The 45,744-nt window shown below is 34.9% G+C and carries 43 protein-coding genes and 1 other annotated feature; of the genes, 36 read left to right on the top strand and 7 right to left on the bottom strand.

Annotated features, from left to right (window positions below; all coding sequences use genetic code 11):
• Positions 1–212: 212 nt before the first annotated feature.
• Positions 213–1,040, bottom strand: a complete 828-nt coding sequence (gene comER / locus BN349_RS12520; protein WP_019242666.1) for a late competence protein ComER — start codon at positions 1,038–1,040, stop codon at positions 213–215.
• A gap of 93 nt (positions 1,041–1,133) precedes the next feature.
• Between comER and BN349_RS12515 the strand changes: the two genes are divergently transcribed.
• From BN349_RS12515 to BN349_RS12505, 3 genes are all read left to right on the top strand, one after another.
• Positions 1,134–1,757: a helix-hairpin-helix domain-containing protein gene (locus BN349_RS12515; protein WP_019242665.1), complete on the top strand. Its 624-nt coding sequence runs from the start codon at positions 1,134–1,136 to the stop codon at positions 1,755–1,757.
• Positions 1,758–1,852: 95 nt separating this feature from the next.
• Positions 1,853–2,413, top strand: coding sequence for a ComE operon protein 2 (locus BN349_RS12510; RefSeq protein ID WP_019242664.1), 561 nt, complete (start codon positions 1,853–1,855; stop codon positions 2,411–2,413).
• A 120-nt stretch (positions 2,414–2,533) separates the two neighbouring features.
• Entirely contained in the window at positions 2,534–4,990 is a 2,457-nt protein-coding gene (locus tag BN349_RS12505) for a DNA internalization-related competence protein ComEC/Rec2 (RefSeq protein WP_019242663.1), read from the top strand.
• A gap of 112 nt (positions 4,991–5,102) precedes the next feature.
• Here BN349_RS12505 and BN349_RS25380 read toward each other — a convergent pair whose 3' ends face one another.
• Positions 5,103–5,237, bottom strand: a complete 135-nt coding sequence (locus BN349_RS25380) for a YqzM family protein (RefSeq protein WP_019242662.1) — start codon at positions 5,235–5,237, stop codon at positions 5,103–5,105.
• A gap of 359 nt (positions 5,238–5,596) precedes the next feature.
• Between BN349_RS25380 and holA the strand changes: the two genes are divergently transcribed.
• Positions 5,597–6,622 carry a DNA polymerase III subunit delta gene (holA, locus tag BN349_RS12495; RefSeq protein ID WP_019242661.1) on the top strand — a complete coding sequence of 342 codons (1,026 nt, stop codon included), beginning with the start codon at positions 5,597–5,599 and terminating at the stop codon, positions 6,620–6,622.
• A gap of 123 nt (positions 6,623–6,745) precedes the next feature.
• Here holA and rpsT read toward each other — a convergent pair whose 3' ends face one another.
• Complete coding sequence (rpsT, locus tag BN349_RS12490) at positions 6,746–7,009, bottom strand: 30S ribosomal protein S20 (protein ID WP_019242660.1); 264 nt, start codon at positions 7,007–7,009, stop codon at positions 6,746–6,748.
• A 248-nt stretch (positions 7,010–7,257) separates the two neighbouring features.
• Between rpsT and gpr the strand changes: the two genes are divergently transcribed.
• The 13 genes from gpr to deoC all read left to right on the top strand — a co-directional run bounded on the left by gpr (position 7,258) and on the right by deoC (position 23,785).
• Positions 7,258–8,376 carry a GPR endopeptidase gene (gene gpr, locus BN349_RS12485; protein WP_019242659.1) on the top strand — a complete coding sequence of 373 codons (1,119 nt, stop codon included), beginning with the start codon at positions 7,258–7,260 and terminating at the stop codon, positions 8,374–8,376.
• Between the two features lie 207 nt (positions 8,377–8,583).
• On the top strand, positions 8,584–9,768 hold the full coding sequence (gene spoIIP / locus BN349_RS12480; protein ID WP_019242658.1) for a stage II sporulation protein P: 1,185 nt from the start codon (positions 8,584–8,586) through the stop codon (positions 9,766–9,768).
• Between the two features lie 18 nt (positions 9,769–9,786).
• Entirely contained in the window at positions 9,787–10,116 is a 330-nt protein-coding gene (locus tag BN349_RS12475) for a YqxA family protein (RefSeq protein ID WP_019242657.1), read from the top strand.
• Positions 10,117–10,804: 688 nt separating this feature from the next.
• Positions 10,805–12,640: a translation elongation factor 4 gene (gene lepA, locus BN349_RS12470; protein ID WP_019242656.1), complete on the top strand. Its 1,836-nt coding sequence runs from the start codon at positions 10,805–10,807 to the stop codon at positions 12,638–12,640.
• Between the two features lie 503 nt (positions 12,641–13,143).
• Positions 13,144–14,286, top strand: coding sequence for a radical SAM family heme chaperone HemW (gene hemW, locus BN349_RS12460; RefSeq protein ID WP_026089299.1), 1,143 nt, complete (start codon positions 13,144–13,146; stop codon positions 14,284–14,286).
• A gap of 87 nt (positions 14,287–14,373) precedes the next feature.
• Positions 14,374–15,405: a heat-inducible transcriptional repressor HrcA gene (hrcA, locus tag BN349_RS12455; protein WP_019242653.1), complete on the top strand. Its 1,032-nt coding sequence runs from the start codon at positions 14,374–14,376 to the stop codon at positions 15,403–15,405.
• A gap of 99 nt (positions 15,406–15,504) precedes the next feature.
• Positions 15,505–16,101: a nucleotide exchange factor GrpE gene (grpE, locus tag BN349_RS12450; RefSeq protein ID WP_019242652.1), complete on the top strand. Its 597-nt coding sequence runs from the start codon at positions 15,505–15,507 to the stop codon at positions 16,099–16,101.
• A 37-nt stretch (positions 16,102–16,138) separates the two neighbouring features.
• Entirely contained in the window at positions 16,139–17,980 is a 1,842-nt protein-coding gene (dnaK, locus tag BN349_RS12445; RefSeq protein WP_019242651.1) for a molecular chaperone DnaK, read from the top strand.
• Between the two features lie 360 nt (positions 17,981–18,340).
• Complete coding sequence (gene dnaJ / locus BN349_RS12440) at positions 18,341–19,462, top strand: molecular chaperone DnaJ (RefSeq protein WP_019242650.1); 1,122 nt, start codon at positions 18,341–18,343, stop codon at positions 19,460–19,462.
• 23 nt (positions 19,463–19,485) lie between these two features.
• Positions 19,486–20,427 carry a 50S ribosomal protein L11 methyltransferase gene (prmA, locus tag BN349_RS12435; RefSeq protein WP_019242649.1) on the top strand — a complete coding sequence of 314 codons (942 nt, stop codon included), beginning with the start codon at positions 19,486–19,488 and terminating at the stop codon, positions 20,425–20,427.
• 554 nt (positions 20,428–20,981) lie between these two features.
• Complete coding sequence (locus tag BN349_RS12430; RefSeq protein ID WP_019242648.1) at positions 20,982–21,734, top strand: 16S rRNA (uracil(1498)-N(3))-methyltransferase; 753 nt, start codon at positions 20,982–20,984, stop codon at positions 21,732–21,734.
• A gap of 8 nt (positions 21,735–21,742) precedes the next feature.
• Complete coding sequence (gene mtaB / locus BN349_RS12425) at positions 21,743–23,092, top strand: tRNA (N(6)-L-threonylcarbamoyladenosine(37)-C(2))-methylthiotransferase MtaB (RefSeq protein ID WP_019242647.1); 1,350 nt, start codon at positions 21,743–21,745, stop codon at positions 23,090–23,092.
• 21 nt (positions 23,093–23,113) lie between these two features.
• Entirely contained in the window at positions 23,114–23,785 is a 672-nt protein-coding gene (gene deoC, locus BN349_RS12420) for a deoxyribose-phosphate aldolase (protein WP_019242646.1), read from the top strand.
• A 196-nt stretch (positions 23,786–23,981) separates the two neighbouring features.
• On the opposite strand, the gene BN349_RS23900 is transcribed toward deoC, so the two are convergent.
• The 4 genes from BN349_RS23900 to BN349_RS12410 form a co-directional block, all read right to left on the bottom strand.
• Positions 23,982–25,292, bottom strand: coding sequence for an immune inhibitor A domain-containing protein (locus tag BN349_RS23900; protein WP_232423554.1), 1,311 nt, complete (start codon positions 25,290–25,292; stop codon positions 23,982–23,984).
• Positions 25,289–25,603: a hypothetical protein gene (locus BN349_RS26370; RefSeq protein WP_232423553.1), complete on the bottom strand. Its 315-nt coding sequence runs from the start codon at positions 25,601–25,603 to the stop codon at positions 25,289–25,291. Before BN349_RS26370 ends, BN349_RS23900 begins: the two co-directional genes overlap by 4 nt.
• 51 nt (positions 25,604–25,654) lie before the next feature.
• Positions 25,655–25,957 (bottom strand): hypothetical protein, encoded by a 303-nt coding sequence (locus tag BN349_RS26365; RefSeq protein WP_232423552.1) that lies wholly within the window; start codon positions 25,955–25,957, stop codon positions 25,655–25,657.
• A gap of 276 nt (positions 25,958–26,233) precedes the next feature.
• Positions 26,234–27,157, bottom strand: a complete 924-nt coding sequence (locus BN349_RS12410; RefSeq protein WP_019242645.1) for a Na/Pi symporter — start codon at positions 27,155–27,157, stop codon at positions 26,234–26,236.
• A 222-nt stretch (positions 27,158–27,379) separates the two neighbouring features.
• Between BN349_RS12410 and rpsU the strand changes: the two genes are divergently transcribed.
• The 19 genes from rpsU to BN349_RS12310 all read left to right on the top strand — a co-directional run bounded on the left by rpsU (position 27,380) and on the right by BN349_RS12310 (position 45,726).
• Entirely contained in the window at positions 27,380–27,553 is a 174-nt protein-coding gene (rpsU, locus tag BN349_RS12405) for a 30S ribosomal protein S21 (protein WP_019242644.1), read from the top strand.
• Between the two features lie 14 nt (positions 27,554–27,567).
• Entirely contained in the window at positions 27,568–28,014 is a 447-nt protein-coding gene (locus BN349_RS12400) for a GatB/YqeY domain-containing protein (protein WP_019242643.1), read from the top strand.
• 274 nt (positions 28,015–28,288) lie between these two features.
• Entirely contained in the window at positions 28,289–29,596 is a 1,308-nt protein-coding gene (locus BN349_RS12395) for an NfeD family protein (protein ID WP_019242642.1), read from the top strand.
• Between the two features lie 21 nt (positions 29,597–29,617).
• Entirely contained in the window at positions 29,618–30,598 is a 981-nt protein-coding gene (gene floA / locus BN349_RS12390; protein ID WP_019242641.1) for a flotillin-like protein FloA, read from the top strand.
• Positions 30,599–31,113: 515 nt separating this feature from the next.
• The gene (locus BN349_RS12380) at positions 31,114–31,638 is read left to right on the top strand and encodes a hypothetical protein (protein ID WP_019242639.1); all 525 of its coding nucleotides are present in this window, start codon (positions 31,114–31,116) and stop codon (positions 31,636–31,638) included.
• A gap of 58 nt (positions 31,639–31,696) precedes the next feature.
• Positions 31,697–31,978: a sporulation protein YqfC gene (gene yqfC / locus BN349_RS12375; protein WP_019242638.1), complete on the top strand. Its 282-nt coding sequence runs from the start codon at positions 31,697–31,699 to the stop codon at positions 31,976–31,978.
• 283 nt (positions 31,979–32,261) lie between these two features.
• Positions 32,262–33,449, top strand: coding sequence for a sporulation protein YqfD (gene yqfD / locus BN349_RS12370; protein WP_026089298.1), 1,188 nt, complete (start codon positions 32,262–32,264; stop codon positions 33,447–33,449).
• A gap of 3 nt (positions 33,450–33,452) precedes the next feature.
• Positions 33,453–34,415, top strand: a complete 963-nt coding sequence (locus tag BN349_RS12365; protein WP_019242636.1) for a PhoH family protein — start codon at positions 33,453–33,455, stop codon at positions 34,413–34,415.
• A 151-nt stretch (positions 34,416–34,566) separates the two neighbouring features.
• Complete coding sequence (locus tag BN349_RS12360) at positions 34,567–36,720, top strand: HD family phosphohydrolase (RefSeq protein WP_019242635.1); 2,154 nt, start codon at positions 34,567–34,569, stop codon at positions 36,718–36,720.
• A 12-nt stretch (positions 36,721–36,732) separates the two neighbouring features.
• Entirely contained in the window at positions 36,733–37,203 is a 471-nt protein-coding gene (gene ybeY, locus BN349_RS12355) for an rRNA maturation RNase YbeY (RefSeq protein ID WP_019242634.1), read from the top strand.
• On the top strand, positions 37,184–37,576 hold the full coding sequence (locus BN349_RS12350) for a diacylglycerol kinase family protein (RefSeq protein ID WP_019242633.1): 393 nt from the start codon (positions 37,184–37,186) through the stop codon (positions 37,574–37,576). The genes ybeY and BN349_RS12350 overlap by 20 nt, the downstream gene beginning before the upstream one ends.
• Before the next feature lie 115 nt (positions 37,577–37,691).
• Positions 37,692–38,090: a cytidine deaminase gene (cdd, locus tag BN349_RS12345; RefSeq protein ID WP_019242632.1), complete on the top strand. Its 399-nt coding sequence runs from the start codon at positions 37,692–37,694 to the stop codon at positions 38,088–38,090.
• Positions 38,083–39,003, top strand: coding sequence for a GTPase Era (gene era, locus BN349_RS12340; protein ID WP_019242631.1), 921 nt, complete (start codon positions 38,083–38,085; stop codon positions 39,001–39,003). The genes cdd and era overlap by 8 nt, the downstream gene beginning before the upstream one ends.
• Positions 39,004–39,265: 262 nt before the next feature.
• The gene (locus tag BN349_RS25375) at positions 39,266–39,409 is read left to right on the top strand and encodes a YqzL family protein (protein ID WP_019242630.1); all 144 of its coding nucleotides are present in this window, start codon (positions 39,266–39,268) and stop codon (positions 39,407–39,409) included.
• Positions 39,410–39,443: 34 nt separating this feature from the next.
• The gene (gene recO, locus BN349_RS12330; protein ID WP_019242629.1) at positions 39,444–40,196 is read left to right on the top strand and encodes a DNA repair protein RecO; all 753 of its coding nucleotides are present in this window, start codon (positions 39,444–39,446) and stop codon (positions 40,194–40,196) included.
• A 113-nt stretch (positions 40,197–40,309) separates the two neighbouring features.
• Positions 40,310–40,490 (top strand) — a binding site (T-box leader).
• An 87-nt stretch (positions 40,491–40,577) separates the two neighbouring features.
• Positions 40,578–41,468, top strand: coding sequence for a glycine--tRNA ligase subunit alpha (glyQ, locus tag BN349_RS12325; RefSeq protein ID WP_019242628.1), 891 nt, complete (start codon positions 40,578–40,580; stop codon positions 41,466–41,468).
• A complete protein-coding gene (gene glyS, locus BN349_RS12320) occupies positions 41,461–43,533 on the top strand; it encodes a glycine--tRNA ligase subunit beta (RefSeq protein ID WP_019242627.1) in 2,073 nt (690 codons plus the stop codon). The genes glyQ and glyS overlap by 8 nt, the downstream gene beginning before the upstream one ends.
• A gap of 727 nt (positions 43,534–44,260) precedes the next feature.
• Entirely contained in the window at positions 44,261–44,896 is a 636-nt protein-coding gene (locus BN349_RS12315; protein ID WP_019242626.1) for a helix-turn-helix transcriptional regulator, read from the top strand.
• Positions 44,897–44,916: 20 nt separating this feature from the next.
• Entirely contained in the window at positions 44,917–45,726 is an 810-nt protein-coding gene (locus BN349_RS12310) for a pyruvate, water dikinase regulatory protein (RefSeq protein WP_019242625.1), read from the top strand.
• Positions 45,727–45,744: the final 18 nt, after the last annotated feature.

Here is a 45,744-nt window from a genome sequence, read left to right as displayed (position 1 = left end):
GTGATTTTTTATCACTTTTCAGAGGCCCCTACATTTTATGTTAGAGCTTTTTTGTGTAACTGTGTTCTCACTTTCGTATTTACTTTACTATTGTTGATATATGGAATTAATATATTGATATTTAAAATGATTTTTTCTTTTTTTGACATATTTGTGAAATTTAGCTATTTTTGTTGAGCGTAGAAGGAATAACAAAAACTTTGTTGAAAGAATTAATATGGATGTTGAAATTGCTTTTCGATAAATTCAATTTCTTCTTTAAACTTGTCGTGTGTTGCTCGAAATACATTCTCGAAGACATCGCCAAGCTGTTGTTCAAATACTTTAATTCCCTCTCCAGTTATACCCCCTTTAACGCATACTTTTTCTTGTAGTGTAGGTAGTGAATAGTCACCGCTTTTTAACAAATCTCCTAAACCAATTAACATTTTCTCAGTTAGTATCGTTGCAGTTTTTTTATCCAATGACGTGACTTTAGTAGCGGCAAGAATAAACTCTTGTGCAAGATAGCTGAAAAATGCTGGACCACAGCTAACGATATCTGAGGATACTCGGGTTACTTCATTTGTAATTTCAATTTCTTCTGATATATTTGTAGCTATTTTTCGGATTGTATCCTTCCACTCTTCCGTACAATTGGCTCCAAAGGTTAATAATGTAACGCCTGATAGAACTTTATTCGTAATACTTGGAATAAAGCGTACGGTGCTGCAAGATAGAACAGTTTCTAATTGTTCAACGGAGATTGGACTTGTAATCGATACAAAACAGTGAGTTGGTTTTACCTTGTCCTTGATATCCTGATAAAATGGGTGCATTTCTTTTGGTTTCATACAAGTAAACAGTAGATTACTTGTTGAAACGATTTCGTCGACCGACTTGCATAATGTTACATTAGAATATTGCTTTTTAATTTCTTCAGCTTTTGCAAGTGTACGATTATATATATTTAAATCTGTTTCATCAACAGATTTAGATTTTAATAAGGCTTCTATTAGTATTGACCCCATGTTGCCTGTACCTATAATTCCTACTTTCATGAAATAATTCCCTCCTAGAACCATGTACTTCATAACAACATATGCTTGTTCGAGTAAATATATGCAAAAAATCAATCATAAGGAAGTGAAATAATGAAAATGCTGAGTGATAAAAAGCTGCTAGCTATTATAGGATTAGTTGTTGGATTAATCATAACAATCGTTATAATTGTTATGCCTAAAGAAGAAACGGCATTGGTAGAAGATTTTTCAAGACAAACGAATTCTCTTGAGGAAGATGATAGCGGGAAAAGTCAAAGTAATGAACTAGAAACGAAAGTAATGAAAGTGGATATAAAAGGGGCGGTAAAGCGACCAGGGGTGTATATTGCTCATACTGAAGATCGAATACTTGATGTTATAGAAAAAGCAGGTGGATTATCGGATGGAGCGGATAAGAATAAAGTAAATCTTGCTCAACGAGTTGAAGATCAAATGTTGATTTATGTACCATTAATTGGAGAGGTATTAGATCATGTATCTGTGCCCCAAGTGTCATCAGCTGGAGAAGGTGGAAAAGCTTCTACAAAAGTAAATATTAATACAGCTGATGAATCTGAACTACAAACAATAACAGGCATAGGTCCTTCGAAAGCAGCAGCTATTATTCAATATCGAACAGAGAATGGATCATTTAAATCGATTGATGATTTAAAAGAAATTAGTGGAATTGGAGAAAAAACTTTTGAAAAGATGAAAGCACAAGTTTCCATCTGATAGAACATATCTACACAAGATCATGCAAACATTGTAGAATGAACTCAGACACAAATAAATATTTAAGCGGCAATAAAATTAAAGGAGAAAGTATAATGAAACGAATCAGTTGGCATCAATATTTTATGGCACAAAGCCATTTATTGGCATTAAGAAGCACATGTACACGTTTAACGGTTGGGGCTACAATTGTACGTGATAAACGAATTATCGCTGGCGGATATAATGGTTCTATAGCAGGTGGAGATCATTGTATTGATAAGGGATGCTATGTGATTGATCATCATTGTGTTCGAACGATTCATGCTGAGATGAATGCGTTACTACAATGTGCGAAATTTGGTGTCCCTACTGCAAATGCAGAAATATATGTGACACATTTTCCGTGCTTGCAATGTTGTAAATCAATTATCCAAGCAGGAATTAAGGCAGTTTATTATGCAGAAGACTATAAAAATCATCCTTATGCCATTGAATTATTTGAACAATCTGGAGTAGTCGTTGAGCATGTTCCATTTAAACAACAATTTCTTGATCCTGCTGAAGAAGAAAAGAAACAATTTGTGGGAGAGTTATTAGATGAGTTAAAAGAATTGAATATAGATGAAGAACAGTTTCAAGCTTTTCAAAAACAATCAGAGAAATTATTTAAATAAGATTATTAGGGGGGGAGATTTGTTTCATTTCTTCCACAGCGTAGTGTTATACTTCGGCACAGCTTAGATTATCTCGTAGCAGGGAATCATAGTTTGATTTCCTGCTAAGATGCTTCTTTGTTGGTCGGAAGTTTTACGAAATCATTTAGGTTATTGCTATTTCCTAATATGGTGTTCTTAATCGTTTTAAATATCGTTCTTTTTAAACTTACAAGTATTTCATTCGAGCTTCAATCTGTAATGATTATAGAGTCAGTAAGAACAGATAAAGAGGTGACCGTTTATGATTTCTTATTGGTCGTAGCTGCTATTTTAGGTGTTGCGACCTACTATTCGATATACACGTTATTTGCTATTCTTGTGTATCTTTTGCTCCTTTCTTACTATACCTCAAAAAAAGTTGTTTTTATCATAGTTTCAACGATCCTTCTTTTCGTAATCACTTCACATCTACATGCTTATCTTCAGAAAACTTCTCTATCTAATGCGACTACTCAAATGAATATTCGATTTCATGAGTTAATAAAAACGGATGGAAATATAATGCAATCTGTTGTAAAGACGGATAAGGGAGAGAAACTATTGCTTCGCTATACATTTAAATCTTTGCAAGAGAAAGAAGAGTTTGTTGAATCTTTTCAATTAGGTTCCGTTTGTTCTATATATGGTAATCTGGAGGTACCTGAGAAAAACCGAAATGTAAATGCTTTTAATTATCAACAATACCTAGCAAGTAAAGGCATACATTGGATTTTAAAGAGTAAACAGAATCCTTTGGATTTTTGTGAAAGAGATAAGAAAACCATTATTGAACATATAAAATATTTACGCTTAAAAGGTCTTCAGTATATAGAACGGAATTTTTCCCCTGAAACAAAAGGTTTTGCAGCCGCACTATTATTTGGAGATAGTGAATGGATTGCAGAAAAAACATATTCATCATATAAAAAGCTCTCTCTTGTCCATATATTAGCTATTTCTGGTTTACATGTAGCCATCGTGTCAGGGTGCCTGTTTTTTATGGGGATACGTATTGGCTTAACAAGACAGATGACGAAGATCATTTTATTACTTCTACTACCTATATTTTGTATTATTGCTGGTGGAGAACCTTCTGTTGTTAGAGCTTGTGTAACGGTTATGCTTTTTTTTACGCTATCTCTTTTTCGTGTAAGATGCTCTCCTGTTACTCTTCTAGGTGTTTTATTTCTTTTTTTATTGTTATTGAACCCTTTCTATATTGTACAGGTCGGTTTTCAATTATCCTTTTTCATTACTTTTGCTTTATTGATGAGCAAAAAGATCATCACGAGTTGGAAGAATAAATCAGTTATTCTTCAATCATTTATGGTAACTGTTATCTGTCAAGTATTCTCCTTCCCTATTCTTTTGTATTTTTTTCAGGAGACATCTTTGTGGGGGTTTATCTTGAATGTTCTTTATATCCCTTTGTATACAGTTGTCTTGCTTCCTCTCACATTATTCGCTTTTCTTTTCTCAATCCTTCAACTTCCCTTTTCAAATATTGTCATGCTTATCCTTGATTCGCTATTTTATATTAGCAATAGAATGGCAGAAGGAATCGCTAAGTTTCCTTTTGTTACCTTAATTTTTAGTAAGCCCTCTTTAATTGTTGCTTTCATCATCACGATCATTATTGTTTTATGCTTTATTCATTTTGAAAGAAGAAATCAAAAGACTGTCAAAAGATCCCTTTGTATTTTATTTTCCATTTTGTTTTTTCTTTATTTTAAAGTTAGCATTTCGCCTATTGGAGAAGTTACTTTTATTGATGTGGGACAAGGAGATTGTGTCTTGATTAAACGTCCTTTTGGAAATGGGGTGTATTTAATTGATACAGGTGGTGTTCTAATGTTCAACCAAGAAAAATGGATGAAAAAGAGTGATTCTTTTGAACCAGGCAGTGATATAGTTGTTCCTTTTTTGAAAAGTAAAGGGATACGTCAAATCGATAAGTTAATTTTAACTCATGATGACCAAGATCATATTGGAGGTGTCAAAGCGGTTTTACAAGAGATAAAAATTCGAGAAATAGTAATAGCTAAATCTCTACAAAAGGAATTTGAGAAAACAGATATTTGGGAAGAAGCTCTTCAAAAGAAAATTCCGATTAAACTAATCGGTACGGGATATGGTTGGAAAGTAGGACGGGATACTTTTTCAGTTGTGCATCCAAGTAAGTTTGAAGATAATTCTAATGAGACATCGATTGTTTTGTCTGCGAGCGTTAATGGTGTTAGATGGCTATTTACAGGGGATTTAGGATTTACAGGAGAAGAAGCTCTTATGAAGCGAAATCCTTCTTTACAAACAGATATATTGAAAATTGGGCATCATGGGAGTAAGAATTCTAGCTCAGAGGCGTTTGTTGATCAATTAAATCCTAAAATAGCTATAATCATGGCAGGAAATAAAAATAGATATGGTCATCCGCACTATGAGGTACTGGAGGTATTAAATAAATATAATGTTCAAGTGCTTAGAACAGATCGGCATGGAGCCATAACATATCGTTATTTATTTAAACGTGGAACCTTTTCGGGTATGCTCCCATAGTATAAAAGGGAAGATGAGTAAAAGTCGCTTGAAAGTCAGCGTTATTGTTACAGAACATATTGTATTAAATAAAAAAACGACCTCCACATAATGGGAAGGTCTATGTACTTAATTATGAACCTATATAATGAATAACTGTTCCGATGATAAACATTGTTGCGAAAAAACCAAATGATACGATGAATCCAACGGCTGCATCAGTAGCATCATTGCGTTTACACTGTACATCTTTTTCGAATGTATTCATTTTAATCCCTCCTCTTATTATTTTACAGTATAAGCCAATATTTAGAAAAAATCTACAATTCCTATTACCGTTTTTCCACAACTAGTATATGTTGTCACAAATAGTTTGCATTTATGAGGAAAAGATAAGATTACAATACCGTTACTGGTCTTGGTTTGGTCTACCGTAGAAGGTATAAGAAATCCCGGGGCTTATCGTTCTACGTTCACATAGATTAGGGGTCGTCTATTTTCGGTGCAGAGATGGCCCCTTTAAGTATGGATATAAATAGTCCGAACCCCTACCTTGAGATTTTGACTTGATAAATAGAACAATCATAGATACGATAAGGGTAATAAAGGCAAAATGAGGCGATTAGTTTGGCGTTTGATGTATGGAAACAAATAAAAAATAAGCAATTTGCTCCTATCTATTTAGTATATGGAACTGAAGCATTTATTATAAAAGAAACAATAAGAAAATTAGCCGATTCTGCGTTATCAGAAGATGAGACGGAATTCAATATGTCTACCTTTGACTTAGAAGAAACACCCATTCATTTAGCATTGGAAGAGGCAGAGACCTTTCCTTTTATGGGAGAAAGAAAGCTTATCATCTTGCATAATCCGATGTTTCTAACTGCTGAAAAATCTAAAGAAAAGGTGGATCATAATATTCAACAAGTTTTAGAATATATTGATAATCCTTCACCATTCTCAATTGTTGTCTTTGCTTTACAGCATGAGAAATTAGACGAACGTAAAAAGATTACGAAGCAATTGAAGAGGCAAGCAGCTGTCGTAGAAGCGAACAAGCTTAAGGAAAATGAATTAATTTCATGGGTTTCCCAACAGGCCACTTCTAACGGAGTGTCAATCGAAGAAGAAGCTATTATACATTTGATCGATATAGCTGGACAAAATATGCTTTTTCTTGCAAATGAAATTGAAAAGATGGCTTTATATGCTCAAGAGGAGAAAGTGATTACTGTTGGTATAGTAAATCAACTTGCCTCTAAATCTTTAGAGCAAAATGCATTTGCTCTATTGGATTTTATAATGAATAAAAGAACTGCTCAAGCCATTGAATTATTACAAGATTTATTGCGACAAAAGGAACCTCCTTTGAAATTATTGGCAACAATGGCTACACAAGTAAGAATTATGTATGTTTCAAAAGAACTAGCGAGAAATGGATACGGTCAGCAAAAGATTGCATCGCATTTAAAAATTCACCCATATCGAGTGAAATTGGCATTAGAAAAAGCAAGGCATTTTCACGAAAAGGAATTACTTATATTCTTAAACCGGATTGCAGATGCAGATTATAAAATGAAAACGGGGCAAATGGATCCGACTCTCTTATTGGAATTGGTTATTTTACAAAGTGGAAGTAATAGAAAGTAAACGAGTGGTGATTCGTACAATTTAATTGATGTATTATATGTAAAAAGAGGCTGTTTCAAAATAAAGATTTTGAAACAGCCTCTTTTGGTAATCAGATAAAAAACGACCCAAAGGATCGTTTAATTAAGCGTTAAGCTTGTTAAGTCTTTTAGCTAAGCGTGATTTTTTACGCGCAGCAGCGTTTTTATGGATAAGACCTTTAGAAGCAGCTTTGTCTAATTTTCTAGTAGCCGCTAAAAGAGCGTCTTTTACATTTTCATCATTGTTAGCAATTGCAACTTCTGCATTTTTTACAGCAGTACGCATTGAAGATTTAGCAGTAATGTTGTTAGCTCTTTTTTGCTCAGCTGTTTTTACACGTTTAATCGCAGATTTAATGTTAGGCATTATGGTGTCACCTCCAATATTCGGGATCGAGATGTACTATAAACTCGAATTAGTTTAAGCAACAAAAACCATTTTATCAGACGGTCTTTTATATTGCAATACTAATATGCATTGTACACTATTGTAGTACTGTATGTAAAAGGATTTATTACAAGTCTCTCTATTTTTATGAAGAATGTGTCAAAAACGAATAAAGAACCGCTTCATTCGAGAAAATAAAATATATATTGTTTTTCGGAGGAATGATGATGGATTCGAGAATAGACTTCGCTAAATATCAAGTCAGAACGGATTTAGCGCTTGAAGCAAATGAAATGCTGATAGAAGAACGAACTGTTGCTGGTGAAAAGAATATTTCACAAATTGAAGGTGTGATAATAAAAGAAAAAACAGAAGATGATATTACGATTTCTCTTATAGAGGTTACAAAGAATGGTGCTGAACAAATTGGCAAAAAGGCGGGAAACTACATAACAATAGAGGTACAAGGTATTCGATCAGGGGATAGTGATACTCAGCAAAGAGTAGAAGCGGTATTTGCGAGGGAATTTAAATATTTTTTAAATAAATTACAGCTTCATGATGATAGCAGTGTATTAGTTGTTGGACTGGGTAATTGGAATGTCACTCCAGATGCTTTAGGGCCTTTTGTTGTAGAAAATTTACTTGTTACCCGCCATTTGTTTCAGCTAGAGCCTGAATCGGTTGCAGAAGGATATCGACCAGTTAGTGCGATTGCTCCAGGTGTTATGGGGATTACCGGAGTGGAAACGAGCGATATTATTACGGGTGTTATTGAGAAAACGAAGCCAGACTTTGTGATTGCTATTGATGCTTTAGCTGCTCGATCTCTTGAAAGAGTAAATGCTACTATCCAAATTTCGGATACGGGGATTCATCCTGGTTCAGGTGTAGGGAATAAACGTAAGGAATTAAGTAAAGAAACGTTAGGGATTCCTGTGATTGCCATTGGTATTCCGACGGTTGTAGATGCTGTCACAATAACGAGTGATACGATTGATTATATTTTGAAGCATTTCGGGAAAGAATTGAAAGAAGGAAGTCGTCCTTCAAGATCTTTAGCACCTGCAGGGATGACTTTTGGAAAACGTAAGCAGCTTACAGATGAAGATTTGCCAGGAGAGGAAGAGCGTAAAACGTTTATGGGGGTTATTGGAACACTTCCGGAAGATGAAAAACGCAAGTTCATTCAAGAGGTGTTAGCACCTATAGGTCATAATTTAATGGTTACACCAAAAGAAGTTGATGTTTTTATTGAAGACAGTGCGAATTTAATTGCGAATGCATTAAATGCTTCCCTTCATAAAGCGGTAAATCAGGGTAATACAGGATATTATACAAAATAATGATGGTTTATAGGTACAGAACTATTACGTTTTTACGAACAACAGAATTTTAACAAGTTCATTCAATAGTTTCGTTCATAAGACTAGCCAAGGAAATAGATTTCAAATCTTTCATTTGATGGTGATGTGTTTTTTCAAAATTTAATAGTTCTACCTTTTCTAGCAGAATCATACACATTTAGTAGAAATGCTTGAAAGGGTGGAACGATGAAAAAATACCATTATAACAAAGTAACAATTATTCAAGGATCCCAAATAGTTAAAGGAATTATTTTAACAATCGTTCTATTATTGTTTGTTTTTTCGTTAAGCGGACTACTAACAACAGCTAATCAAAAAATACGAATTTCCTCTCAAACAGTAAATGACGCGACCAGTGTTTTTACAGGAAAAATGTTATTTTCGTTACTGTCCTTTGAGAATCAGTATTTTGCTGCATCGATAAAAAAAGAAGAAAAGCCTGAAGCGCTAGGGAAACAACTGTTGAAACTATCAGCTAATATTTCGCTAGATGATCCAAGGAGTTTATTAGGAAAAGAGCTTCCGGGGTTTTCGATTTTTGATACAGAAATTCTTGTTGCTGGGGACGGAACGGACTATACAAATATGCCTTTTGAATCTCCACCACCGAATGATAGTCTTGAGATGGATAAAAATGTCCAATTGCAAAATACGGATGATGTTGATGCAAAGGATGAGAAGCCTGGTACATCGGACCCGATTATAAAATCGGATAAGAAAGAAGTGTTTATCTATTCTTCTCATAATACGGAATCGTATTTACCGTATTTAAAAAATGTTGCAGGTTCTAATCGGGCCTACCATCCAGAGGTTAATGTAACAAAACTAGGAGAAAAGCTACAAAAGAATTTGGACACTAAAGGAATTGGTTCTGTATTAAACTCTGTTGATATTCATGCCAATCTTGTAAAAAAAGGTTTGAAATTCGGAAGATCCTATCAGGAATCTAGAAGCGTCGTTGAAGCGGCCATAGCAAATAATAAGGATTTTAAATATTTGATAGATATACATCGAGATGCTTTAAGAAAGAATAAAACGACCAAAGTGATGAATGGTACTAGCTATGCCAAAATATCCTTTGTTGTTGGTGGTAAAAATGCGAAATATCAAAAAAATGTAGCCTTTGCCAAGAAGCTACATGATGAAATCCAAAAGAAATATCCAGGTCTCTCAAAAGGGATATTTCTAAAAAAAGACGCGGGTAGTAATGGTGTTTATAATCAAGATTTGTCTGATAAAGCCATATTGATTGAGGTAGGCGGTGTGGATAATACTTTTGAGGAAATGTATCGTACCATTGATATTTTTTCCGATGCCTTTAATACAGTGTTTTGGAGCGAAAAAGATAGTAATGCAGTGAATGCAAATTAATCGTATTAGGGTGATTGTATGTTTCGTTTTTTTCTAAAATGTATCTTGTTGATTGCCGTTTTTTTTGTAGGAGTTTTACTTGGTGTGCAAAAGGCGAATACAGGTATTTTAAATATGAGAGGTTATGAGGATCCACAATTGTATGGAGCTGTATCTATTGAAAATAAAGACGGTGAGGTTAATGCCTCCTTTTTAGGAAAAGATATCAACAGTCATGATCTACAAGAAAAGAAAGAGAAGTTACAGGATATAAAAGCTTTTAATGCTTTTTCGAGTTTAGGGAAAAAAACAGCTAATGGAACTAAAAAAGCTTTTGAAAAATTAATAGATTTGGTCGTACCGGATTAAATAGTAAACGAAAAAGTGAGAGAGAACTGCATTTCCAACTGGAATGCAGTTTTTATCTTTCTAAAGCGTTCTATTAAAAAGATGTGCGTCAGTTTTAATAGCCCATCATTTTCAATATAGATACTAGCTTGCTTCAGTCCATCGCTCTTTTTGTGGTAAAGTCAATCCAGCTAGACGACCAAACAACAACTTCTAGTCAGCTTTCTTATGCTTATCGAAGTTGTCCTAGGCACTTATGCTTTTCTATGTCTAACCTTAAACCTGCCATGCTAGGCTATAAGCCGTTCCTTTTCTCGGAAGAAGAATACAAATCCTTCCTGTAAGGCTCGTCTTATAGCTTCCGCATGCCTCCTTTTTGATAAATGTTGAATCATTAAACGAGAATGTTTTTAAATAAAATATTTCTTAGAGACAACGAATTAACCAAAAAGAATCAGTGACGTTTTTTCTATTAAGTTAAAGCATATAATTTTGGACTAAGTTTTTTGTCTAGCTTCAGCGCCTAGCCCCCGAGGCCATAAGCCAATCCAGCAAGAAGGTCGAAGAACAACCTTCTTGCTAAATTGGCTTATACTGGTCGGGTCTGATCAGGCACTTACGCTTTTCTTATTTACAATCTTGAATGTTTGTTTTTTTTAATGGTATAATGAAAAATAGTGTATTGTGTCGACTTACAGGAGTGAAGAGAATGAATAATGAAGATAGATTAAAAAGACAATCGAAAATCCGAAACTTTTCCATTATTGCTCATATAGATCATGGTAAATCCACTTTAGCTGACCGTATTTTAGAAAAGACGAAAGCACTTACTCAACGTGAGATGAAGGCGCAGCTACTTGATTCAATGGATTTAGAAAGAGAACGTGGAATAACAATTAAATTGAACTCGGTTCAATTAAAGTATAAAGCGAATGATGGAGAAGAATACATTTTCCATTTAATTGATACACCAGGACATGTCGATTTTACCTATGAGGTTTCTCGTAGTTTAGCGGCTTGTGAAGGTGCTGTTTTAGTAGTAGATGCTGCTCAAGGAATTGAAGCGCAAACATTAGCAAATGTATATTTAGCACTGGATAACAACTTAGAAATTCTTCCAGTTATTAATAAGATTGATTTGCCAAGTGCAGATCCTGAGCGAGTTCGAAATGAAATTGAAGAAGTAATAGGCTTAGATGCTTCTGAAGCTGTTTTGGCATCAGCTAAAGCAGGAATTGGAATTGAAGAAATTCTAGAACAAGTCGTTCTTCAAGTACCACCGCCAGAAGGTGACCCAGCTGCTCCTTTAAAAGCGTTAATCTTTGATTCGTTATATGACGCTTATCGTGGTGTTGTTGCTTATATCCGTGTTGTAGATGGTTCTGTCAAAGCAGGAGACAAAATCAAGATGATGGCAACGGGTAAAGAATTCGAAGTAATTGAAGTGGGAGTATTTACACCGAAATCAACAGTTGTAGATGAGTTGAATGTTGGGGATGTTGGTTACTTAACAGCAGCCATTAAAAATGTTGGAGACACTCGTGTTGGTGATACGATTACTAATGCTAAAAATGGTGCGGTAGAGCCACTACCAGGTTATCGTAAATTAAATCCTATGGTATATTGCGGATTGTATCCAATTGATTCTGCACGATTTAATGATTTACGTGAAGCACTTGAAAAATTGCAATTGAATGATTCGGCCCTTCAATTTGAACCTGAAACGTCACAAGCGTTAGGTTTTGGTTTCCGTTGCGGATTCTTAGGATTGCTGCACATGGAAATTATTCAGGAGCGTATTGAACGTGAATTTAAAATTGATTTAATAACAACTGCACCAAGTGTTATTTACCATGTAAATATGACTGATGGGGAACAGGTTACAGTTGATAATCCTTCTAATATGCCTGATCCACAAAAAATTGAATCAGTTGAAGAGCCGTATGTAAAAGCAACTATGATGGCTCCGAATGATTATGTTGGTGCTATTATGGAATTGTGCCAAGAAAAACGTGGTATTTTCGTGGATATGCAATATTTAGATGAAACGCGAGTAAGTATTATTTATGAAATGCCGTTATCAGAAATTGTATATGATTTCTTCGATCAACTAAAATCAGGAACAAAAGGGTATGCATCATTTGACTATGAGCTAATTGGTTACAAACCATCAAAACTAGTGAAAATGGATATCCTATTAAACGGTGAAACGGTTGATGCTTTGAGCTTTATTGTTCACCGGGATTTCGCTTATGAACGTGGTAAAGTAATTGTTGAAAAACTTAAAGACTTAATTCCAAGACAGCAATTCGAAGTACCAATTCAGGCGGCAATCGGACAAAAAATTATTGCGCGTTCAACAATAAAAGCGATGCGTAAAAACGTACTAGCCAAATGTTATGGTGGGGACATTTCTCGTAAACGTAAGCTTCTTGAAAAACAAAAAGAAGGTAAAAAGCGTATGAAGCAAGTTGGTTCAGTAGAAGTTCCTCAAGAAGCATTCATGGCTGTATTAAAAATGGATGATACAAACACTAAAAAATAATGTTTTTGAAATATGGATCAAGTGACTTTGGTGTACGGTTAGCTTGTTAATGATTCTTATGATAGAAATTAGCTAAGGCGTAGCAGAAGTTACCTCTATATGTCTGGGCATAAAGAAGAGCTTGATACGATAATCTTTCAAAAATTATATGGTTTATTTTTGTGTAAAAAGGCTAGAAAAGGAGTACCCTTGACTAGTCTTTTTTTTCAAGATAAGAATGAATATAATTTTAGACCTAGACAATTGTCTAGCCTTACACCTGACATGCTGGCGATAAGTCGTTCCTTTACGAAAGAAGAATCCTACTCCTTTCTATAAGGCTCGTCTTATAGACTCCTGCATGTCTCCTTTTTGAAAAGAGATATATTAGCGAATGAAACGGTAAATAGATTGATGATTTCTTCGAGATAAGCGTTACACCAAAAAGGACCGATGGTGTGTTTTCTTATCATCAAAATATTTATTAAGCTTTATTGGAACTTGAACTTTATAAAGGAGCTTTTATGATGAAAAGTGCATATATTCATATACCGTTCTGTGAACATATTTGTCACTATTGTGATTTTAATAAAATGTTTTTAAAAGGTCAGCCTGTTGATCAGTATTTAGAGATGCTAAAAAAAGAAATGCAATTGATGCTACAGCAAAATCCTACTGATGTTCTTTCTACTATTTATGTGGGTGGTGGAACGCCTACATCGTTAAATGAAGAACAGTTGATTTATTTGTGTGAGACGATAAAAGAAGAGCTACCTTTCAACCGTAATCATATCGAATTTACATTTGAAGCGAATCCAGGCGACTTATCGTTAGAAAAGTTAAAAATTCTAAAGCAATTTGGAGTTAATCGTATAAGTTTTGGAGTACAAGCGTTCCAAGAAGAATTGTTAAAGGCAATTGGAAGAACACATTCTATAAAGGATGTTTATCAATCGATTGAACAAGCGCGACAGGCTGGTTTTGATAATATAACTATTGATTTAATGTATGGATTACCTACGCAAACGAAGAAACAATTTGAAGAAACTCTTAAATTGGCATTAGAGTTAGAGTTGCCACATTATTCTAGTTATTCCTTAATTGTTGAACCGAAAACTGTTTTTTATAACTTAATGCAAAAAGAAAAATTACAGCTACCAACACAAGATTCTGAGGCGGAAATGTATGAGATGCTGATGGATACCATGAATAAGCATGGACTAATTCAATACGAAATTAGTAACTTCGCTAAACCTGGCTATGAAAGTAAACATAATTTAACATATTGGAATAATGATTATTATTATGGTTTTGGAGCAGGAGCGCATGGTTATGTTAATGGTGAACGTATTGCCAATCATGGCCCACTAAAAAAATATATGGAGCCAATTGAAAAAGGTCTCTTGCCACAGCTTCATGTTCATAAAGTTCCTCTTAATGAAAGAATGGAAGAAGAACTCTTTTTAGGATTGCGAAAAACGGAAGGTGTTTCAATTAATAGGTTCAAGCGACGATATCAAATCGATGTTATGGAATTGTTTAAAATCCAAATAAATGATCTTTTGAATAGAGAACTTATTAACATTCAAAATGATAGAATTTCTCTTACAAGAAAGGGGAAACTATTAGGGAATGAAGTTTTTCAAACATTCATTGGAATTGCTTAAAATGATTGACAATATGTATTCATTTTGATAACTTAATAATTAGATTTAGCACTCAGTACACAAGAGTGCTAACAGAGGTGATCATACATGTTAACAGACCGTCAATTAATGATTCTTCAAGTTATTGTTGATGATTTTATTCGTTCTGGACAACCGATTGGCTCAAGAAGTTTGTCGAAAAAAAGTGATATTACTTTTAGTTCGGCGACTATTCGTAACGATATGGCTGACTTAGAAGAAATGGGTTTTATTGAAAAAACACATACGTCTTCAGGAAGGGTACCATCTGAAAAGGGATATCGCTATTACGTTGATCATTTGTTAACTCCACCATTAGTTCGTAATGAAGAAATACAGATGCTTAATTCTGTATTTGTCGATCGATTTTATGAACTTGAAAAGATTGTTCAAAAATCGGCACAAATTTTATCTGAAATAACGAATTATACTGCGATTGTTTTGGGTCCAAAAGTTAGAGATAATAAACTTAAAAAGATTTCTCTAGTGCCTTTGAATAAGGAAGCAGCAGTAGCTATAATTGTGACTGATACTGGTCATGTGGAAAACAAATTGATAACTTTACCACCTACGATAGATGTCAATCAGATTGAGAAAATGGTCAATATATTAAATGATCAACTCGTAGGTGTCCCGTTAGTAGAGTTAGCTTCAAAAATTCAAAATGAAGTAGCAGCTTTATTCATGAAGCATGTTACGAATTACGATCAGATGATAACAGCGCTGGCTGATACACTTCAAATTGTACCAAAAGAAAAGCTGTTTTTTGGTGGAAAAACAAATATGCTAAGACAACCTGAGTTTCATGATATTGAGAAAGTTAGAATGCTTCTAACGATGATCGAACATGAAAAAGAGTTGTATAAATTAATAGTAAAAAACCCTTTAGGTGTGCATGTGAAGATTGGTAGTGAAAATGATGACCCAGCTATGGAAAACTGCAGTCTAATTACGGCAACATATTCGGTTGGTATAGAACAGTTTGGGACAATTGCCATTTTAGGACCTACTAGAATGGATTATTCAAAAGTTATTTCATTATTAACGCAATTTTCACGGGATTTTTCATCTGTATTATCAAAGTTGTATCAAAAAGAATAGAAGTGGAGATATTGAATAAAGGATATCATTCTTTTGTTTTCACATTTATTCTTCATTATTAATAGTATATATAGCAGTTTTTTAGGGAGGTGAGTTCGTATGTCAGAAGAAACTAAAAAGGATCTTCATCTAAATGAAGAATCTACTGACAATGAAACGATCGAAGAAGAAATCTTTGCTGAAGAAGTACCATCTGAAGAAGTTGAGCAAGAAGAGAAATCTTGTGAACAACAACTCACAGAAGCAAATGAACAAATTCAAACTTTATCAGCTAAGGTGGAAGAAATGAATAATCGTTATCTTCGACTTCAAGCTGATTATGATAATTTAAGAAGAAGGTCTAAGCTGGATCTTGAATCTGCACAGAAGTATCGTGTACAAAGCTTATCTTCAGATTTAATCCAAGCTCTTGATAATTTTGAAAGAGCTCTAGCGATAAAAACAGAAAATGAAGAAACAGCAAGCATGCTTCAAGGTTTAGAAATGGTTTATAAGGGAATAATATCTGCGCTTGATAAAGAAGGCGTAAAGGCTATTGAAGCAGTTGGACAACAATTTGATCCAAATGTCCATCAAGCAGTAATGCAAGTAAATGATGATAATTTCGATTCAAATGTTGTTGTAGAAGAATTCCAAAAAGGTTATATGATTAAGGATCGTGTATTACGTCCTTCAATGGTTAAAGTAAATCAATAGACGAATGTTACATATATTTTGAGGAGGGTATTTTATCATGAGTAAAATTATTGGTATTGACTTAGGTACTACAAACTCTTGTGTTTCAGTATTAGAAGGTGGAGAAGCAAAAGTTATCCCAAATCCAGAAGGTAATCGTACAACTCCTTCAGTTGTTGCCTTTAAAAATGGTGAAAGACAAGTTGGGGAAGTTGCAAAACGCCAAGCTATTACAAATCCAAATACAATCATTTCTATTAAACGTCATATGGGTACAAACCATAAAGAGACAATTGAAGGTAAAGAATATTCACCTCAAGAAATCTCAGCTATTATTCTTCAACATTTAAAAGGATATGCTGAAGAATATCTTGGAGAAAAAGTAACAAAAGCTGTAATTACTGTACCTGCATATTTCAATGATGCAGAACGTCAAGCTACAAAAGATGCTGGTCAAATTGCTGGTCTTGAAGTTGAGCGTATTATAAACGAGCCTACAGCAGCAGCTCTAGCTTATGGAATGGATAAAACAGACGAAGATCAAACAATTCTTGTATTTGACCTTGGTGGCGGTACTTTTGACGTTTCTATTCTAGAAATCGGAGACGGAGTATTCGAAGTAAAATCTACTGCTGGTGACAATCGTTTAGGTGGAGATGACTTCGACAAAGTTATTATCGATTATTTAGTAGAACAATTCAAAAAAGAAAATGGCATTGATCTAAGCAAAGATAAAATGGCTATGCAACGTTTGAAAGATGCAGCAGAAAAAGCGAAAAAAGACTTATCTGGTGTAACTTCTACTCAAATTTCACTACCATTTATCACTGCTGGTGAAGCTGGACCATTGCATTTAGAAGTTAGTCTATCAAGAGCTAAATTTGAAGAGTTATCACATGGTTTAATTGAAAGAACAATGGGTCCTGTTCGTCAAGCTATCTCAGATGCTGGATTAAGTACATCTGAAATCGATAAAGTAATCCTTGTTGGTGGATCTACTCGTATTCCTGCAGTTGTTGAAGCTGTTCGTAAAGAAACAGGTCAAGAGCCTCATAAAGGGGTAAACCCTGATGAAGTTGTAGCAATGGGTGCAGCTATTCAAGGTGGAGTACTTACTGGTGATGTTAAAGACGTTGTACTATTAGACGTAACACCTCTATCTTTAGGAATTGAAACAATGGGTGGAGTATTTACAAAACTTATTGATCGTAATACAACAATTCCAACAAGTAAATCACAAGTATTCTCAACTGCTGCAGATAACCAAACTGCTGTTGACATCCATGTTCTTCAAGGTGAACGTCAAATGGCAGCTGATAATAAAACGCTTGGTCGTTTCCAATTAACTGATATTCCACCAGCACCACGTGGAATTCCACAAATTGAAGTATCATTTGATATCGATAAAAATGGTATTGTTAACGTTCGTGCGAAAGATCTGGGTACAAACAAAGAACAAGCTATTACAATCAAATCTTCTTCAGGATTATCTGATGAAGAAGTAGAACGTATGGTTAAAGAAGCGGAAGAAAATGCTGAAGCTGATAAAAAACGTAAAGAAGAAGCTGAACTTCGTAATGAAGCAGATCAGTTAGTGTTTACTACTGAAAAAACAATGAAAGATTTAGAAGGTAAAGTAGATGCTTCTGAAATTGAATCAGCAAATGCGGCTAAAGATGCTCTAAAAGCAGCAATCGAGAAAAACGATCTAGAAGAAATGCGTGTTAAAAAAGACGCTCTTCAAGAAATCGTTCAGAACTTAACGATGAAGCTTTATGAAGAAGCAGCTAAAGCTCAACAAGCAGCTCAAGGTGCTGAAGGACAACCAGAAGGTAAACCAGCTGACGATAACGTTGTAGACGCTGAATTTACTGAAGTTGACGATAAAGACAATAAATAAGATTCACTCTTTATAGAATTCATTTATGTAGAAAAGTCAAAGTCATTTTATAAGGCTTTGGCTTTTTTACAAGCTTAGAACTATTTGACTTAGCAATCGGTGGCCATGGTTTATGTCACAAGCTGATCCTTTTAGGAAGTCAAATAGTGACTTCCTAAAAGGCTTGTCTTGTGCCTATAAGCTGCATGCATCTTGGGTACATCTTGAATAAAGCTATAGAGAAATTCTGTTTTATAGTCCATTATTTCTTGATATTCGTAGTTGTATCAAAAAGAAAAGCAAACAGTTTTTCTGATTGCAACCAATATAAAATAAATGATAAAATAACTTTTATGTGAAAGAACGGGGAGTTGAAAGCTTATGAGTAAAAGAGATTACTACGAGGTATTGGGACTTACGAAAAGTGCCTCTAAAGATGAGATTAAAAAAGCGTATCGTAAACTTTCAAAGCAATATCATCCAGATATTAATAAGGCTGACGATGCAGCAGATAAATTTAAAGAAATTAAAGAAGCCTATGAAGTATTGAGTGATGATCAAAAGAAAGCACAATATGATCAATTCGGTCATACGGATCCTAACCAGGGCTTTGGTGGCGGTGGCTTTGGCGGCCAAGGTTTCGGTGGTTTCGAAGATATCTTTAGCACATTCTTTGGTGGTGGAGGAGCTAGAAGAGATCCTAATGCTCCACGTCAAGGTGCCGATTTACAGTATACAATGACAATTTCATTTGAAGATGCTGTGTTCGGTAAAGAAACAACTATTGAAATCCCTCGAGAAGAAAACTGTGATACATGTAAAGGGACAGGAGCTAAACCAGGAACGAAGGTTGAAACATGTTCGCACTGTAATGGCTCTGGACAAATGAGTGTTGAACAAAATACACCATTTGGTCGCATTGTAAATAGAACAACATGTAGATATTGTCAAGGTACTGGTAAGACAATACCCCATAAATGTTCAACATGTTCAGGTACTGGGAAAGTTAAGAAGAGAAAACAAATCTCTGTTAAAGTTCCAGCTGGAATTGACGATGAACAACAAATTCGTATTGCTGGTCAAGGAGAAGCGGGTAAAAATGGAGGACCAGCAGGAGATTTATACATTGTATTCCATGTGAAATCGCATGAGTTCTTTGAGAGAGATGGAGACGACGTATATTGTGAAGTACCTATCACTTTCGTGCAAGCTGCTCTAGGTGACGAAATTCAAGTTCCTACCTTATACGGTAAAGTACAATTAAAAGTTCCAGCAGGTACACAAACGGAAACTAGATTCCGACTAAAAGGAAAAGGTATTAAAAATGTACGTGGATATGGTCAAGGAGATCAGCACATTATAATTAAAGTTGTAACACCTAAAAACTTAACAGATAAGCAAAAGCAACTATTAAGAGAATTTGGTGATCTTCGTGGTGAATCAGCAGATGAGCAAGAAGAAGGTTTTTTTGCTAAAATGAAGCGTGCCTTTAAAGGAGAATAATTCAAACAGGAGTTGGTAATATTATGAAATGGTCTGAAATTGCAATTCATACAACAAACGAGGCGGTAGAACCGATCTCAAACATCTTACACGAAGCAGGTGCTAGCGGTGTAGTAATTGAAGATCGTGAAGATCTTTTCAAGGACAGAGAAGATCAGTTTGGCGAGATTTACCAACTTAATCCTGATGATTATCCTGAAGAAGGTGTTTTGATGAAAGCATATCTTCCGGTAACAAGTTTCTTAGGAGAAACGGTGGAAGGTATTAAAGAAGCCATTAACAACTTAATTATTTATGATATAGATTTAGGATTAAATGATGTCTCCATTAGTGAGGTCAATGAAGAAGAGTGGGCAACTGCTTGGAAAAAATATTATCACCCTGTGAAAATATCTGAAAGATTTACAATAGTTCCTACTTGGGAAGAATATACTCCTGTGAATAGTGATGAATTAATAATTGAACTTGACCCAGGCATGGCTTTTGGAACAGGAACACATCCTACAACTGTAATGTGTATACAAGCATTAGAAAAAATTGTCCAAGAAGGCGATCAAGTTGTAGATGTAGGAACTGGTTCAGGTGTATTAAGTATAGCTGCTGCCATGTTAGGTGCTAAAAAAATAGAAGCTTTAGATTTGGATATTGTTGCTGTTAAGGCTGCGAAGTTAAATATTAAATTAAACAAAGTTCAAGATGTGGTAAACGTTTCTCAAAACAATTTATTAGATGGTATTACTGAGCAACAAGATGTAGTGGTAGCTAATATACTTGCAGAAGTGATTATGCGATTTACCGATGATGTCGCTACAGCTTTAAAACCTGGTGGATATTTTATTTCTTCAGGGATTATTCAACAAAAGAAAAATGATGTAAAAGAGTGTATTATTGAATCTGGATTTGAGATTGTTGAGACAATTCAAATGGAGGATTGGGTTGCGTTTATTGCTAAAAAATTAAACTAAGCTCTTAAAGAATCGACTATTCTCGATTGCCACGCTAAAATATAAGCATCGAAGTCAAGTACTTGCTTAAAGCTTATGTTGAAGGCGTGGCAAATTTATTTTGTAAATTACTGCTTAGTGTTAATAATAAGGAATAGGGCATAGGCACTAGTTTGGTTTTTTTATGAAAAAGCTATGTTATACGGTTGTTATTTGCGACTTGAACGCTTAGAGTGGAATGAGCGAGACTCATATTGGTAAAGCAAGTGGATTGTAAAATCAATAAGTATTCAAGTATGCTTCTTTGTGGAAAGTAAACAAATGGAACTCTAATTAATGGAGAAATAACTTTGTATTTTAACGAGCTTTATAAAAGGCTGTTTTCCAAAAAGATTGTTGTTTTTAAAGAAGTTCGGTGAATAAAGTTAGCATAAACAGGTCGGTTGGAGCAAGCACTTGAGCGGAATTCAACTCAGCCTATATTCACGACTCGTTCATAGGAAACGAAGTATGCGAAAACAACCTTATAAAAAGAAATAAGATTGTTATTTTTACATGAAGTAGGGGCTGACATTATGCAAAGGTATTTCGTAGCAAACGAGCAAGTAAATGATAGACAAATAAAGATTGTTGGAAGCGATTGTCATCATATCTCGAACGTGTTAAGAATGGGACCTGGAGAAAAAGTCGTTTGTGTTGTAGAAGATGGACGTAGTGCACTAGTCAAAATTGAAAATATTGACAATGAACAGATTGAGTGCTCTGTTATAGAATGGATGGATGAGGAAAAGGAATTGCCTGTTAAAGTAACGATTGTTAGTGGGTTGCCTAAAGGGGATAAATTAGAATATATTGTTCAAAAAGGGACAGAACTTGGTGCATTCTCATTTATTCCTTTGGTTGCTGATCGTTCCATTGTTAAATGGGATGTAAAAAAGACCTCAAAAAAAGTAGAACGTCTTCAAAAGATTGCGAAAGAAGCGGCTGAGCAATCGCATAGAACATTCGTACCAACAGTGCAATCTCCGTTAAATGTTAAGCAATTAATAGATTTGGCAGAGAACTATGATTATCTTTTAATTGCATATGAGGAAGAAGCTAAAAAGAATGAAAGTAGTGTGCTAAGTCAAACGTTACAAGGGATAAAGCCTGGAGCATCTCTTTTAGTTGTTTTTGGACCAGAAGGTGGTTTGACTGAGTCAGAAGTGGAAAGAATGATTGCTGCAGGTTTTGTAGCATGTGGTTTAGGACCAAGAATATTACGTACTGAAACAGCGCCATTATATGTGTTATCTGCTGTTTCGTATCATTTAGAATTAATGGGGTGAAGGAAAAAATGGCAACTGTTGCTTTTCATACATTAGGTTGTAAAGTAAATCATTATGAAACAGAAGCAATTTGGCAATTATTTAAAGCGGAAAATTATGAACGAGTAGACTATGAAGCAATTGCAGATGTTTACGTTATTAATACATGTACTGTAACAAATACTGGAGATAAGAAAAGTCGTCAAGTCATCCGACGCGCTATTCGTAAGAATCCAGATGCGGTTATTTGTGTTACAGGATGTTATGCACAAACGTCCCCTGCAGAAATACTAGCTATTCCCGGAGTAGATATTGTTGTTGGTACACAAGACCGTACAAAAATGATTCCGTATATTGAACAATATAAAAACGAGCGCCAACCAATTAATGGTGTAGGAAATATTATGAAATCACGTGTTTACGAAGAATTAGATGTACCTGCTTTTACAGATCGTACTCGTGCTTCATTAAAAATACAAGAAGGCTGTAACAATTTCTGTACATTTTGTATTATTCCATGGGCTCGTGGATTAATGCGCTCAAGAGATCCAAAAGAAGTTATACATCAAGCACAGCAATTAGTTGATGCTGGTTATAAAGAAATCGTTCTAACAGGGATTCATACGGGTGGTTATGGCGAGGATATGAAGAACTATAACCTAGCTATGCTACTACGTGATTTAGAATCACAAGTTAAAGGGCTAAAACGAATTCGTATTTCTTCAATAGAAGCTAGTCAAATTACAGATGAAGTCGTTGAAGTTTTAAAAAGTTCAACGAAAGTAGTTCGACATCTTCATATTCCAATTCAATCAGGTTCAGATACTGTTCTTAAAAGAATGCGTCGAAAATATACAATGGAGTTTTTCGGTAATAGATTGCGTGCATTGCATGACGCACTCCCTGGATTAGCGGTTACATCTGACGTTATCGTTGGTTTTCCTGGTGAAACGGAAGAAGAATTTATGGAAACATATAACTTTATTAAGGAACATAAATTTTCTGAGCTACATGTATTCCCATATTCCAAACGTACTGGTACGCCTGCAGCAAGAATGGAAGATCAAGTAGATGAAGACGTGAAAAACGATCGAGTTCATCGTTTGATTGCATTAAGTGAGCAATTGGCAAAAGAGTATGCTTCTCAGTTTGAAGGAGAAGTATTAGAAATCATTCCAGAAGAACGTTTTACTGAAAATGATCAAGAAAATCTATATGTTGGCTATACGGATAACTATTTAAAAGTGGTATTTTCAGGTAATGAAGATATGATAGGCGAACTTATAAAAGTAAAAATCACAAAAGCTGGTTATCCTTATAATGAAGGACAATTTGTAAAAGTCATGAGTCCAGAAGATCATTCTTTATTAGAAGCATAAAAATGGTTTAAGGAGGATATTATGAATCAAAAAATCGCAAAGATGATTGATCATACTGTATTAAAAGCTGACACCACAGAAAGCCAAATTGTAACGCTATGCCAAGAAGCTCGTGAGTATAATTTCGCTTCTGTATGTATTAATCCTACCTGGGTTAAAAAAGCAGCTGAATTGTTACAAGGATCAGGAGTAGATGTTTGTACAGTTATTGGTTTTCCGTTAGGTGCCAATACACCAGAAGTAAAAGCATTTGAAACAACTCAAGCCATCAAAGATGGAGCGACTGAAGTTGATATGGTTATTAACATTGGAGCTTTGAAAGATGGCGATAATGACTTAGTAGAGCGTGATATTAGAGCTGTTGTAGATGCAGCCAAAGGAAAAGCTTTAACGAAGGTTATTATTGAAACTTGTCTTTTAACTGATGAAGAAAAAGTTCGTGCTTGTGAGCTTTCCGTAAAAGCAGGTGCGGATTTTGTTAAAACGTCAACTGGATTCTCAACAGGTGGTGCAACGAAAGAAGATATTGCGCTTATGAGAAAAACAGTAGGGCCTAATATTGGTGTTAAGGCTTCAGGTGGCGTGAGAAATACGGAAGATGCACAAACAATGATTGAAGCAGGAGCAACTCGTATTGGTGCAAGTGCCGGAGTTTCAATTATCAAAGGTTTAACAGTGGATAGTGATTATTAAATTAAGAAGCAAGAGGGGCTGTCTGAAAAGTGATTTATTATCATTTTTCAGAGGCCCCTAAGCTTTTTGTTATCTACTTTTTTATAAATCCGTTAAATTGAGGTTACGATCTTTTTCCAGTGTAACTTTATTTTAACTTTGTTTGATGATGAAAAAGGGTGTCTATCAAGTTTTTCTTTTGAACTATGTCTTCTTTTTATTTTTTATTTCCCGCACCAATTTTGCGAGTGACTGTTATACTTTTACTTGCATCTGTTTCTGAACTGCTTGTAAATGATAAAGTAGTTGGACTTGGATTAAGGTGTTTATTGCTTCCTTTTGGAATCTTCACGTAAACTGGTACTTTTACAGAGTTTCCAGTAGGTACTTCAATTACATTATTTTGTAGCATGATTTCCCATCCTGCTTTAGTTTTTGCAGACAGTCGAATTAAATCTGTGGCTTTTCCAGTATTTTTTACATTGAAATTATAAACAGCTACTCTTCCAGGTGTAGCAGTATTCGAATAATCTGCAGCTACCCCACGTTTATAATTACCAGATCCGTCTGTATTACGAATAGCTACTCGGTAAGATAGTGCTCTTGTTTTATTATATTTTTTGTTTAAAATATAAAAATGTAATTTATTATATGGATCTTGATATTCACTTACAACATCTTTTGCAGTTCCTGCTTTGAATAAGGAATCTGCTAATTGTTGGAAATCCCTTTTAGATGACATAGATGTAGTACCATCAGGTCTCTTAAAGTCAACTTTGTTAATGTCCTCTTTATGAGAATCGATAACCCAAATGATTGGAGATGCTTCTATATATTTTGTTTTAGCTAATAGGACTCCTGAATCAGGTGTAAAGGAATCAAAACCTATTCGATCTACTACTTCAACGGTATAATTGTTATACCATTTTTCTCCTCTTTGCATATCAGCACGCCAATCATCTTTTAATGAGTTGGCTGGAGTCAAGTCTGTCATTTTGATATTAATACCATGGAGCTCAGTACGGTTAAATTGCTTACCGATTGGTATTTTTCTTGCGAGAATATCAGCGAATACTGGACCAGTATTTACTAGTTCATCTCTATCAATATTTAAGTATTCATCTTTTGATAGGAATCCTTGTTTAATTTTATTTCTTAGCATATGATGTGATGGTGCTGAAGACCCAAGGGTGGAAGGTACCATCCATCTTGTATGTGGGCCACCAGGACCATTAAAGCTACCTCTCCTCATTAACTCCCATGGTCCTGAATATGTACGTGACACAAGGACCCCATAAGGATTATTATAATTATCAGCAAGGTTCATAATATGACCGAACTCATGAGCAAATACACCCACACCACCATTTTCCCCTTGTATCGATGTTCCGCCACTTGCAGATGACCAAATTCCCTTAGCTGCATACCATGATGTCCAAGGTACGTATCGCGTAACTGCTGAATTTTCCATGCCTGGAATTTGTGGACCAAAGCTATCGGCTATCGAGTTGGGATCTTGGAACATCATTTCTCCAAATTCTTGCCAAACTCCGGATTCATCATATCCTGCATGTAAAATAAATTTAAAATCATATTTTTTCCAGAAGCATCAATATCAGCTTGTGCTTTATTAACAGCCTCTGTTCTTAAATTTTTACCAGTGTAACCTGCAGGCATGTTTACAGTTTGTCCAAATTCATTGAGATCATATTGGAATTCGTTATGGTCCATTCGGTAAGTGCCGAAGGAATCTAATTTGATTTTCCATTTTCCATAGGAATTTTCTCTCCAGTATTCGTTGATTGTTCTATAGTTATTAGATGCTTGAGGTTTATTCAAGAAGTCGACCCAAAACTTACCTAGTTGATCGCGAGGGACATTACCAGTGCCTTATGGATTTCCTGCGATTTCTGAACCTTTTGATTGACTAATAATAAATTCTTGATCCGGAAAATCTACAATAATTAATGCACCTCTTAGGACTCTTTCTGGTTCAATTGTTGATTTTTGCCAATCAATACCTGGAATAGGTTTATAGTCCTTCCAAATCATATCTCGTGGTAGAACCCAAGATTGCGTATCTACAGGTTTAGGAAATGAAGATAAGCCTGGTTGTTTTGCGTACACGGTAGAAGATATACTCATTAATACAAAAACAATGAGTAATGTGAGTATTCTATTAGTACGTTTCACATCAAAAGCTTTCTCTTAATATTTTTCACTACAAAACTATCATATTGTAATTCTGAAAATTCTGTTAATTTAATGGGTGAAAAAGGAAAATAAGAGAGTCATCCTATATATTTCTGGTATCGAAGTATTTTTATGTAGTAAAAAGGTTGAGGTTTTTTCGGAAAATAGTTCTTGTAATATGAAAATCAAAAAATAGTTCTATATATTCAAGAGAAAAGTAAGGGTTGTCGAAAATAAGAAGGGGGGAGGCGGTAGACTCCCACCTAATGCATTCTATTAGGTTCTATTGTGTATAGTAAGTAAAAATTTAGAAAATACATTAACAAATGGTAACACCAATAAAGAACAAATGACATTAAAAATAACACTGGCATGAGCAAGTTGAACATGTTTCTCATCCGTGAAAAAGGCTGCAGCTTCTTGTAATTGATGAATAAAAGGGAAAAATAATAGAACGCCTAATACATTAAGCCAAATATGTGCATAAGCAGTAAGTTTCGCTTCTTTGCCAGCGCCAAGACTAGCAATATATCCTGTTATACAAGTGCCAATATTAGAACCGAGCATGATGGCAATACCTGAATCCACTGTTAATTGACCACCCATTATAAACCCCATTGCAATGGCGATTGTAGCTGTGCCAGAATGAATTGTACCAGCGAACAGGGCTCCAACAATAACAGCCAATATTAAATGATTTTCAATGGATTGTACGGTTGCTGTGAAATATCGATACTGTGAGAAAGGCTCAGCCAAGGAAGTAAATCCATTAATAGCGTAAAAAATCATAAATAATCCGAAAATGGAAAAGCCAAGATATCGAATGGAGGATTTAGGTATGAGCATGAGAAGAAATCCAATAATAAGTCCAGGTATAACATATGTATCAGTGGAAAAAGATAAGAATTCAGCTGTGACAGTTGTTCCGATATTACTTCCTAAAATAATCCCTATGCTTTGTTGAAAGGTAATTCCTCCAACTGAAACTAGGCCGACAGTCATTACCATTACTGCAGAACTACTCTGTAAAAGGGCTGTAAATATCATTCCAGTGAAAAAGCCTTTTATCGGAGTAGATGTTAAGGAATGCAACCTAGATTTTAATTTCTCACCAGTCAAATTAAAAAGTCCATTTCTTAATAATGCAATCGCAACCAAAAAGACGATGATATACAATGTAAATAATATTACTTCTCGCATAGCTTATCCCCCTTAAAAATATCTTATTGTTGATATTTATGGACATGCATAAAACTTTCTAAAAGTTAGATATATTTACAGGAGGAGAAATATCTATTGTATTCAATCATTTTTATAGAAGTAGTTGACCTTATATTATCCTTATATTATAATCGATAAGTACATGATGTGAATTATGTTACATCTTGAGTTAGTGTGTTGTGTTCGGAGGGAGGGATCGAGATGTCTAAAACTGTAGTTCGTAAAAACGAATCACTTGAAGATGCTCTTCGTCGCTTTAAACGTTCTGTATCTAAAACAGGTACTTTGCAGGAAGCAAGAAAGCGCGAATTTTATGAAAAGCCAAGCGTAAGACGTAAGAAAAAGTCTGAAGCTGCTAGAAAACGTAAATGGTAAGAGAGGGTGGAAGCATGAGTCTTCTCGATCGTTTAAATAATGACATGAAACAAGCGATGAAGAACAAGGAAAAAGACAAGCTATCTGTTATTCGTATGATTAAGGCGGCTTTACAAAATGAAGCATTAAAGCTTAGGAAAGACGAATTATCAGAAGCGGAAGATTTGACAGTCCTTTCTCGCGAATTGAAACAACGTAAAGACTCTCTCCAAGAGTTTTCAAATGCTGGTCGTGAAGACCTCGTTGAAAAGATTCAAACTGAAATCAAATACGTAGAAGTATATATGCCTCAGCAACTTACGGAAGAGGAAGTAAGTAAGATTGTAATAGAAACCATTCAAAGCGTTGGAGCTACTTCTAAAGCTGATATGGGTAAAGTAATGGGAGCGCTAATGCCTAAAGTAAAAGGTAAAGCAGACGGTTCTCTTGTAAATAAATTAGTACAACAACATCTATCTTAAACTCGTTTAAAAACCACAAGCATTTGCTTGTGGTTTTTAAATTTGGCTCATGATATACCTTGCTGGCTTTCGAAGGAAGTGAGTATCCTGAAGCAGAATTCAATCTATACTCATTACTGGTTTCGTGTTTTTTCTTTTTGTATAAATAGTTGTATATACTTCTCAATAAATTTTAGAAAAAGAATGAAGAAAACACATATTTTTTTGAAACCATATGTGATGTGAATCGTATAACAGTTATCGCTTAATAAAAATATCGAAAGGAGGGAAATTCGTGCGCAAATGGTTCTCCTTTATACTACTGATACTAATATTTACTTCATGGTTTCTTCCGCATAATGCACAAGCGAGTAAGGAAAAGGTTTATATTGTTCCAATTGAAGATACGGTCGAAGATGGTTTATACGCATTTTTACAAAGAGCGTTATCTACAGCAGAAGAAAATAATGCAGCTGCAATTATATTTCATGTGAATACACCGGGTGGAGTTGTAGATTCGGCTACGAAAATAGGAAAATTATTTACTGATTCAAATATCCGTACAATAGCATGGGTAGATAATCGGGCTTTATCAGCAGGTGCATACATTTCATTAAATGCTGATGAAATTTATATGAGCCCAGGTTCAACAATGGGTTCTGCGGCTATTATAGATGGTTCAGGAAATGCGGCGGATAAAAAAGCACAATCCTATTGGTTGGCAGCCATGAAAACAGCTGCAGAACAAAATGGAAGAGATCCTAAATACGCAATGGCGATGGCCGATGATAATAATACTTTAACTTCCTTTGGCGCTGGTCCTGGAAAATTGTTAACGTTAACAGAAAAGCAAGCTGAAGAGGTTGGGTATAGTGAGGGAACTGTCGAAAATAAAGAAGAGTTATTAAAAACATTAGGATATGAAAACACAGATGTTAGGAATATAGATGAAAGCTTTGCGGAAAAAGTTGCTCGTTTTCTCACTAATCCCGTTGTGATTCCAATTTTACTTACAATTGGATGCTTAGGTTTAGTTATTGAATTGTTCTCACCGGGATTTGGTCTACCAGGATTAACTGGGATTGCAGCATTCATGCTATTTTTCTTTGGACATTTAATAGCAGGGTTGACCGGCTATGAAACCATCATATTATTCCTATTAGGTATGGCTTTACTCATATTAGAGCTGTTTTTACCGGGGGGAATTGCTGGAGCAATTGGGTTTGCTGCAGTAATCGGTAGCTTATTTCTGGTAAGTGATAATAATACACATATGGCTGTTTCAATATTAATTGCACTTGTGGTATCCTTATCAGTATCTATCTTAATGGTAAAGGTGTTTGGAAAACAGATGAAATTCCTAAAAAGAATGATTTTAACCGATTCAACAAGTAGTGAAAGTGGATATGTGTCAAATGTTAATCGATTAGATTTAATTGGTAGAATAGGTGTTGCATATACGGATCTTCGTCCTTCAGGTATAGCTGTCATTGATGACGAGAGAGTGGATGTTGTATCAGAAGGTAGCTTCATAGCGAAAGATAGTAAAGTAAAAGTTATTAAAACAGAAGGATCAAGAATTGTAGTTAGAGAAATTAAGTAGTAAGGAAGGATGATTTCATTTATGGGTCCAGAAACAGTTACGCTAATTATAGCTGTATTTGTCGGTATTGTTTTTCTATCCATTTTCTTCACGTTTGTACCAGTAATGCTTTGGATTTCAGCATTAGCTGCTGGCGTAAGAATTAGCATTTTAACTTTAGTTGGTATGAGACTTCGTCGTGTTATTCCAAGTCGTGTAGTAAACCCGCTTATTAAAGCACATAAAGCTGGTTTGAATGTGACAACTAACCAACTAGAAAGTCATTATCTAGCTGGTGGTAATGTTGACCGTGTTGTAAATGCTTTGATTGCTGCTCAACGGGCAAACATTGAATTAAGTTTTGAAAGAACAGCAGCAATTGACCTTGCTGGGCGTGATGTTTTACAAGCGGTTCAAATGAGTGTAAATCCAAAAGTAATTGAAACACCATTTATTGCAGGTGTGGCTATGAATGGGATTGAAGTTAAAGCGAAAGCTCGTATTACAGTACGAGCAAATATTGAAAGATTAGTAGGGGGAGCTGGCGAAGAAACTATTGTTGCCCGTGTAGGTGAAGGTATTGTATCAACAATAGGTTCATCAGATAGCCATGCTCAAGTACTAGAAAATCCAGATATGATTTCTCGTACCGTTTTAGCTAAAGGTCTTGACTCTGGAACAGCGTTCGAAATTCTATCGATTGATATTGCTGATGTGGATGTAGGTAAAAATATTGGTGCTACACTTCAAACAGACCAAGCAGAGGCAGATAAGAAAATTGCCCAAGCGAAAGCAGAAGAAAGACGTGCAATGGCTGTTGCCCAAGAGCAAGAAATGAGAGCGCGTGTAGAAGAAATGAGAGCGAAAGTTGTTGAATCGGAAGCTGAAGTACCTCTTGCAATGGCAGAAGCATTGAAAAAGGGGAATATGGGTGTAATGGATTATATGAATTTACAAAACATTACAGCTGATACGGAGATGAGAGATTCTATTAGCAAGATGTCTGACGAAGAGAAAAAATAAACGTTATTGATATCAGATGTTTGGTCATAACTTTTCGTGTGTGAAAAGCTATGAAAGACTCTCAGTCTGAACAATTTGGTTACCTAGCTTCGGCGTCTTAGTTCATCTCTATTGATTAGAAGTACCTCTAGAAGGTGGATTAACCATCTAGGGGTACTATCTGAGATGTACAAGATTATACTTTAAAGCTGATATCTCAGTTATAACCTTTGATCAATCTTGGAATGTGTTTGTGCGTTTCTTTATAAGGTAAGAAGTATTTTATTTTGCACCTAGCATACTGTCTAAATTTACACTTGACACGCTAGGTCATAAGCCGTTCCATTTAGGAGGTTGAATACCACTGCTTCCTGTAAGTCATCTCTTACGAACTTGTATGTCTCCTTTCTGAAAAGAGACATATTAGCGATTGAAGATGTAAATGGATCGATAGTTTTCTTCGAGATAAGAGCTACGTTAAAAAGGCCTGATGACGGTTTTTCTTATAAAATGTCTAGAAAGGAGGATGACTCCTTATGATTGAAAAATTATTTGAGTTTGTAACAGATAATTTTATATTCGTTTTTATCATTATTGGTATTATTAGTTCGCTATTTGGCAAGGAAGATAAGAAGAAAAATAATAAAACAAATCGACCGACACAAGAAACGCAGCATAGACACCAAAGACCAGAGCGTACCCAGACCATTAAAACGATAGAACGAAAAATGGAAGATATGGCTAAGAAATTGCCTCAAGAAGCGAAAAAAGCGTTGGATACTGTTCATCCGGAAAAGATGAAAAAAGTGATGAGTTCTGCTCCTAGTAAAGTGGAGGAGCATCATCCTAATAAGTATGACCAATATGCAAGGCAAATTGCTGAAATGGAAAGAGAAGTTGAACATACGGTAATGAATGTTACGTCACTTAAAAAAACGGGTTCTTTACCTCATCAACAGCATCATAAAACTTTAAAGACATTCAGCAAGAATAACTTAGTAAATGGACTTATTATGCATGAGATTTTAGGTCCTCCAAGATCTAAGAAAAAGTTTAGATAAACAAGTGCTAGAATCCTCTTATCACTCATACATTTGAGTGAAAGGGGGTTCTTTTTTTATGGCGAAAAAGTGGAGTCAAAAAGTTAAACAGTTATTTGTAAACAGCACTGATTTTCCTAAAGATGTCATGATGGACCTCCCGAGAATTACGATGATCGGACAATTACATATATATATTGAAAACCATAGAGGGTTAATAGCCTTTACAGAAAATGAAATCCGATTGCAATTAAGCAAAGGTCAATTATCAATTCAAGGCAATGCTTTTGTTATAAAAACGATATTACCAGAAGAAATTCTATTAGAAGGAGTTATAACTTCTGTTTCGTTTGTTGAATGAAACGGGAGTTTGACTTTTGTTTTTATATGTAAGGGATGTATTGATAGGTCAGATGATTAATGATCACCACTTTACTTAATGGTGTTCAATAAAATGTGTACAAGCTATCGGTGTTCATTACTGCAGAATAAGAGAGAACTTCTGGCTGATGTTTTTGTTTGATTGATGGTTTAAAATGCTGATTCGGTTCATATTGATGCAGTTCTTTTATTACATTTTTCTAGTATGAATGGGAGTCTTAAGACCAGTTTGATCGGTATAAATGTGGGAGGTCGTGATGTTTATGAGAAATCAATGGTTGAATTTTTATACGGGTAGTGTAGAGGTCAAAGTATACGGTTTGCATATAGAACGCTTTTTAAATGATTTAGTTGAAAAAAGAGTGAAAATCTGGAATATGAAAAGAATGGGTGAACAGCATATTGTTTTTTCAATACCGCTTCATGACGTTGGGAAAATGCGTGTCATACTCCGTAAATATGATTGCAAAGTTAAGTTTCTCAAAAGATCTGGTGTTCCCTTTTTAACAAGAAGGCTTATAAGAAATAGTGGATTTTTGGTAGGTTTTTTCGTTTTTCTTATCTGCCTATTTCTCTTATCTAACGTAGTATGGAATATTGAAGTTACCGGAGCCAAGCCTGAAACAGAACATGCAATAAGAAAAGAACTTGCGAAAATGGGTGTAGAAAAAGGGAAATTTCAATTTTTTATGGAAGATTCCGATGCCATTCAACGCATTTTATCACAGGAAATTGATGAAATTACTTGGGTAGGAGTAGAATTAAAAGGAACGAGCTACCATCTTCAAGTTGTTGAAAAGAAGGAGCCTAAAAAAGCTAAAGTATATGATATACAAAATTTGGTTGCTAATAAAAAAGCCATTATACGTAAAGTTTTGGTCGAACAAGGTAAGGCGAAAGTTAATGTGAATGAGTATGTGCATAAGGGGCAATTGCTTGTGTCAAGCAATATAGGGAAAGATGAAAAAAGTGTACATGTACCAGCAAAAGGAATTGTGTTAGGAGAAATATGGTACAAGTCTAACGTGGAAATTCCGCTAGAGACTCAGTTCTCAGTATTAACGGGTAAGGAGTTAATGAAACATTACATTACGATTAATCAGTTTTCGATTCCTATTTGGGGATTCTCTAAAAATCCTTATAAAAATTACGGAAAAGAAGTAACGAAGAAGCCGTTTTACTTTTTAGGATGGAAATTACCGATATCATATAAAAGTGTAACTTATCGTGATAAAGAAGAGGTTGTAAGGGAATATTCAAAGAAAGAAGCTATAGAAAAAGGACTTGAAGTAGCAAAGAGTGATTTGAAAAAAATTCTACCTAAAAATAGTGATATCGTTGGAGAAAAAGTTTTGCACGAAAGAATTGAGAATGGTAAAGTTATATTATCAATACATTACCAAGTACTAGAAAATATAGCGATTGAACGACCAATTATCCAAGGAGATTAACGAATGACATTAGAACAAAAAATGGTAGACATACAGTTTGAAACACCAAATGAAGCATTAGCTCTATTGGGAACATCTGATAGCAATTTAAAAGTTCTTGAAGAAGAATTAAAAGTTTCGATTATTACTCGTGGAGAAAAAATTTCAATTGGTGGAGATGCTTCTAATGTTGAAGCGGCATATGATGTAATTAAGGCTCTGTTATCTGTTATACGAAAAGGTATAAAGGTCAGTGCACGAGATGTTGTGTACGCTGTATCTCTTGCTGAAAAAGGAGCTTTAGAATATTTTGAAGAAATGTATGATGAAGAGATTGCAAAAACAGTTAAAGGTAAACCGATTCGCGTAAAAACACTCGGACAAAAACAATATATTAATGCTATTAAATCGCATGATATCGTGTTCGGTATTGGACCAGCTGGTACAGGGAAAACGTATTTAGCGGTTGTTATGGCTGTTGCCGCTCTTAAGAGTGGTAAAGTGAATAAAATTATTCTTACAAGACCTGCCGTTGAGGCTGGTGAAAGTCTAGGCTTTCTTCCTGGTGATTTGAAGGAAAAGGTGGATCCGTATTTAAGACCATTATATGATGCATTGCATGACGTATTAGGATCTGAGCATACTCAAAGATTAATTGAAAGAGGCATTATTGAAATAGCTCCTCTTGCTTATATGCGTGGTAGGACATTAGATGATGCTTTCATTATTTTAGATGAAGCACAAAACACAACTGAAGCACAAATGAAGATGTTCTTAACTCGATTAGGATTTGGCTCGAAAATGATTATTACGGGCGATCGATCACAGATTGATTTGCCGAGAAATGCGAAATCAGGATTAGTGGCAGCTACGGAAATATTGAGTGAAGTAAAAGGGATTAGCTTTATCTTCTTAGAAGGTAGTGATGTGGTACGACATCCTTTAGTAGGGAAAATCGTCACAGCTTATGAAAATCATGGTGCATAGAAATAATAGAAACCGTCAGGGTATATTGACGGTTTTTTTGTTTGAAAGGGTGAAAGTTGTATTAAAAACTGCTATGATTTTTATAATAGCTAATCAGGCTACTTATTAGGTCCTTGAAAGAACGATGTATGATTTGGAGGAAAGTCCGATTATGAAAATAAATCAGTTTTTGTCACAAGTTAAACAATTACTTCAACATACTTTTTTTCAAGTGTTGTTATTCGCCTTACTTGCTCTTTTAGCATATAGCGTGATGTTTTCGAATGTGCGACCTGAAAAGATTGATGTAGAACTACTTAAAGTATCAGATACAACGATCAGGTCACCCAAAACGGTAGAAGACGTTGAGAAAACAGAAAAAGAAAAGCAAGAGGTGTTGAATCAAGTAACAGCAGAGTATACGTTGAAGAAGGAATATGCTCAAAATCGTGTGGATTTAATCTCCTCTATATTTGATTCTGTGCTTGAAGTAAAGAAAGAGTTTAGGGAACAATCTACTTCTGAGAAAAAAACATTAACCGCACAAGAAAAGTCCGAACAACTGGCTGAACAACTAAGCTCATTAAAAAGTAAACTAACGGATGATGTTAATAAAGCAATACCAGAATCTACTTATAGAGCTCTTTTAAGAGCCAATGAAAATGATTTATTAGTTGCTCAAGATATCACGGTTACTGCCATCAATGATGTGATGAGCAAAAATAAAATACCATCTAATGAAGTAGAAAATGCTAAAAAGCTAATTGAAGATGAGATAAAATCATCAGCGGTTAGCTCTGATCTACGCAGTTCATCAGTTGAGTTAGCTCGTTATGCTATCACGCAAAATTATTTTTTAGATCAAGAGAAAACGGATGAGAAGCGTCAGAAAGAATTAGAAAGTGTTGAACCTGTCATGATTCTTCAAGGTCAAATTCTTGTTGAAAAAGGACAACTTGTTGATCGAGACGTGTATCATAATTTAGAATTAGTAGGTTTGTTGAATAATGAAAATTCATTTTCGCCATTTATAGGATTGGCATTACTAGTCACTTTTACATTTGGTCTGATGTTTTATTTTTATCGAATTTTTGAAAAAGAAAATATGCAAAGACATAGTCATATTTTAATTTTTAGTTTAGTATTTATACTTGCCCTTTCAATTATGAAAACACTAAGTTTACTTTCCGCTGTTGAAAGTTATGATTTAAGCTTTTTCGTACCAGCGGCAATGGGAACCATGATTTTGAAAATACTATTAGATGGGCGATATGCGATAGCTTTTACAATTATTATGAGCATATTCGGTGCCATTATTTTTAATGAGAATATGACAACGAACTTTAATCTTTCGGCAGGTTTGTATATATTGCTAAGTGGGATAGCCGCTCTTTTGTTACTATCAACTCGAGATTTACAATCTAAGCTTTTTAAGATGGGCATTTTATTATCCTTTGTACATATCATTATTATTTTCGCGCTTGTCTTTACAATGGATATGCAATTGGATCGTATTGATTATTTCGTTTATATTTTTGCAGCATTTACGGCTGGTCTAGCTTCGTCTATTTTAACGATTGGGTTTTTACCGTTTTTTGAAGCGGGATTTGGTATATTGTCTACTATGAAGCTAATTGAGCTTTCTAATCCAAATCATCCTTTACTTAGGAAAATATTAACCGAAGCTCCGGGCACGTATCATCATAGTGTTATGGTTGCTAATTTAGCTGAAACAGCTAGTGAGGCAATTGGAGCAAATGGGTTATTGGCAAGGGTTGGCTGCTATTATCATGATCTTGGTAAAACGAAGAGACCACAGTTTTTTATTGAGAATCAAATGAATATTGAAAATCCACATGATAAATTGAAGCCTGCGACAAGTAGAGATATTATTATCGCTCACGTTACTGATGGGGTAAAGATTTTGAGAAAACATAAAATGCCTAAGGAGATAATCGATATTGCTGAACAACATCATGGTACGACTCTTTTAAAATTCTTTTATTTTAAAGCAAAAGAATTAGGAGAAGATGTGAAGGAAGAAGACTATCGTTATCCTGGTCCTAAAGCGCAAACGAAGGAATCAGCTATTATTGGTGTGGCGGATAGTGTGGAAGCCGCTGTTCGCTCTATGAGTCATCCAACGAAAGAAAAAATCGAAGTATTAGTTAAGAATATCATTCGGGATCGAATAAATGATAATCAATTTTCAGAGTGTGACATTACGTTTAAAGAGCTAGAAATTATTGAAAGAACTTTGTGTGAAACATTGAATGGAATTTTTCACTCTCGCATAGAGTACCCAGATATTAAAAATGAAGGATAGTAGGTGAAGTTAATGCTTCTAATTGATTTTATTGATGAAACAAATGCTGTAGAAGCACAGGATACTCAACTTATTGAGCAGTTGCTGCAATTTGCTGCAGAGGCAGAAGAAATTAAAGAGGAATGTGAAGTTTCTATCACATTTGTAGATAATGAAGCGATACGAGAGATTAATAAGCAGTATCGAAATAAGGATGCAGCTACTGATGTTATCTCATTTGCTATGGAAGAAATGGGAGAAGATGAAATCGAAGTCATTGGAGCAGACATGCCAAGAGTATTAGGGGATATCATCATTTCTGTTGATCGTACGAAGGAACAAGCTGAAGAGTACGGACATAGCTTTCATCGTGAATTGGGTTTTTTAGCGCTACATGGTTTTTTACATCTTTTAGGCTATGATCATATTGAAAAAGAAGATGAGATAAAAATGTTCTCTAGACAGAAGGAGATTTTAGCCGGTTATGGCTTATCGAGGCAGTAACAAAAAGTTTCCGTTTTCCAAAAGTGTGAAATGTGCTTTTGAAGGAATTGGTTTTTCTTTGCAAGAAAGAAATGTAAAGATTCATCTTTGTGTAGCTGTTTTGGTCATTATAGCGGGTCTATATTTTTCAATATCTCGTGTAGAATGGCTGTTTATCATAACTTGTATTGCAGGTATGTTCGCTTTAGAACTTATGAATACGGCTATTGAAAAAGTAGTCGATTTGGTGACGAATGATTATCATCCGTTAGCAAAAATGGCGAAGGATATAAGTGCGGGAGCTGTACTTATTTATACATTTTATTCAATAATTGTAGGTATCATTATATTTTTACCGAAAATATTGAACATACTATTAGAACAAATAAAATAAATGTACAATTATGCTTGTAATTTATAACAAGTGTATTACATTTTTTTTAAGTGAATCTCTGACAAGCTTTTTTGATGTAAAATAAAGCTATGGTCTAAGTGAAGGGAAGTTAAGAATGGAAGTAAAACAATTAATCGAAGAATCTAAAAAAGCTCGTGAAAAAGCATATGTTCCTTATTCAAAATTTAAAGTAGGAGCGGCTTTGTTAACGAAAGATGGAAAAGTATTTCATGGATGTAATATAGAAAATGCCGCTTATAGTATGGCAAATTGTGCAGAAAGAACAGCTTTGTTCAGCGCATATGCACATGATGAAAGAGAATTTGAGAAATTAGTAGTGGTTGCAGATACGCCAGGGCCATGTGCTCCATGCGGGGCTTGTCGCCAAGTAATATCTGAACTTTGTCCAAAGGACATGACAGTAATCTTAACAAATTTAAAAGGTGATGTTCAAGAACTAACAGTAGAAGAACTATTGCCTGGAGCATTTTCACCGGAGGATTTAAATGAGTAATAATACAACACATGAAAAGGCGTATAAATCGGGATTTATTTCAATCATTGGAAGACCGAATGTAGGAAAATCAACTTTTTTAAATCGAGTAATCGGACAAAAAATTGCCATTATGAGTGATAAACCACAGACGACTCGAAATAAAGTGCAAGGTGTTCTTTCAGCAAATGATTCACAAATGATTTTTATTGATACGCCAGGAATTCATAAGCCTAAGCATAAGCTTGGAGATTTTATGGTGAAAAGTGCAACTAACGCATTGCGTGAAGTAGATGTCATATTATTTATGGTTAATGCTGTTGAAGGAATAGGGCGTGGTGATGAATTTATCATTGAGAAGCTTCAAGGGTTAAAGACCCCAATCTTTCTTGTTGTAAATAAGATTGATGAGGTACATCCGGATGATTTATTGCCATTAATTGAAAAGTATAAAGAAAAGTTAAACTTTCAAGCAATTGTTCCAATATCAGCACTCGAAGGAAACAATATTGAAACGCTACTTTCAACAATTAAAGAACAACTTCCCGAGGGACCACAATATTATCCGGCTGATCAAATTACAGACCACCCAGAAAGATTTATTATTTCTGAGTTGATTCGTGAGAAGGCGTTACATTTAACACGTGAAGAAGTACCGCATTCGATTGCCGTTGTGATTGACTCTATCAAGAAAAAAGAAGAACGAGATATGATACATGTTATGGCAACGATTGTGGTAGAAAGAAGCTCCCAAAAAGGTATTATTATTGGGAAACAAGGAAGCATGCTAAAAGAAATAGGCCAAAGAGCTAGAACGGATATTGAATTATTGTTAGGTTCGAAGGTTTATCTAGAATTATGGGTAAAGGTTCAAAAGGATTGGCGTAATAAGATGTCAGTATTGCGTGATTACGGATTTAACGATGACTATTAATAGACGTGGTTAAATTTTTCATGCTGAAGGCATCTCAAATGGTCTAGCTATAGAACTATCGGGCTCGGAGAATAGGTTAGATCCTTTTCGAAAATCCAGAGAATATTTCCAATAAGGGCTGTTTAACGTTCTTCGTAAGTCTGATTCTTTTGCACATCGAATTAGTAATTTTTGTAGTACATGAAAATTTTATGGTCGGTCAAGATAATAGTATAGTTAGGATTTCAACTTGCTAGTGAAAAACTGAAAGGTGGGGTTTAGTATGTTGGATTTTACCTGGAGTATATTTAAGGAAACGGGTAATATTGATACGTATCTCCTGTTTAAAGAAATTCAGTTGGATCAACCAGACCCATGTGAAAATGTCGAAGAAGAACTAGCAGACATGAATTTTCCAATCTCCTAATAATTGTCTTGCCGTCTAAAGAAGGTGACTTGTCTTGATTCAAAAATGTGAGGGCATTGTCATTCGCCGGACGGATTATGGAGAAAATAACAAAATAATTACCATTTATACACGTGAATGGGGGAAAATCGGAGTGATGGCAAGAGGAGCCAATAAGCCAAACAGCAGGCTCTCTTCCGTCACTCAATTGTTTTATTATGGTTATTTTCTTGTACAAACCTCCTCGGGCTTAGGAAGCTTATCACAAGGAGAGTCTATTGAATCTTTTCGACATATTAGAGAAGATATCATGAAAACCGCATATGCATCGTACATAATTGAATTGCTTGATAAAGGAACTGAAGATAAAAAGCCTAATCCTTTTTTATTTGAGTTACTGTATCAAACACTGCATTATATCGATGAAGACTATGATCCACTTGTGTTGAAATTTATTTTTGAAATGAAAATGCTTCCTGTTCTAGGGATTCCTCCTATGCTTGATAGATGTGTCAACTGTGGAGAAACAGAAGGAGAGTTTTCTTTTTCAGTGAAAAATGGCGGTTTTTTATGTCATCGTTGTCAAAATGATGATCCTTATCGAATCAACATTAGTGCAAAATCTATAAAATTATTACGTTTGTTTTATTATTTTGATTTGTCACGATTAGGAAATATTTCCTTAAAAGCTGAAACGAAGAAGGAATTATCTTTTGTCATAGATGCTTATTACGAGGAATACTCTGGTTTACACTTGAAATCCAAGAAATTTTTACAGCAAATGAATAAACTAGAAGGTTTATTCTAATATGACAAAATAGCCTCATGAAGTATAAAATTATTATTTTTTACACATAATTTAGTTTAGTCATATTGACATTGCTAAAACTGTTGTATAAAATTCAAAGTATTATTAAGGTGAATATTGCAATGATGAAAAGTAGTAGCTAACTCCCTTTATAAAAGCGAGCCTGGGATTGGTGTAAGCCGGGTTATAAAAAGTTGGTGAAGGCGTTTCGGAGCAAGTAAGTAACTTAAAAGAGGCTGTTAACTTTACTTAACAGCAATTAGGGTGGAACCGCGGGTAACTCTCGTCCCTATGCTAGCTAATAGCATAGAGATGAGAGTTTTTTTGTTTCTCTTTTATCATCTATGCCATTAGCATAATAAAATTAGGTGGAGGTGCCGTATGAATATACAAAATATGATAGTAACATTACAAAAACATTGGTCAGAGCAAGGCTGTATCTTGATGAATGCTTATGATACGGAGAAAGGTGCAGGAACTATGAGTCCATATACGTTCTTACGAGCTATTGGACCTGAGCCATGGAATGTGGCTTATGTTGAGCCATCTCGTCGTCCTGCTGATGGTAGATACGGAGAAAATCCAAATCGTTTGTATCAACATCATCAGTTCCAAGTAATAATGAAACCATCTCCAGATAATATTCAAGAATTATATTTGGACTCATTACGTGCATTAGGAATTGATCCTTTAGAGCATGATATTCGTTTTGTTGAAGATAACTGGGAGAATCCATCTTTAGGATGTGCAGGCTTAGGTTGGGAAGTATGGTTGGATGGAATGGAAATCACTCAATTCACATATTTCCAACAAGTTGGTGGTTTAGAATGTAAACCTGTCTCAGTTGAAATCACTTATGGGATTGAGCGCTTAGCTTCTTACATTCAAAATAAAGAAAATGTATTTGATTTAGAATGGACAGAAGGATTTACAGTTCGAGACATTTTTGGTCAACCAGAATTTGAACACTCCAAATATACTTTCCAAACAAGTAACACAGAGATGTTATTTGAATTGTTTAACATGTATGAAAAAGAAGCTCATACACAAATGGAAGAAGGACTTGTGCATCCAGCATATGATTATGTTCTAAAATGCTCACACACTTTCAACTTACTTGATGCGAAAGGTGCCATTTCTGTTACTGAACGTACAGGATATATTGCGCGTTGTAGAAATTTAGCGAGAAAAGTTGCAAAAACGTTTTATGAAGAGCGTGAGAAATTAGGATTCCCAATCTTGAAACAGAAGGGAGAAAACAGCCATGAATAAGAAAGATTTATTATTAGAAATAGGACTAGAAGAGCTTCCAGCTCGTTTTGTAACCGATTCGATTGCGCAGCTTGCCAACAAAGTGGAGGCTTGGTTAAAAGAAAAAAATATTAGCTATTCTGAGATAAAAAAATATTCAACTCCAAGACGCTTAGCCATTTTAGTGACAGGTGTAAATGAAATGCAGGAAGATAAGAATGAAGAAGCAAAAGGTCCTGCTAAAAAAATCGCTCTTGATTCAGAAGGAAATTGGTCTAAAGCAGCGATTGGCTTTGCTAGAGGTCAGGGTGTAGCGGTTGAAGACATCTATTTTAAAGAAATTAAAGGTGTTGAATATGTACACGTTCAAAAATTTACTAAAGGTCAAGAAGTAAAAGACTTGTTAGTAGAATTAAAAGATATTATTACTTCATTATCTTTCCCGAAAAATATGCGTTGGGCAAATAATGACTTAAGATTCATTCGTCCTATTAAATGGATCGTTGCTCTTTTCGGAGAAGAAGTTATTCCTTTCTCTATTACAAATGTGGGGACAGGCAAGACATCACTCGGACATCGTTTCTTAGGGAAACAAGTAACGATTGAAGAACCAACAAGCTATGAAGAAAAAATGAAAGAGCAATTTGTTATTGTTGATGCAGACTATAGAAAACAATTGATTCGTACTCAATTACAAGAGTTAGAGAAGCAAAATGGCTGGGTTATTCCTGTAGATGAAGATTTGTTAGAAGAAGTAAATAACTTAGTAGAATATCCTACAGCGTTATTTGGAAAATTCGAAGATGAATTCTTAGAATTACCTGATCGTGTACTAATTACGTCAATGAAAGAACACCAAAGATATTTTCCAGTGAAAAATCAAAGCGGTGAGTTATTGCCATTCTTCGTAACAGTTCGAAATGGTAATGACAAAGGCATTGAAATCGTTGCTAAAGGTAATGAAAAAGTTCTTCGTGCACGACTTGCAGACGCAGCCTTCTTCTATCGTGAAGATCAAACAAAAGAAATTGCAGATTGCTTAAAGAAACTAGAAAGTATTGTTTATCATGAAGAAATTGGTACTCTTTCAGAAAAAGTAAGTCGTGTCCGAAGCTTAACAAATAGCATTAGTGATGCTTTGCAAGTGGATGCAGAAACAAAACAATTGGCAGACCGTACAGCAGAAATTGCTAAATTTGATTTAGTAACGGGAATGGTATATGAATTCCCAGAGCTACAAGGCTATATGGGTGAACGTTACGCACGTATTAAAGGCGAGAAGGAAGAGGTTGCTGTAGCGATTAATGAACATTATATGCCTCGTCATGCAGAAGATGATGTACCTTCAAGCCAAATTGGTGCAATTGTGAGCGTTGCAGAGAAAATGGATACAATTGCTTCATGCTTTGCGATTGGAAATATTCCTACTGGTTCTCAAGATCCTTACGCTTTACGTCGTCAAGCAAGCGGTATCGTACAAATTTTACTAGAAAAAAATTGGACGTTAAGCTTAGAAACGATCGTACAATTTGCACTAGACTTAGTCGAAAAACAAGGAATTGCGAAAAGAGATCTAGCGGAAATTAAAGCAGATATGATTACTTTCTTTGCTGCTCGTATTAAGCATTATTTAGGCGAAAAAGAAGTTAGATACGATTTAATTGATGCCGTACTAAGTGGTGAAATCGGTGAAGTAGCTTCACTTGTGAACCGCGCTCTTGTTCTTGAAAAAGTGAAAAATGATGAAAGCTTTAAAGCTAGTATTGAAGCATTGAGTCGTGTTATGAACATCGCTGTAAAGTTAGAGGTTGCTCCTAAGGTTAATACAGAGTTGTTCGAGAATGAATACGAAACAGCTTTATATAACCAATTTGTAGCGGTAAAATCAGAATACGAAACACTGCACAATGAAGAGAAAAAATTTAGCTTATTAACATCACTTAAGGGAGCTATTGAAGCATATTTTGATAACACAATGGTTATGGCAGATGATGAAGCATTACGTTTTAACCGTTTATCATTAATGAAAGAAATAAGTGATGAAATAAGCAGTTTTGCTCACGTAAATAAAATATTATCTATTTAATTTAAACAAACTGCTAATATTGTGGAGATTTTTCTCCATTAGTGTTGTCTAGTGACTAGGATAAGAATTAAAGAGACTGTTCATATGTCAATTTGAACAGTCTCTTTAAAAATATGTCTCCAGTTGTTCTTTCTGTTTGATTATTAGTAATAGTAGTGAAGAATTGAACAAAGTAGGAAGAAAAAAACAGCCTTTCTAAATTAGAAATTATCCTAAAAGGACTGGTGACGGTTTTTAGTATGAATCAAAGTGTTGTCTAGCTTCAGCGCCTAGCCCCTCGAGGTCATAATTCAAACTGACTAGAATGTCAAAGAGCGACTTTCTAGTCGGCTCGTCTTATGCTGGTCGGTTAGCTTACAAAAGCGTTGTCAATGGAAGTGAAAATTTTAAACTTAAGCACATTATGTTTAATAGATACGTATTTCTATGTCTAACCTTACACCTGCCATGCTCGGAAATAACCCATCTCTTTTCGAAAGTTAAAAACCAACTTTCTACAAGATCTGTCTTATTTCTGCTGCATGTCTCCTTTTTGATTAATAGTCGAAATAAATTTAGAAAAATAAGTAATACTTTCCTATTTCATGATAAGCGATTATCTAAAAAGGACCGGTGACGGTTTTTCTTTTATTAACCATTTTTATACATGTACTTTTGCTTACAGAATATATAGTATATAATATTTATATATAGTATATCTTATTTTCAGAATATTTGTGGTAAGGCGGTGATTATCATCGAACTGAATAAAAGACAAGAACATATTCTTCAAATTGTTAAAGAAAATGGTCCTATTACGGGCGAAAATATTGCTGAACAGCTTAACCTAACACGTGCAACTTTACGACCTGATTTAGCTATTTTAACAATGGCGGGATATTTAGATGCTAGACCACGTGTTGGTTATTTCTATAGTGGAAAAACAGGAACACAACTATTAACTGATAATCTTTCAAAGCTTTTTGTAAAAGATTATTCATCAATCCCGGTAGTAGTCAATGACGGCATTTCAGTTTATGACGCCATCTGTACGATGTTCCTTGAGGACGTTGGTACACTGTTTGTAGTGGATCAGAAATCGCTGCTTGTTGGGGTTCTCTCTAGAAAAGATCTACTAAGGGCGAGTATTGGCTCACAAGATTTAACGACTATTCCTGTCAATATTATTATGACAAGAATGCCAAATATTGCGATGTGTACACGGGATGATTTGTTAATCGATGTGGCAAAGCAATTGATTATTAAACAGATTGATGCCTTACCAGTTGTGAAACAAAATGATGAAGGCTATGAAGTGGTTGGTAGAATTACAAAAACAAATATAACAAAAGCACTAGTTGCTCTAGGAACAGAAGAACTGTAAAGTTTTGGGGAGGTTAAGCTATGGGTTCGACATTAATCTATGTGGTCTCTGATTCAGTAGGTGAAACCGCTGAATTGGTGACAAAAGCAGCCGTAAGCCAATTTATTAATAGTAATGTGACAATTAAAAGAATTCCTTACGTAGAAAATCCTGAACATATTGATGAAGTAATTGCATTAGCGAAGTTAAACCAAGCGATTATTGCTTATACGTTAGTTCGCCCTCATGACCGAGAATACATGAAGATGCGAGCAGAAGCAGAAAATATTACGACTTATGATATTATTGGTCCGCTCATGGATATGCTTCAAGCTAGCTTTAAATTAGAACCGGTTTATGAACCAGGTCTAGTTAGAAAACTTGATGAAGATTACTTTAAAAGAGTTGAAGCGATAGAATTTGCTGTTAAATATGACGATGGTCGAGATCCAAGGGGTATCCTCCGAGCAGATATCGTATTAGTAGGGGTATCTAGAACGTGTAAGACTCCTCTTTCTCAGTTTTTAGCTCATAAACGATATAAAGTGGCAAATGTGCCACTTGTTCCAGAAGTAGAACCTCCTGAGGAATTATTTTTAGTTGCACCAGAAAAATGCATCGGCCTTAAAATTAGTCCAGAAAAGCTAAATAATATCCGCAAAGAAAGATTAAAAACACTTGGTCTAGGCGATCATGCCATCTATGCTAATTTGGAAAGAATTAAAGAAGAATTGACATATTTTGAAAGCATCATTAGTAAATTAAATTGTCCGGTAATTGATGTAACAAATAAAGCAATTGAGGAAACAGCCAATACAGTAATAGATCTTATTAATAAAAACCGAAAATAAACACATGAAAAAAGACAC

Source organism: Bacillus sp. AP8, assembly GCF_000321185.1.
GTDB lineage: Bacteria > Bacillota > Bacilli > Bacillales > DSM-1321 > Bacillus_AD > Bacillus_AD massilioanorexius.
This window is presented reverse-complemented; position numbering and strand designations above follow the sequence as displayed.

Coding starts and splice junctions, on each gene's coding strand:
- dnaJ (WP_019242650.1), top strand. CDS start 18,341: ATGAGTAAAAGAGATTACTACGAGGTATTGGGACTTACGAAAAGTGCC.
- BN349_RS12380 (WP_019242639.1), top strand. CDS start 31,114: ATGATTGAAAAATTATTTGAGTTTGTAACAGATAATTTTATATTCGTT.
- BN349_RS12510 (WP_019242664.1), top strand. CDS start 1,853: ATGAAACGAATCAGTTGGCATCAATATTTTATGGCACAAAGCCATTTA.
- yqfD (WP_026089298.1), top strand. CDS start 32,262: ATGAGAAATCAATGGTTGAATTTTTATACGGGTAGTGTAGAGGTCAAA.
- glyQ (WP_019242628.1), top strand. CDS start 40,578: ATGAATATACAAAATATGATAGTAACATTACAAAAACATTGGTCAGAG.
- comER (WP_019242666.1), bottom strand. CDS start 1,040: ATGAAAGTAGGAATTATAGGTACAGGCAACATGGGGTCAATACTAATA.
- rpsT (WP_019242660.1), bottom strand. CDS start 7,009: ATGCCTAACATTAAATCTGCGATTAAACGTGTAAAAACAGCTGAGCAA.
- hemW (WP_026089299.1), top strand. CDS start 13,144: ATGATGAAAAGTGCATATATTCATATACCGTTCTGTGAACATATTTGT.
- dnaK (WP_019242651.1), top strand. CDS start 16,139: ATGAGTAAAATTATTGGTATTGACTTAGGTACTACAAACTCTTGTGTT.
- deoC (WP_019242646.1), top strand. CDS start 23,114: ATGAATCAAAAAATCGCAAAGATGATTGATCATACTGTATTAAAAGCT.
- BN349_RS12310 (WP_019242625.1), top strand. CDS start 44,917: ATGGGTTCGACATTAATCTATGTGGTCTCTGATTCAGTAGGTGAAACC.
- BN349_RS12365 (WP_019242636.1), top strand. CDS start 33,453: ATGACATTAGAACAAAAAATGGTAGACATACAGTTTGAAACACCAAAT.
- BN349_RS12400 (WP_019242643.1), top strand. CDS start 27,568: ATGAGTCTTCTCGATCGTTTAAATAATGACATGAAACAAGCGATGAAG.
- grpE (WP_019242652.1), top strand. CDS start 15,505: ATGTCAGAAGAAACTAAAAAGGATCTTCATCTAAATGAAGAATCTACT.
- mtaB (WP_019242647.1), top strand. CDS start 21,743: ATGGCAACTGTTGCTTTTCATACATTAGGTTGTAAAGTAAATCATTAT.
- BN349_RS23900 (WP_232423554.1), bottom strand. CDS start 25,292: ATGATGTTCCAAGATCCCAACTCGATAGCCGATAGCTTTGGTCCACAA.
- yqfC (WP_019242638.1), top strand. CDS start 31,697: ATGGCGAAAAAGTGGAGTCAAAAAGTTAAACAGTTATTTGTAAACAGC.
- glyS (WP_019242627.1), top strand. CDS start 41,461: ATGAATAAGAAAGATTTATTATTAGAAATAGGACTAGAAGAGCTTCCA.
- ybeY (WP_019242634.1), top strand. CDS start 36,733: ATGCTTCTAATTGATTTTATTGATGAAACAAATGCTGTAGAAGCACAG.
- BN349_RS12410 (WP_019242645.1), bottom strand. CDS start 27,157: ATGCGAGAAGTAATATTATTTACATTGTATATCATCGTCTTTTTGGTT.
- BN349_RS12515 (WP_019242665.1), top strand. CDS start 1,134: ATGAAAATGCTGAGTGATAAAAAGCTGCTAGCTATTATAGGATTAGTT.
- BN349_RS25380 (WP_019242662.1), bottom strand. CDS start 5,237: ATGAATACATTCGAAAAAGATGTACAGTGTAAACGCAATGATGCTACT.
- BN349_RS12475 (WP_019242657.1), top strand. CDS start 9,787: ATGTTTCGTTTTTTTCTAAAATGTATCTTGTTGATTGCCGTTTTTTTT.
- BN349_RS12360 (WP_019242635.1), top strand. CDS start 34,567: ATGAAAATAAATCAGTTTTTGTCACAAGTTAAACAATTACTTCAACAT.
- BN349_RS25375 (WP_019242630.1), top strand. CDS start 39,266: ATGTTGGATTTTACCTGGAGTATATTTAAGGAAACGGGTAATATTGAT.
- BN349_RS12350 (WP_019242633.1), top strand. CDS start 37,184: ATGGCTTATCGAGGCAGTAACAAAAAGTTTCCGTTTTCCAAAAGTGTG.
- hrcA (WP_019242653.1), top strand. CDS start 14,374: ATGTTAACAGACCGTCAATTAATGATTCTTCAAGTTATTGTTGATGAT.
- era (WP_019242631.1), top strand. CDS start 38,083: ATGAGTAATAATACAACACATGAAAAGGCGTATAAATCGGGATTTATT.
- spoIIP (WP_019242658.1), top strand. CDS start 8,584: ATGAAAAAATACCATTATAACAAAGTAACAATTATTCAAGGATCCCAA.
- prmA (WP_019242649.1), top strand. CDS start 19,486: ATGAAATGGTCTGAAATTGCAATTCATACAACAAACGAGGCGGTAGAA.
- cdd (WP_019242632.1), top strand. CDS start 37,692: ATGGAAGTAAAACAATTAATCGAAGAATCTAAAAAAGCTCGTGAAAAA.
- BN349_RS12430 (WP_019242648.1), top strand. CDS start 20,982: ATGCAAAGGTATTTCGTAGCAAACGAGCAAGTAAATGATAGACAAATA.
- rpsU (WP_019242644.1), top strand. CDS start 27,380: ATGTCTAAAACTGTAGTTCGTAAAAACGAATCACTTGAAGATGCTCTT.
- floA (WP_019242641.1), top strand. CDS start 29,618: ATGGGTCCAGAAACAGTTACGCTAATTATAGCTGTATTTGTCGGTATT.
- gpr (WP_019242659.1), top strand. CDS start 7,258: ATGGATTCGAGAATAGACTTCGCTAAATATCAAGTCAGAACGGATTTA.
- lepA (WP_019242656.1), top strand. CDS start 10,805: ATGAATAATGAAGATAGATTAAAAAGACAATCGAAAATCCGAAACTTT.